At 36.7% G+C, this 57,671-nt stretch carries 44 protein-coding genes, 2 tRNA genes, 2 pseudogenes and 1 riboswitch (2 of these 49 only partly in view); of the genes and pseudogenes, 26 read left to right on the top strand and 22 right to left on the bottom strand.

What is annotated here, in order from left to right:
• From ACO05S_RS12370 to ACO05S_RS12385, 4 genes are all read left to right on the top strand, one after another.
• Positions 1-4,752: the 3' end of a gliding motility-associated C-terminal domain-containing protein gene (locus ACO05S_RS12370; RefSeq protein WP_421918318.1), read on the top strand. The gene continues 4,794 nt to the left of window position 1, outside the view; only the last 4,752 of its 9,546 coding nucleotides appear in the window; the start codon falls outside the window, past its left edge; its stop codon occupies positions 4,750-4,752.
• A gap of 33 nt (positions 4,753-4,785) precedes the next feature.
• Positions 4,786-5,847, top strand: coding sequence for a type IX secretion system membrane protein PorP/SprF (locus tag ACO05S_RS12375; RefSeq protein WP_421918319.1), 1,062 nt, complete (start codon positions 4,786-4,788; stop codon positions 5,845-5,847).
• Between the two features lie 87 nt (positions 5,848-5,934).
• The gene (locus ACO05S_RS12380; protein ID WP_421918320.1) at positions 5,935-7,287 is read left to right on the top strand and encodes a choice-of-anchor Q domain-containing protein; all 1,353 of its coding nucleotides are present in this window, start codon (positions 5,935-5,937) and stop codon (positions 7,285-7,287) included.
• On the top strand, positions 7,284-8,336 hold the full coding sequence (locus tag ACO05S_RS12385; protein ID WP_421918321.1) for an endonuclease: 1,053 nt from the start codon (positions 7,284-7,286) through the stop codon (positions 8,334-8,336). Before ACO05S_RS12380 ends, ACO05S_RS12385 begins: the two co-directional genes overlap by 4 nt.
• 67 nt (positions 8,337-8,403) lie before the next feature.
• Here the strand turns inward: ACO05S_RS12385 and ACO05S_RS12390 are convergent, their stop codons facing one another.
• Complete coding sequence (locus tag ACO05S_RS12390; protein WP_421918322.1) at positions 8,404-9,858, bottom strand: monomeric [FeFe] hydrogenase; 1,455 nt, start codon at positions 9,856-9,858, stop codon at positions 8,404-8,406.
• A 120-nt stretch (positions 9,859-9,978) separates the two neighbouring features.
• Positions 9,979-11,412: a CCA tRNA nucleotidyltransferase gene (locus ACO05S_RS12395; RefSeq protein ID WP_421918323.1), complete on the bottom strand. Its 1,434-nt coding sequence runs from the start codon at positions 11,410-11,412 to the stop codon at positions 9,979-9,981.
• A 209-nt stretch (positions 11,413-11,621) separates the two neighbouring features.
• Between ACO05S_RS12395 and trxA the strand changes: the two genes are divergently transcribed.
• The 6 genes from trxA to ACO05S_RS12425 all read left to right on the top strand — a co-directional run bounded on the left by trxA (position 11,622) and on the right by ACO05S_RS12425 (position 18,672).
• Positions 11,622-11,984, top strand: a complete 363-nt coding sequence (gene trxA / locus ACO05S_RS12400; RefSeq protein WP_421918324.1) for a thioredoxin — start codon at positions 11,622-11,624, stop codon at positions 11,982-11,984.
• Between the two features lie 107 nt (positions 11,985-12,091).
• Positions 12,092-12,535, top strand: coding sequence for a thioredoxin family protein (locus ACO05S_RS12405; protein WP_421918325.1), 444 nt, complete (start codon positions 12,092-12,094; stop codon positions 12,533-12,535).
• A 389-nt stretch (positions 12,536-12,924) separates the two neighbouring features.
• A riboswitch (TPP riboswitch) is annotated at positions 12,925-13,022 on the top strand.
• A 64-nt stretch (positions 13,023-13,086) separates the two neighbouring features.
• Positions 13,087-15,540 carry a TonB-dependent receptor gene (locus tag ACO05S_RS12410; RefSeq protein WP_421918326.1) on the top strand — a complete coding sequence of 818 codons (2,454 nt, stop codon included), beginning with the start codon at positions 13,087-13,089 and terminating at the stop codon, positions 15,538-15,540.
• 55 nt (positions 15,541-15,595) lie between these two features.
• Positions 15,596-16,192, top strand: coding sequence for a nicotinamide riboside transporter PnuC (pnuC, locus tag ACO05S_RS12415; protein ID WP_421918327.1), 597 nt, complete (start codon positions 15,596-15,598; stop codon positions 16,190-16,192).
• A gap of 36 nt (positions 16,193-16,228) precedes the next feature.
• Positions 16,229-16,846, top strand: a complete 618-nt coding sequence (locus tag ACO05S_RS12420; protein ID WP_421918328.1) for a thiamine diphosphokinase — start codon at positions 16,229-16,231, stop codon at positions 16,844-16,846.
• Positions 16,847-17,406: 560 nt separating this feature from the next.
• Positions 17,407-18,672 carry a DcaP family trimeric outer membrane transporter gene (locus ACO05S_RS12425; protein ID WP_421918329.1) on the top strand — a complete coding sequence of 422 codons (1,266 nt, stop codon included), beginning with the start codon at positions 17,407-17,409 and terminating at the stop codon, positions 18,670-18,672.
• A 40-nt stretch (positions 18,673-18,712) separates the two neighbouring features.
• Here ACO05S_RS12425 and ACO05S_RS12430 read toward each other — a convergent pair whose 3' ends face one another.
• The 5 genes from ACO05S_RS12430 to ACO05S_RS12450 are packed head-to-tail and all read right to left on the bottom strand — an operon-like array spanning position 18,713 to position 24,464.
• Entirely contained in the window at positions 18,713-20,590 is a 1,878-nt protein-coding gene (locus ACO05S_RS12430; RefSeq protein ID WP_421918330.1) for an ABC transporter substrate binding protein, read from the bottom strand.
• A gap of 39 nt (positions 20,591-20,629) precedes the next feature.
• Complete coding sequence (dacB, locus tag ACO05S_RS12435) at positions 20,630-22,054, bottom strand: D-alanyl-D-alanine carboxypeptidase/D-alanyl-D-alanine endopeptidase (protein WP_421918331.1); 1,425 nt, start codon at positions 22,052-22,054, stop codon at positions 20,630-20,632.
• On the bottom strand, positions 22,047-22,247 hold the full coding sequence (xseB, locus tag ACO05S_RS12440; protein ID WP_421918332.1) for an exodeoxyribonuclease VII small subunit: 201 nt from the start codon (positions 22,245-22,247) through the stop codon (positions 22,047-22,049). Before xseB ends, dacB begins: the two co-directional genes overlap by 8 nt.
• Entirely contained in the window at positions 22,240-23,640 is a 1,401-nt protein-coding gene (gene xseA, locus ACO05S_RS12445; RefSeq protein ID WP_421918333.1) for an exodeoxyribonuclease VII large subunit, read from the bottom strand. The genes xseB and xseA overlap by 8 nt, the downstream gene beginning before the upstream one ends.
• A gap of 17 nt (positions 23,641-23,657) precedes the next feature.
• Complete coding sequence (locus tag ACO05S_RS12450; protein WP_421918334.1) at positions 23,658-24,464, bottom strand: toxin-antitoxin system YwqK family antitoxin; 807 nt, start codon at positions 24,462-24,464, stop codon at positions 23,658-23,660.
• A 432-nt stretch (positions 24,465-24,896) separates the two neighbouring features.
• On the opposite strand from ACO05S_RS12450, the gene ACO05S_RS12455 reads away from it, so the two are divergent.
• The gene (locus ACO05S_RS12455; protein WP_421918335.1) at positions 24,897-25,580 is read left to right on the top strand and encodes a hypothetical protein; all 684 of its coding nucleotides are present in this window, start codon (positions 24,897-24,899) and stop codon (positions 25,578-25,580) included.
• Positions 25,581-25,903: 323 nt separating this feature from the next.
• Here ACO05S_RS12455 and tsaA read toward each other — a convergent pair whose 3' ends face one another.
• From tsaA to ACO05S_RS12480, 5 genes and pseudogenes are all read right to left on the bottom strand, one after another.
• A complete protein-coding gene (gene tsaA / locus ACO05S_RS12460) occupies positions 25,904-26,398 on the bottom strand; it encodes a tRNA (N6-threonylcarbamoyladenosine(37)-N6)-methyltransferase TrmO (RefSeq protein WP_421918336.1) in 495 nt (164 codons plus the stop codon).
• Between the two features lie 113 nt (positions 26,399-26,511).
• Positions 26,512-27,918: pseudogene (gene aspA / locus ACO05S_RS12465) on the bottom strand (aspartate ammonia-lyase).
• Between the two features lie 299 nt (positions 27,919-28,217).
• Complete coding sequence (locus ACO05S_RS12470) at positions 28,218-28,724, bottom strand: DUF4494 domain-containing protein (RefSeq protein WP_421918337.1); 507 nt, start codon at positions 28,722-28,724, stop codon at positions 28,218-28,220.
• Between the two features lie 179 nt (positions 28,725-28,903).
• Positions 28,904-28,977: transfer RNA gene (locus ACO05S_RS12475), tRNA-Met, on the bottom strand.
• 235 nt (positions 28,978-29,212) lie between these two features.
• Positions 29,213-29,286, bottom strand: a tRNA-Met gene (locus tag ACO05S_RS12480).
• A gap of 445 nt (positions 29,287-29,731) precedes the next feature.
• Between ACO05S_RS12480 and ACO05S_RS12485 the strand changes: the two genes are divergently transcribed.
• The 9 genes from ACO05S_RS12485 to ACO05S_RS12525 all read left to right on the top strand — a co-directional run bounded on the left by ACO05S_RS12485 (position 29,732) and on the right by ACO05S_RS12525 (position 40,989).
• Positions 29,732-30,106, top strand: coding sequence for an START-like domain-containing protein (locus ACO05S_RS12485; RefSeq protein WP_421918338.1), 375 nt, complete (start codon positions 29,732-29,734; stop codon positions 30,104-30,106).
• A gap of 161 nt (positions 30,107-30,267) precedes the next feature.
• The gene (locus ACO05S_RS12490) at positions 30,268-31,725 is read left to right on the top strand and encodes an LptF/LptG family permease (RefSeq protein ID WP_421918339.1); all 1,458 of its coding nucleotides are present in this window, start codon (positions 30,268-30,270) and stop codon (positions 31,723-31,725) included.
• Positions 31,718-32,188 (top strand): nuclear transport factor 2 family protein, encoded by a 471-nt coding sequence (locus tag ACO05S_RS12495; protein ID WP_421918340.1) that lies wholly within the window; start codon positions 31,718-31,720, stop codon positions 32,186-32,188. Before ACO05S_RS12490 ends, ACO05S_RS12495 begins: the two co-directional genes overlap by 8 nt.
• 1 nt (position 32,189) lies before the next feature.
• Entirely contained in the window at positions 32,190-32,357 is a 168-nt protein-coding gene (locus ACO05S_RS12500) for a DUF5522 domain-containing protein (RefSeq protein WP_421918341.1), read from the top strand.
• 1 nt (position 32,358) lies between these two features.
• Positions 32,359-33,315, top strand: coding sequence for a methionyl-tRNA formyltransferase (gene fmt / locus ACO05S_RS12505; protein WP_421918342.1), 957 nt, complete (start codon positions 32,359-32,361; stop codon positions 33,313-33,315).
• 315 nt (positions 33,316-33,630) lie between these two features.
• Positions 33,631-35,415: an AMP-dependent synthetase/ligase gene (locus ACO05S_RS12510; protein WP_421918343.1), complete on the top strand. Its 1,785-nt coding sequence runs from the start codon at positions 33,631-33,633 to the stop codon at positions 35,413-35,415.
• A gap of 32 nt (positions 35,416-35,447) precedes the next feature.
• A complete protein-coding gene (locus tag ACO05S_RS12515) occupies positions 35,448-37,847 on the top strand; it encodes a 3-hydroxyacyl-CoA dehydrogenase/enoyl-CoA hydratase family protein (protein ID WP_421918344.1) in 2,400 nt (799 codons plus the stop codon).
• A gap of 94 nt (positions 37,848-37,941) precedes the next feature.
• A complete protein-coding gene (locus tag ACO05S_RS12520) occupies positions 37,942-39,117 on the top strand; it encodes an acetyl-CoA C-acyltransferase (RefSeq protein WP_421918345.1) in 1,176 nt (391 codons plus the stop codon).
• An 87-nt stretch (positions 39,118-39,204) separates the two neighbouring features.
• Positions 39,205-40,989 (top strand): acyl-CoA dehydrogenase family protein, encoded by a 1,785-nt coding sequence (locus ACO05S_RS12525; protein ID WP_421918346.1) that lies wholly within the window; start codon positions 39,205-39,207, stop codon positions 40,987-40,989.
• 50 nt (positions 40,990-41,039) lie between these two features.
• Here ACO05S_RS12525 and ACO05S_RS12530 read toward each other — a convergent pair whose 3' ends face one another.
• Positions 41,040-41,630, bottom strand: a complete 591-nt coding sequence (locus tag ACO05S_RS12530; RefSeq protein WP_421918347.1) for a hypothetical protein — start codon at positions 41,628-41,630, stop codon at positions 41,040-41,042.
• A 265-nt stretch (positions 41,631-41,895) separates the two neighbouring features.
• Positions 41,896-43,035, bottom strand: a complete 1,140-nt coding sequence (locus tag ACO05S_RS12535; protein WP_421918348.1) for a Fic family protein — start codon at positions 43,033-43,035, stop codon at positions 41,896-41,898.
• A gap of 353 nt (positions 43,036-43,388) precedes the next feature.
• Here ACO05S_RS12535 and ACO05S_RS12540 point away from each other — a divergent pair.
• Positions 43,389-43,808, top strand: a pseudogene (locus ACO05S_RS12540) (group II intron maturase-specific domain-containing protein); the annotation flags it as partial.
• A gap of 67 nt (positions 43,809-43,875) precedes the next feature.
• On the opposite strand, the gene ACO05S_RS12545 reads toward ACO05S_RS12540, so the two are convergent.
• From ACO05S_RS12545 to ACO05S_RS12570, 6 genes are all read right to left on the bottom strand, one after another.
• The gene (locus ACO05S_RS12545; protein WP_421918349.1) at positions 43,876-44,046 is read right to left on the bottom strand and encodes a hypothetical protein; all 171 of its coding nucleotides are present in this window, start codon (positions 44,044-44,046) and stop codon (positions 43,876-43,878) included.
• On the bottom strand, positions 44,043-45,041 hold the full coding sequence (locus tag ACO05S_RS12550) for a virulence RhuM family protein (protein ID WP_421918350.1): 999 nt from the start codon (positions 45,039-45,041) through the stop codon (positions 44,043-44,045). Before ACO05S_RS12550 ends, ACO05S_RS12545 begins: the two co-directional genes overlap by 4 nt.
• 1 nt (position 45,042) lies before the next feature.
• Positions 45,043-45,759 (bottom strand): transposase, encoded by a 717-nt coding sequence (locus ACO05S_RS12555; protein WP_421918351.1) that lies wholly within the window; start codon positions 45,757-45,759, stop codon positions 45,043-45,045.
• Complete coding sequence (locus tag ACO05S_RS12560; protein ID WP_421918352.1) at positions 45,749-47,200, bottom strand: hypothetical protein; 1,452 nt, start codon at positions 47,198-47,200, stop codon at positions 45,749-45,751. Before ACO05S_RS12560 ends, ACO05S_RS12555 begins: the two co-directional genes overlap by 11 nt.
• Positions 47,201-47,232: 32 nt before the next feature.
• Entirely contained in the window at positions 47,233-49,323 is a 2,091-nt protein-coding gene (locus ACO05S_RS12565; RefSeq protein WP_421918353.1) for an N-6 DNA methylase, read from the bottom strand.
• An 863-nt stretch (positions 49,324-50,186) separates the two neighbouring features.
• Positions 50,187-50,558: a DUF6249 domain-containing protein gene (locus tag ACO05S_RS12570; protein ID WP_421918354.1), complete on the bottom strand. Its 372-nt coding sequence runs from the start codon at positions 50,556-50,558 to the stop codon at positions 50,187-50,189.
• A gap of 112 nt (positions 50,559-50,670) precedes the next feature.
• Between ACO05S_RS12570 and ACO05S_RS12575 the strand changes: the two genes are divergently transcribed.
• From ACO05S_RS12575 to ACO05S_RS12585, 3 genes are read left to right on the top strand one after another with little or no spacing between them, the layout of a single operon-like run.
• Complete coding sequence (locus ACO05S_RS12575; protein WP_421918355.1) at positions 50,671-50,874, top strand: hypothetical protein; 204 nt, start codon at positions 50,671-50,673, stop codon at positions 50,872-50,874.
• 60 nt (positions 50,875-50,934) lie between these two features.
• Complete coding sequence (locus tag ACO05S_RS12580) at positions 50,935-51,498, top strand: RNA polymerase sigma factor (protein WP_421918356.1); 564 nt, start codon at positions 50,935-50,937, stop codon at positions 51,496-51,498.
• Between the two features lie 5 nt (positions 51,499-51,503).
• The gene (locus ACO05S_RS12585) at positions 51,504-51,878 is read left to right on the top strand and encodes a hypothetical protein (protein WP_421918357.1); all 375 of its coding nucleotides are present in this window, start codon (positions 51,504-51,506) and stop codon (positions 51,876-51,878) included.
• 128 nt (positions 51,879-52,006) lie between these two features.
• Here the strand turns inward: ACO05S_RS12585 and ACO05S_RS12590 are convergent, their stop codons facing one another.
• On the bottom strand, positions 52,007-55,297 hold the full coding sequence (locus ACO05S_RS12590; RefSeq protein ID WP_421918358.1) for a WD40/YVTN/BNR-like repeat-containing protein: 3,291 nt from the start codon (positions 55,295-55,297) through the stop codon (positions 52,007-52,009).
• Positions 55,298-55,654: 357 nt separating this feature from the next.
• Here ACO05S_RS12590 and ACO05S_RS12595 point away from each other — a divergent pair, with 357 nt between their 5' ends.
• A complete protein-coding gene (locus ACO05S_RS12595; protein ID WP_421918359.1) occupies positions 55,655-56,137 on the top strand; it encodes a hypothetical protein in 483 nt (160 codons plus the stop codon).
• Positions 56,138-56,305: 168 nt separating this feature from the next.
• On the opposite strand, the gene ACO05S_RS12600 is transcribed toward ACO05S_RS12595, so the two are convergent.
• The gene (locus ACO05S_RS12600) at positions 56,306-57,238 is read right to left on the bottom strand and encodes a glucosaminidase domain-containing protein (protein WP_421918360.1); all 933 of its coding nucleotides are present in this window, start codon (positions 57,236-57,238) and stop codon (positions 56,306-56,308) included.
• Positions 57,239-57,633: 395 nt separating this feature from the next.
• Here ACO05S_RS12600 and ACO05S_RS12605 point away from each other — a divergent pair, with 395 nt between their 5' ends.
• A protein-coding gene (locus ACO05S_RS12605) for a cytidine deaminase (RefSeq protein WP_421918361.1) crosses the window boundary here: on the top strand, positions 57,634-57,671 show its beginning. The gene runs 448 nt beyond the window's last position; the window shows 38 of its 486 coding nt (coding positions 1-38); the start codon lies at positions 57,634-57,636; its stop codon lies off the right edge, out of view.

The raw sequence follows: 57,671 nt of genomic DNA on the forward strand, positions 1-57,671 counted from the left end.
ATTCGATTTATTGGAAGTGGGCAAACTTGGCTGTGGCAAACTGGCTTTGTTACATCAGGAAATTTGGAAATTGATGAAGGTTCAGTTTCAACTCAAGGACATGATTTTGCTGTAAATGAATTTAAATCATTGTCATTACATAATGCCGCTGCAGTTCGATCATTCGATATGTCAAGCTCTCTGGTAACTTTAAATTCTGATGCAATTACAGCTTGGAGCATGAAAATGAATACCACGGGAGGTTTAACTTTTACAAGTACTGATTCTAAAATCACTTTCGTAAATGGAGGAGGGATTTATTGTGAAACTGATGCTGACGTCCATTTTGGATTTGTTGATTTTGCAGACAACGGGGTAATTAATATTACGAGTTCAGCAGATACTGAACATGGATATTTTGGTTCAGTGAGATTTATGGAAGAAGGGAAGGTGTATGGAAACAACGAATTTTCAAATCTGGAATTCACTTTAGGATATGAGAACAATACAATTGAATCAGGGAAAACGGTAACTGTTATTAATGATTTAATAATGGAAGGTGTTCGTTGTTCATATGTATTTTTGAAAGCAAGTAGTGCAGGTGTTCCAGCAACTATTCATAAACCGTCTGGTATTTTCGAAAGAATTTACAATGCATCTTTGACTGATATTCAAGGAACTTCAGGTTCGGGATTAGATCATCCGGTTCGTTACAAATATGAAAATAATGGTAGTACAGGATTTACAGAATTAACCGAAGATGCAGATGGTGATGGAAATGATGAAACAGATCCACCTTCATTTAAAGAAAATTTTGACAGACAAGAGTGGTGTAGTAGTGTTGCTGTAATTGATAATGTTGAAAGCTTTCCAATAAATAGCACAACTACTTTCCAATGGTATTTTAGTACTGATGGAACTGTTTCTACATATACAGCTTTAGATGGTGAAACAAATGCTGTGATTGAAGTTTCGGAAAGTGGTTTTTATAAAGTTGATGTAATATATGCTTTGAACACAGGTACAGGAACTGATTGTAAAATTGAAGCAATTGTTGAAGTTTTACTTGGAGAGGTTTCAACAATATCACTAGAAATTACTGCCAAAAATGTTCGATGTTTTGGAAATGGAGATGGTAGAATTATTGCTAAAGTAAAAGAGAATGCTACTGGCAATTATCCTAATTATAGTTTTGTATGGACTGCCGATTCTGGAAATACAGTAGAATCTTCATATTATGCTCCAACCTGGACAAGTACAGCTCTCAATCTTGAACCAGGAAAATACCAAGTAACAGTTACCGATAGTAAAAGCTGCGAGTTCGATACCATTGTAAATGTATTTGATGCATATGAATTATTAATAGATAGTATCGATACAAAAGATTTAACCTGTTATACAATTCCTGAAGGAGAAATTTTAATTAATGCTTCGGGTGGAACAGGAGGCTTGTCATATTATTTAGATGACAATTTACAGGCGAGTGAAAATATTACAGGATTGTTTTCGGGTGATTATAAAGTTTACGTTCAGGATGGAAATGATTGTAAAACTTTAGAAGAGAATGTGAGTTTGCATTCAAATCCTGAGATGCTTCTTGATTTGAATGGTTTGGATCTGAAATGTTATGGTGATGTAAATGGTGAGTTTGCTCCAAGTATAACAGGCGGTGTACCAAGCTATTCATACTCTTGGTCAGGTCCGGATGGATATACTTCAACAGATAATAATATTTTTGGATTGGCGGGAGGACTCTACCAACTGACAGTTACCGATGAAACAGGATGTACTGCAACTGCAGAGCAAGAATTGTATGAGCCGACAGAATTGATTGCAGAACAATTGGTTGTGGAATCGGCAGATTGTCATGGCGACAATACGGGTGAAATATTTGTAGCCGCAGGACAGGGTACTCCTGATTACCGCTATTTCCTTGACGGAAAGGAAGAAACGACCGGAATATTCAAGGGTTTAGCGCCTGAGAATTACGTATTAAGAATTGTTGATGCCCATGGGTGTATATTGGAGCAAGAAATTACAGTAACAGAGCCAAACAAAATTGGATTTATAGTTGCTGATAAGATTTTGCCTTCTTGTGAAAAAACGGAAGACGGAATTATTCATGTTACACCTTATGGCGGAAACGAAGGATATTCTTATACATGGGCAGGGCCGAATGATTATAAAGCATATCATCAAAACATTGAGAATTTGGTATCCGGAGAATATACTTTACAGATTACCGATAAAAAGAATTGTACGGCAAGAGATACAGTCGATTTGGATATTGGTCTTCCCTTACAACTGGGCGTTATCGTTGAACAACATGTCGAAACTTCCGGAGTAAGCGAGGGTATTCTGGCATTGGAGCTATTCGAAGGAACAATGCCATACACTTTTACAGTTTCCGGACCAAGTGGTACTTTTAATTGTCCAGATAATTTTGATGAAAATTATTACCTGATTGAAAATTTGGCAGCAGGAGTTTATAATGTAATGGCAATGGACGCATCGGGATGTACTACTGTCGAGAAATCTGTAATTATAGAATCTCCAGGTCAAGTTTACACCTATATCAATCAAGTAAAACCTATAGGATGTGTTGGCTCTTCCGACGGAGAGCTGGAAGCCATAGCAAGAGGAGGATCAGGTACGTATACTTATTCTTGGACGGGTCCTTCGGGTTATACTGCCAGTGGATCATCTATAAGTAGTTTAGCTCCTGGAACTTATTCACTTACCGTAACAGATGGAGGAAATACGGCAAGTGCAACATATGAATTATTGCCAGCTGAAGCTATTATTGTTGGTGTTGACAATTATAAAGATGTAAGTTGTTATCAAGCAGCCAACGGAGAGATCGAATTATCAATTGATGCAGGAAATCGCGATTATACAATACAGTGGACAAATGATTTAGGTGACGGATTCCTATCTTCTGCCAAGAAAGTAATGAACTTGGAACCAGCATTATATACATACACAGTGACTACAACTGCAGGTTGTTTCGTTACAGGCAGTCAGTTAGTTTCTGAGCCAGTAGATATGAATCTAAACCTTGATTCTGATGATATTAGTATTGAAGGTGAACGCGATGGAATTGTAACTGCAAATTTTGGTGGAGGAACCGCACCATATACTGTTTTGATTTCCGGACCAAATGGTTATTCTTATGCCGATGTTGATAATTCAACAGGAACAATATCTGTAAACGGTCTGGAAATGGGAATTTACGAAGTAGCGGTAATCGATGCTAATGGCTGCAGAATAGAGGATGTTACAAAAGTTCATGAACCTACGAAACTGTTACTTTATACCACATCAGTCACTCATATTAAATGTCCCGGTGGAACAGAAGGTGCCATTGCTCTTGAAGTTGATGGTGCCAGTGATCCTGCCAACCTTACTTTTAGCTGGACGGGTGAGAATTACTTTAGAAGTCATGATCAAGATATAAGTGGTTTAGTAGCTGGAACATATAAAGTAACGGTTTATGATTCGGGTGGAGATCCCGGATATGAAGAGCAATCTTTAGTTGTGAATGTTAAAGAGCCGGAAAGTCTCGATATTGAAGTATTTACCAAGAATATATCTTGCCCTGGAATGGATGATGGTTATATCAATATTCAACCGAAAGGGGGAACACCTGGCTATAAATGCGAATGGACGGGTAGCGGTGTTGCTGTTGGTGATGAAGATCAAGATCATTTGGCACCAGGTACATATACTGTTTATTTTACTGATTCAAACCATTGTATATCGGATACAATTGACATTGAAATTACCGAACCTACAGAATTATTTGTTTCGGTGTTAGACAGCAAAGAACCAACTTGTTATGGATTAGAAAATGGATGGATTCAATTGGATATTTCAGCAGGAACCGAGCCTTATATCATAGACTGGGACAACTATGGAAGTGTTACCCAGCGAATTGAAGAGATAACACAAGGGGTTTACAACTATACGGTTACCGATGACAATGGATGTAGTAAAAATGGAACATTCACATTAAATGAACCAGATACGCTGATTGCTGAAATCAATGATTTTGATGATGTACTTTGTCATGGAGATGGCACTGGTAGAGCTTTCGCTGATATCTCCGGAGGAACACCAGATTATACCATTATTTGGTCGGATGGTCAGGATACTCAGGAGGCAACAGACCTAAAACTCGGCACATATGAAGTGTCTGTTACAGATGCACATGGATGTAATGATGTTTCGAAGGTTGAAATTTTTGAACCAGAACCATTAGCTATAGGGATAGAGGTTATCAGGCCTACAACTTACGACGCAATGGATGGTGCAATAGATGTTAACGCAGCAGGTGGGGTAAAAGACTACAATTACAATTGGTCTAACGATGCAATTGCATTGGATAATTCACCAACACATGAAGATCTCGACAGAGGAACATATCATCTAAACCTTATAGATGCGAATGGATGTGAATTAGACTCAACAATTGTTGTAGAGTATCTTTTCGAAAGAAGAATTCGTATTCCAAAGGCATTTACACCTAATGCTGATGGTTACAATGATTATTGGGATATTGAGAGAATTGAATTTATACAAAATCTTAAGATCGTTATCTATGACCGTTGGGGTAAAGCAGTGTATAAATTCAATGGAACCGGAAATGAGTACAAGGGCGAACCTTGGAAAGGCTATGATGGAAATGTGAAATTACCAATTGGTTCTTATTACTATGCAGTTGAAGTTGATGAAGAAAAACCTTTGATGGGAACCGTAACAATTTTAAGATAACAACAAACTTTAAAACCAGACCAGAATAATCTAATGAAGAGAACGCTAATCTTTTTAGGGATACTCCTACTAGGTATGATGCATCTAAACGCACAGCAGTTGCCACTTTACAGTCAGTATGTAGAGAATGGATTTTTGTTGAATCCGGCTATGGCTGGTAGCAGGATGTATTCGCCATTGCGATTAAGTTTAAGACAACAATGGGCTGGAGTTGAAGGTGCACCTGAAACACAGGCATTAAGTTTTAATAAGAATTTAGGAGGCAAGTGCACCACTTGCAATATTATGGGGAATCCTTTGGCTCGTCGTAACAAGCAAAGAGGTGTTGGAATAGGAGGGTATTTCTTTAACGACAAATATGGAGCTGTATCACGCACAGGTGTAGAATTATCATATGCATATCATTTACAGCTTACAAGAAAGCGGCTTGGTCAGTCAGGTACAAAATTATCTTTTGGTTTGGGCGGTTTGTTTTATCAATACAAATTCGACGGAAGAGACATTCCTATAAATGATCCACTTTATACAGGTACAGATAGAGTAAGCTATGTACCCGATGCAAATTTCGGAGTTTACCTGTACAATGATGATTACTTTATTGGGTTTTCAGCTGTGCATTTATTCCAATCATCGGTGCGGATGGGAGACAATAATTACAATGATGATATCATGATGCGTCATTTTTATGGAACAGCTGGTTATACTTTTCATTTAATGGATTTGGTTGATCTTGAACCATCTGTAATTGTTCGAAAAACCATCGATTCTGATATGTATTACGATGCTTCAATTAAGCTTTATATCAATCATTTTTGGATGGCAGCATCGTATCGAACAAACAGCCAGATTGTTGGAATGATCGGTGTTAATTACAACCAATATTATATTGGATATTCCTACGATCATTATACCGATAACCTGATCGCTGACAGCAGCAATGGAACTCATGAGATTACGTTGGGAATTAACTTTGATATTCCTAATAAAATGAAGCGTGAAAATAGGCTTAGAGAAAGAAGAGCAGCCGACAGAAACTTCAGCAAGACCAAAACTCAACGACATAAAAGGCAAAGTAAAAATTATATTTTCTTTTAAACACTGTATAGCAAAGCATAAATTCCGATTCGGCAGAAACATAACTGCCGGATTTTTTTTATCTTCAAAATTCTAAAAAAGAATTCTATGCGTAATTTATTTTATTGTGTTTGCTCTATAATACTGATTATTGGTTTTGTGGCTTGCAATAAAGAGGAGGGATGGAATACTGACACCGATTTTCGTTTAAGTTTTTCGATGGATACACTTTCTTTTGATACTCTCTTTACTGGGTTTGGTTCTACAACAATGCAGTTTAAAGTATATAATAAATCCTCAAAGAAGGCACAATTACAAGATGTTTATCTGCAAAATAGCAATTCAGCATTCCGAATAAACGTAAATGGTGCTATAGGCAATGATTTTACTGATTTTGAGATTGGTGCAAGTGATAGTCTTTTTGTGTTTGTGGAGGTCGAATTAAAGCCGAATAATTCTGATGATGCAGTATTGCTAGAAGATATTCTGGTGTTTAATGTAAATAATAAACTCCAGGGGGTAGTTTTAAACGCTTGGGCACAAGATGTAGTTTTGGTAGATAATGATATTACCAATTCTCAAAATTGGACGGGAAATCGCCCCTATTTAATCAATAATCAAATCTCTGTTGCTGAAAATGTTTCTTTGGCATTGGACGAAGGCACAAAGGTTTATTTCAGAAAGAATGCTGGTCTTGATGTTTACGGAAATATAATTGTTAATGGTAGCTTTCTAAATCCAGTTTATTTAGGAAGCTCTCGATTAGAGGAGTTGTATGATAATGTTCCAGGACAGTGGAATGGGATTCATATACATGAGAGTAGTAAAAACAATAGTTTGAGTCATTTTACCATTCAGGACGGAATAAATGGAATTACTTACCATGGCAATGCTGCCGAGGTGGAGCTAGAATATGGAATTCTAAGAAACTTTACCCAAAATGGAATTGCGACAACAAATGTTAGTGTCAAGGCGCATGATTTGTTGATTGCAAATTGTGGGGACGAATGTTTAAAGGTTGATGGCGGGAATTTAGAATTATTTCATTCCACTTTATACAATTCCTGGAGTTTTGATGTGAGAACGGTTCCTCTTATTCAGGTTTTGAACTCATCAAATCACAATGTTAATATTGGAAATTGCATTGTTTGGGGATCACAAGCCAACGAATTATGGATTGACGATGCAATGTCAACCACAATAGAAAATACTCTCTTAAAATTGAGTGTTTCCCTTAAAGAAGAATTTACAACAACTTTTACTGATTGCATTTTTAACGAGAACCCTGTGTTTAAATCGGAAGAAGACTTCGATTTTAATTTAAGTACTACTTCTCCTTGTATTGACGCTGGCAAAAAGTCAATTGCAGAAATGTTCTCTCTTGATTTACAAAACAGCAATAGAAATATGGATGATGCTCCTGACCTAGGCGTATACGAATTTAAAGAAGCAGAAGAATGAGATTAAGCTTTATTCTGATGTGTTTTCTTGCAACTGGCTTACCACTTTCTGCTCAAAATATTCTCGAAGGGGGAGAGGAGAATAGGCGTGGAGATTTGCGGGTCATGTTTTACAATGTAGAAAATTGTTTTGATTGTTTTGATGATAGTTTAACCATAGACAATGAATTTTTACCTGATGGAGTAAGGCATTGGAATTGGAATAAATATCAGAAGAAAGTCAATAGAATTTCCAAAGTGATAATGGCTGCCGGTGGTTGGGAATTTCCTGATATTATTGGTTTGTGTGAAATAGAAAACCGATTTGTACTCGATGGAATTTTTAAGTACGGACACCTCAATAAAATTAGATATAATATTATTCATAAGGAATCGCCTGACAGAAGAGGAATTGATGTAGCTCTGGTATACCAACCCGAAGTTTTTCAGCCCATCGACTCATCATTTATTCAGCTTGTTTATGAAGGAGAAATAGTGTCAACAACCAGAGAAATTCTGTATGTAAAAGCAAAATTACATAGTAGTGACACAATACATGTTTTTGTGAATCATTGGCCATCGCGATGGGGTGGACAGTTGGAATCGGAACACAAGCGAATTTTAGCAGCAAAAATTCTTAAACGTAAAGTCGATTCAATTTATTTGCATTCACCAAAGGCAAATATTTTAATTATGGGTGATTTTAATGATTATCCTGAGAATCAAACCATAAAAAAGATCTTAAACGCCCAATCTATTTCCAGTGAATTTAAGGATCAGCAATTGTACAACCTGGCAAGTGAATTTGTCAAAAATGGAAGCATTGGCAGTCATAAATATCATGGAAAATGGGGAATGCTCGATCAGTTCATTGTATCAGGCTGTTTATTAAATAAATCAGCATTTTTGTATTGTAAAAAAGATGGAATGAGCTTGTTTGCACCTGATTTCCTTTTGGAAAAAGATGAAACTTATTTTGGTGTAAAACCCTATAGAACCTTTGTTGGTTATAGATATCACGGGGGATTTAGTGATCACTTGCCTGTAATCCTTGATTTTTGGAGGAAGTGATACTGATAAAAGCCTAAGGGCAATTTGCAATCACCCTTGGCTTTACAGGATTTAAAATCTGTGTTTTTTAATCTTCCAAACTTTCAATAAGAGCAGCAAGGTTTTTTTCGTAAAGTTTACTTCCTGTTTTAGGATCGAAGTTAGAACTAGGCCCTGCAATACATCCACCTTCGCAGGCCATAACTTCAATAAAATTTCCGCTTGTTTTTCCTGTTTTTCCAAATGCTTTTAACATTTTAATTTTTTTCTTGTCCAGACCATTTATAATAACGGGCTTGATATTTACATAGGGCTTAACTTCCAAAACCGATTGAGCAACACCACCGCTGGCAGCATAAGCTCTGCCGTGGTTTAGAATGCTTTTATCAAGCTGCAAAGGGCTCTCTTTACTAATTTCAATATTCCAGCCACTAAATAGTGCATTTAATTCTTCAAAAGTCATAACATAGTCCACATTCGGATCTTTCATCCCTTCGCGACGTTTCGCAATACATGGTCCAATAAACAAGATTTTGGCATTCGGGAATTTCTTTCGAGCCAATTCAGCTGCATAATACATCGGACTCTTGGTTTCTGAAACATATTTCCCGATCTCGGGAATGTGCTTTTTTGTTGCCGAAACATAAGCCGGACAGCAAGAAGTAGTCATAAAAGGAGCTTTGTTTTCCAATCTTTCCAATAGTTCATCAGCTTCCTTTTCCGTTGTAATGTTGGCACCTTTTGCTACCTCAATTACATCATTAAAGCCCAATTTTTTAATTGCTCCCAATACAGTATCAGTGGTAGATTTAAACTGCCCAATAATCGCAGGAGCAACAATGGCAATGGTTTCTGTTTCTTTATCCTTAATCGATTTCATTACATCTACGATCTGAGAATTCTCCATGATTGAACCGAAAGGACAAGCAGTAATGCATTTGCCACAATCGATGCATTTCTCTTCGTTGATTTGCTCAATTCCGTAGGTATCTTTTGAGATGGCACCAACAGGACAGGCATTTTCGCAAGGAACAGGCATGAAAATAATAGAATGATATGGACAAACATTCATACAGATTCCGCAGTTAATGCAAGTTTTTGGATCGATTTCCGCTTGACCATTTGCATTCCAGCTAATGGCATTCTTTGGGCAGTTCATCATACAAGGATGTGCTACACAACCCTTACAAAGGTTGGTTACTACATATGAGTTCTTTACACATGAGGTGCAAGCTTCATCAACCACCGTTAAAATTTTATTGATCGGATCCTTCCTTTTCAAAGCTTCTTCGGCATAATCAGCAAGCGTTTTTAGTTCGTCTCTATCATCTTCCAAATCAAATCCCAAAAGTGGAATTAACTTCTCTTTAATGATAACACGCTCCTTGAATACACAGCATCGATCCAGATCTTGTTTTCTGCGAGGAGCCATTTCAAGAGGAATTCTGTCAAGCCCTTCTTTAAATTTTCCTTCATTAAAAAGCTCTGCCATTCTAGATAGCAGATCTCTTCTGATAATCATCGTATTATCAACGTATGCCATTTGCTTATATAATTATTGATTGTATGTATATGAAATTGGCGGCAAAAGTAGATATTATGCGGACTCAATAAAGTGCTGTTAAACATGAATAGGTTGTACAACAGCAAAAAAAAAGCTTGGTTAGAGATCCAAGCTATTTGTTTTTTTATTGATAACAGGAGTTAAGCCCAGCTCTTTTCCTTTTTCTATCATAAACTGGTAGGCTGCCTCTCTTTCGTTTGGAATTATCCCATCAAGAATGGCATCTTTAATGGCAAGTTTTATATCGCCAATCGTTCTGCATGGCGATAAATTAAAGGTGTCGATAATTTCTTGTCCATCAATTGGAGGTTGAAAATTTCTAACGGCATCTTTTTCTTCCACTTCTTTTAATTTGCGACGCACCAATTGGAAGTTATCCAGAAAACGCTTTACTTTTTCTTCGTTTTTTGATGTGATATCTGCTTCGCATAGTTTCATCAGTTCATCAATGTCATCTCCGGCATCAAAGAGCAACCTGCGCACTGCCGAATCGGTTACTTCCTCTTGCGCCAAAACAATAGGGCGCATATGCAATAAAACCATTTTCTGAACAAACTTCATCTTCTCATTTAAAGGAAGTTTTAGGTTCTTAAAAATGCGGGATACCATTTTTTCACCAACAAAGTTGTGAGCATGAAAGGTCCAGCCAATGCCTTTCACAAATTTTTTGGTATTTGGTTTTGCGATATCGTGTAAGAGAGCCGACCAGCGAAGCCAAAGGTTATCTGAATGAGGAACGAGTTGATCCAATACCTCTAAGGTGTGATAAAAATTATCTTTATGGCTGATACCATTTCTACTTTCTCTTCCCTTCAGCTTGTGAAATTCAGGGAAAATAATTTGCAGCAAGCCACATTCATCTAACAATTTAAATCCGATTGAAGGTTTGGCAGACATTACAATCTTGTTCAATTCCTCAATAATGCGTTCTTTCGAGATGATATGTATGCGTTCCTTATTTTCTTTAATCGCCTGAAAAGTTACATCCGAAATCTTAAAATTCAGTTGGGTAGCAAATCGAATGGCGCGCATCATTCTTAAAGGATCATCAGAAAAAGTAATTATTGGATCCATAGGTGTTTTAATGATTTTGTTGTTCAAATCATCTATCCCACCAAAAGGATCCAAAAGTTCACCAAAATTATCTTTGTGCAGGCTTAAAGCTAGTGCATTAATCGTAAAGTCTCTTCTTTTTTGGTCGTCTTCCAAATTACCGTTTTCAACAATAGGTTTCCGCGAATTGCGATTGTATGATTCTTTTCTGGCTCCAACAAACTCAATTTCCAGATCATGAAACTTAAGCATTGCGGTTCCGAAGTTTTTAAATACCGACACTTTAGGATTCCCGGCTTTTGCTGCAACCCTCTGAGCCAAGTCTATTCCACTTCCAATTACAACAACATCAATATCTTTTGAAGCACGTTTTAAGAATATATCTCGAACAAAGCCTCCAATTACATAGCTTTCAAGATTTTCGTTGGTAACAATATCAGAGATAATTGAAAATATAGGATGTTTTAAATGTTCTTTCACTTTTTAATTAATCAGATAACCTAAAATTAGGTTGTTACTATATGCAGATCTGTGCACGACAGACCTGCTTTTTAATATGCTGACAAAATTACAATTATTTAAATGGATTCTGAAAATTGATTTAAAAATAGACTTTGGTATATTAATTGTCAAATAAAAACATGTAGATTTACAGATATATGAAATAGTAAATTAATTTAGGTAGAGTTATGGTAGAATATTTAACGAAAGAAACATTCAAAGAAAAAGTATTTGATTTCGAGAATAATAAGGATTGGAAATTTGAAGGATCTAAACCGTGTTTGGTTGATTTTTATGCCGATTGGTGTGGGCCATGCAAAATGGTAGCCCCCATTTTGGATGAATTGAAAGAAGAGTATGGAGATGCACTGGATATTTATAAAATAGATACAGAAAAAGAGCAGGAGTTATCGGCTATGTTTGGTATTCAGAGTATACCGTCGCTGTTATTTATTCCTAAAGGTGGACAACCACAAATGGCTCAAGGAGCATTGTCAAAAGAAAATTTCAAACAAGCATTTTCCGAAGTTTTAGGGGTTGATTCTAAATAATTTGTTAAGGTCGGGAAGACGACACTCTTGTAATTATATACTTATTAGCTTTATTGCGATAATGGAATAAGCAGAATAAATGGTTTGATGCCTTAAATAAATGGAAGATGAAAAAGTTGATGTTGATATTTTTTATGGCCTTGCTTGGATTAACAGGTACTTACGCCCAGTCAAGTTCGGATTTTAAAATTATTCATTTGGATGATGATACTTTTAAAGAGAAGGTATTTGATTACACAAAAGGAGGAGATTGGAGATTTGAAGGTAATAAGCCCGTAATTGTTGATTTCTATGCAGATTGGTGTGGACCATGTAAGCGTCTTGCTCCTGTTCTAAAGGAGTTGCAAAAAGAGTATGGTAATGCCATTCAAATCTATAAAGTAGATACGGATATGGCTCCTATAGTTTCGGCTGCATTTGGGATCAAGAGTATTCCATCTTTGTTGTTTGTACCTTTGGAAGGAAAACCTACAATGGCTCAAGGGGCTTTGCCAAAAGAAACATTTGTAAAAGCAATAAACGATATTTTAGATGTAAAAGCACCAAAGTAATTATAAATAACGTGAGTTCGACGTAAAATTCTATCCACAGAAAGTTCTATTTGGGATAGATTTGCATTAAAAATTTGGAAAGAATAGCGTGCTATTTTGAGGAATTTTTAATGTGAAGATGTCGTAAAGAGAACTTTCCATTATGTGTTTGCCTGCTTTCGGCATAAATTTCCTCAGATCTTCTTGAAATATCCCGATATTCCTTCGAAAATTTGAGAAAATTTCTACTCAAAATCAGATCAAACTGTGAACGAATTTTACGTCGAACTCACGTTAAATATAGCAACTAGTAAGGGGGTGAGTGTTTACAAGATGTAAATCATTCACCCCCTTACTAATTTAAGAAGCAAGCCTTTTTTGTTTTTCTTAGTTTTCGGATTATCTTTGCGCAATTCACAGTGGGGTGCCTTATTTTAAAACAGGCTGAGATCATACCCTTATACCTGATCCGGGTAATGCCGGCGTAGGAAAATTGCGAACTAACTTTTCGCCTACCTGATCTTATACTTACCTCATTGCAATATTTTATTAACGTTTTAATTTATTACACAATGTTTAAACAAATGAACTCTGTTGTGCGCAGAGCAACTCTGTTAATTGTATTGCAATTTGTATGCTTTATTGGTTTTTCTCAATTAAACTTGAAAGGAAAAGTTACCGATATTAGTGGAAATGCTCTTCCGGGAGCAACAATTGCAGTAAAGGGAACCTATTTGGGTACTGTAACAAATTCGTATGGCGAATATCAATTCAAGAATTTAAAAGCAGGTGGATATCAATTAATCATCTCTTTTTTGGGATATGAAACAGAGGAAAGTTTGGTATTTATTACAGAATCAACCAACGTCGATTTTCAGTTGAATCCGACTGCCATTATGGCCGACGAAGTGATTGTTGCGGCTACCAGGGCAGGAAATAAAGCTCCTGTTGCTGTTACAAATTTAAGTAGCGAAGAGGTGCGAAAACAAAATTCGGGTCAGGATATTCCTTACCAGTTAAGTTTAACCCCTTCGTTGGTGGAGTCGTCCGAAGCAGGAAATGGCGTGGGATATTCGGCTCTAAGAATTCGAGGAACCGATGCCTCGCGTATTAATGTTACCATTAACGGAATACCATTAAACGATTCAGAATCTCAAGGCGTTTTTTGGGTGAATATGCCAGACTTTGCCTCTTCGGTTGATAACATCCAAATTCAGCGAGGTGTTGGAACCTCTACAAATGGGGCGGCCGCTTTTGGAGCCACCATTAATTTCCAAACAGAGACATTAAATCCTAAACCCTATGCCGAAGTTCAATCTGTAGCTGGTTCTTTCAATACTTTTCGTAACACTTTTAAAGTAGGTACAGGCTTAATCAATGGCAAATTTAGTTTCGATGCCCGTTACTCAAGGCTAAAATCTGATGGATATGTGGATCGTGCTTTTTCTGATCATGAATCTTTTTTTGCCAGCGGAACCTACTACACCGAAAAAAGCATGTTGAAATTTAATGTCGTTTCGGGTGACCAGAAAACCGGAATTAGCTGGTGGGGAAATCCTACCATTAATAGCACCGATGATGGCGTTGTGGAGGACAGAAGATACAATCCGGCAGGAGAATACACTGATAAAGATGGTGTGACCAGATATTACGACAATCAAACTGATAACTACAAACAAACACATTATCAGTTGTTCTATTCGCAGGAATTAACTGCTAATCTGAATTTGAATGCTGCATTGCATTACACAAAAGGCAAAGGATATTACGAGCAATTTAAAGATGATGAACCATATGGTGAGTATGAGTTATCAAATCCGGATTATGAAATGACTGATCTAACTCGTCAGAAATGGTTAAAAAATGATTTTTATGGGCTAACATATTCATTAAACTACCGCAAAAATAGTGTGAATGCCTCGTTTGGAGGAGCTTGGAATCGTTACGATGGTGATCACTTTGGACATATACTTTGGGCCGAGAATGGAGGCTTTTCGAATAACTACCAATGGTATTTTAACAAGGGCGAGAAAACAGATTATAACACTTTTGCAAAAGTTAATTTTGATTTGAATTCGCAATTGAGTGCATATGTCGATTTGCAATATCGTCATATTACCTATAGCATGAATGGTTTGGATGACAATATAGATGATCTTACAGGAAAGTTGCTGGAATTGAACCAAGAGCACAAGTTCGACTTCTTAAATCCAAAGGCCGGATTGTTTTATACGATTAACGATAAGAATACGGCATATGTATCATTTGGATTAGCTCATAGAGAGCCAACTCGGGCCAATTTTAAAGAAGCAAATGGCGACCCTTTGAGCACTCCTAAACAAGAACAGTTGTTCGATTATGAATTGGGTTATAACTATAAATCAGCGAAAGCGACATTTGGAGTAAATTTGTATTACATGTATTATCGCGATCAGTTAGTGCCTACAGGCGAAAAGAGTAGTGTAGGTTACGATATCATGACCAATGTTGACAAAAGCTACCGTGCAGGACTCGAATTGATTTGGGGGCTAAAGCTTTTACCAAAATTAAAATGGGATGCTAACCTTACTTTAAGCAGGAATAAAATTGAGAATTTTATTGAGTATGCTAAAGATTATGATGAGAATTGGGTGGAGATGGATAAAGTTACAGACCTGGGAAAAACGGATATCAGTTATTCGCCTGAAATGGTTGGTAGCAGTATTTTAACCTGGAATCTTTCTAATGAATTTGATTTTAGCTTTGTAAGTAAATACGTGGGAGAGCAGTATTTTGATAATACTTCGAATGTGGAGCGTAAATTGGACAGTTACCATGTTCACAATTTGCGTTTTAATTATTCGATTAAGCCAAATAGGGTGAAAGAACTGGCTTTCCAATTAAGCATTAACAATGTATTTAATGCCAAGTATGAAAACAATGCTTATGGAGGAAACTGGTATGTGCAGGGTGTTGAGAATACCTGGAGATATTATTTCCCACAAGCTGGTACCAATTTCCTGGCAGGTGTAACACTACGATTTTAAAGAATGATATTATATAGAGACGTGCTATAGTGCGTCTCTATACTCAAAGAAAAATATGAACTGGATTATCAATCATATCGTTGAAATAATAGGTACCCTTTCGGGATTGCTATTTTTGTATTTGGAGATCAAGCAAAACAAATGGTTGTGGCCTGTAGGTCTACTTACTTCTGCCATGTATATCTATGTGTTTTTTGTGGCAAAATTGTATGCTGATATGTCACTTCAGTTCTACTATGTTTTCATTAGTGTTTACGGATGGGTTTTATGGTCGAGAGGCGATAACCAAAACAAAAAGGAATTACCGGTAACTAAATTGAATAGACCCTTGTTCTTAATGCTGTTTGTATCCAGCATGCTGATTTATGCAATTCTTTCATATATATTGGTTAATTATACTGATGGTGCAATACCATATTGGGATGCTTTTACCACTGCACTTAGCATTGTTGCAACCTGGATGCTGGCAAGAAAAATTCTGGAACAATGGCTGGTATGGGTTTTGGTTAATACTGTTTCGTTAGGATTATACATCTACAAAGGATTATATCCAACCTCAGTTTTATTTTTCTTTTATACAGTATTGGCAGTTGTTGGCTATCTGCAATGGAAAAAAGATATGCTTAGTTATCAGGCTGTTTCCGGTAATTAATTAATTTTACACCCCAAATTTATTTAACAATCACGAATGTATAAGAAATCTGTTATACTGGCAAACGGAGCCTTCCCCACTCACGAAATCCCGCTTAATGAATTAAAAGAATCAAAGCATATCATTTGTTGCGATGGTGCAATCAATAAACTCGAGAAAGCGGGTTTAGAGCCATTTGCCATCATTGGTGATTTGGATTCCTTAAATCCGGAATTAAAATTTAAGTACAAGGATCGAATTCATCATTATTCGAATCAGGATAACAATGATTTAAGCAAAGCAGTTGATTGGTGCGTGGCTAATAAGTATAACGAAATATCAATTGTAGGAGCCACGGGCGAGCGCGATGATCACATGATTGGGAATATTTTTCTTTTACCACAATACGCCAAAAAATTAAAAGTAAAAATGCTAACGGATTTTGGCTTTTTTACTCCGGTAAACCGCTCAAAAAATTTCGATAGTTATACACGACAGCAAGTGTCTGTTTTTTCTCCTGACAGAGATACTGTAATCACTACAGCAAATTTGCGTTATGCTCTAACCAACCAGACATTAGAACTGATGTGGCAAGGAACGCTGAACGAATCGATGGGAGATAGTTTTAGAATTGAATTTGAAGGTGGCCCCTTAATAGTATTCCAGGAATATTAGCAGCAAGGCATATAGTCCATAATTAAAGGGATGTCTGCGGAAGCCAAATCGTAAACACAAAAACAGCAAGTCTAAAGAACCTTTTGGTGGTTTTAAAGCTTTGTTTAAGCAAAACGTAAGCGCAAATGCCTTAAAAACCGATATTGTATATAAAAATCACCCCCTTTAGCCTTTCCCCAACTTGGGAAAGTCCCAAATCAAAATAGAAGAACCTTCCCCAACTTGGGAAAGCTTGAATTGAAAAAAACATAGCTTTCCCAGCTTGGGAAACGAATTTAAAAAAAAAAAGGAGCCTTTCCCAACTTGGGAAAACACATTTTAAAAAAAAGGGGGCGATTCCCAACTTGGGAAAGCTTGCTTCAAAAAAAAGAAGGTTTCCCCAAGTTGGGGAAGGCAATTCTGAAAAAAAATGGCTTCCCCAACTTTCGGAATCCTTTCTTTAATGATATGCCAGTATTACTTCAAACCAGTGTTGTTTAAGTCTTTCCAATGCAAGTTTTTTGCTTGCAATAACAAAATCCTGTTTATATTTGCAGCCGAATAAAAACCGATACAAATCCATGAAGAAATTAAATTACCTTTTGTTACTAATTGCTACTATAGTTAGTATTTCAGGTTTAAAAGCGCAACAAAACGAACTGCCAATATCAATAAAATTTGGTGGGTACGTTCACTCCTTGTTTACATATGATACCCATCAGACTGTGGCAGCTCGCGAGGGACACATCCTTCTTTATCCCCAAAAGGAGAAACTAGATGCGGCAGGGAAGGATATCAATAAAGATGGTGTATACAATATGGCTGTAATCCAGTCGAGAATTAATGCGAAAATAAGTGGACCCGAAATTTTAGGAGCTAAAACCAGTGGTTTGCTCGAGGCTGAATTTATTGGTAATGGAGAAACGGATACTAATGGATTGAGGCTACGCCATGCATTTGTAAATTTAGATTGGGGTAATACTTCGCTCCTAATTGGACAAACCTGGTCGCCTTTGTTTGTTGCAGAGGTGTTTCCGGCAACTGTGGGAGCAAATGCTGGTTTGCCTTTTAAACCATTTGCACGTAATCCTCAGCTTCGACTTACTCATAAAGCAGGAAATTGGAAATTTTTGGCTGCACTGGCATCAGAAAGAGATTACCCAAGTACTGGTCCCCAAGGTGCGAGTAATAAGTATTTAAGAAATGCGGGCATACCCATTTTGCAAGGACAAGTGCATTACTATGCAGGCAAACACTTGATAGGGTTTAGTGGCGAATACAAAAATATCAAGCCTTCTTTAATGAGCACTACAGGTTCAAAAGAAACAGGAGATTATCGCGAATGGAAGAATGATGAAACCATTTCTTCATGGGCCATGATGGGATATTTTAAATTAAATTTTAAACCAATTACATTTAAAGCTCAAGCAACATACGGAACCAATATGACTGATTTATTGATGTTGGGAGGCTATGCAGTAAAATATTTAAATCCTGCAACCAATGAGGCATCTTACACAGGAATTAAAGTTTTAGGAAGCTGGGCCGAACTGTCGTATGAAAAGAAAGATTGGCAATGGGCAGTTTTAGCTGGATATTCGAAAAATTATGGTGCCGAAGATAAAATTATAAACAGAAGTGATCTGATTTATGCACGCGGAAAGGATATTGGAGAGTTGTATCGATTGGCACCGCGTGTTTGCAAGAAAGTAAAAAATCTAAAGTTTGAATTTGAAGCGGAATACACGGCAGCGGCATACGGAAGCATTACCGATGAGGCGAAAGTTGTGGATACCAAGTGGGTTGGAAATACAAGATATTCTTTAGGGGTTTATTACTTCTTTTAAGGTATAAATGCTGAATTGTGAGTTATGAATTGCATTTTATTCATAGCTCATAGTTCAGCAAAGGAATTGTAAAATAGAATGTGGTTCCTGCATGTGGTTTCGATTTCATCCTGATTTCCCCACCTAATAATTCAATCAAACTTCTGCAAATGGCAAGGCCAAGTCCTGTGCCACCATATTGTCGAGTATGGGAATCCATCTCGGCCTGCCGAAATCTATCAAAAATAATTTCCTGTTTGTCGTCAGGGATTCCAATTCCGGTGTCGCGAACAAAAAATTCGATGTGTTTACCCTTTAGTTGGTAACCAATTTCAATCTCACCCTCCTGGGTAAACTTGATTGAATTTTCGAGTAGGTTGCTAAAAATTTGTTGTAATCGAACCGAATCGGTAGTGATTTCGGTCACCTGCTCTTCTTGGGGCAGAGAAACAATAAATGTAAGCTTATTATTCTCGCTGTATTCCGCAATGGCTTCGTAATTCTCTTTAATAGAGTCAAACAATTCGGACATATTGCACTTGCTCATGCTTACCTTTAATTGGTCGGTTTCTATTTTAGAGATATCAAGAATATCATTAATCAATCTTAACAGGGCATTGGTATTTTTCTTGATAATGGAAATAAACTTTTTCCGCTTGGCATCTTCAACATTATCGGCTGAAAGAAGTTCTGTAAAGCCTAAAATTGCATTCATAGGCGTACGTATTTCGTGAGACATATTCGCCAAAAAAGCCGATTTTAAGCGGCTCGACTCCTCAGCAATTTTTATCGCTTTCTCTAGCTTTACATTTGTTGTGGTAATTTCTAAAAGGTGAGTCTTTTCTTTTTGTTCTTTTAACTTTCTAAGGTGGATATTAATGGTCATCACAATAATAACCAAACTTAAGAGAACTAAAATGGTTAAGGTGAGTATTGCAATTTCTTTGTTCTCTTTAACCAAGCTGTATGGCTCATTTAATAGTTTAGAATTTTTAGGCAGATCCTTAATGTTAATGTCAAATTTTACCAACTGATTGTAATCAAATCCATACTCATATTCAGAAAGCAATGGGGGAATGCTATCTACCGGAATTCCCGAAAGAACTTTTTTGGCTAGCTTGGCAACTTGTTTCCCATGAATCCTACCCGTAATTAAAGATCCTCCAATGGCTCCGCGATTCAGGTAAAAATCCCAAACGCAATAAACTGGAACTTTGCAATAAGGGATGGCTTCTGTAAAACCTTTTTCGTAAGTGCAGTAGTTGCCGTTAAAATCTCTATTGTATAGCAAATACAGAACAACATCATTGGGAGCTAAGTTTGAATACGAAATCTTTAAATCTTTTAAACTTTTTGGGCGTATTGTAACATACTTTACAGCTTTGTCCATTTCGCTTATTTCCTTCTCCAAGGCTGATAATAAGCTTTCTCCGGTTCTGCTATAATCTGTAACTACAACAATTTTAGAATAATTAGGGTGATGATTTTCTATGAGTTTAAGTGTTTGGCAGAAACTAAAATTTTCAAAAACACCACTGTATCCTTTGGGCGGGGCGTTGATATCGTTTACTCCTGAAAATATGACGGGAACCTCACCGAAGACCTCATTGCGATTCGCCGATAAAAATTCGTAAGCATTATTGTCTGTGGAGATGATTAAATCAAGTTTTTGAGATTTGTATTTTTCGCGGTAATACACTTTTAGTAGATCCAGATATTCGTCGGAGAAATATCTTTTGGTATCCATATACTCTATGTACAGGGTGCAATTGGGATCGGGAAGTAATTCCCTTTTAATGCTATTTAAAATGGAATCGGTCCAGCTAAGACCATTGTGGTAGGAGTTTAAAATTAAAATGTGTTTGTGTGAGGATGAAAATCCAATAAAACCATACAACACAAGTATAGTAAATAGAAAAAGCTTGATACTAATTCTCATAATACATTGAATTTGTTTGCACTCAAAAACGTATTCAATTTAAGAATTATAGATAGTAATTAAAAGCTTAATTAGTTTATTATTTAGCTCTTTGGTGGAGCAGTTGTAATTGTTGATTAAGATACAGGTAGAATAAGTCTTTTCGTTGCAGGTGTTTAAGTATCCACAATAGGATATTACATTTGTCATCGATCCTGTTTTTGCCATCCAGTTTGATGTTAATTGGCTGCCTTTTCCAAAGTGTTTTAGGGTGCCCGACTTGCCTGATACAGGCAGTGATGATAAAAATATATTGAAGTTTGGACTGCGATACATCCAGCTAAGAATTTGGCTGAAAAAATCAGCCGAAACGGCATTAAAATGAGATAAACCACTGCCATCGAATAAGCTTTGGTACTTGGTTTCGATCCCTTTTTCTTGCCAAAACTTTTTAATTTCATTTACACCCGATTTCCAGCTTGCTTTCCCATTTTGCTTAGCGCCGATTTCAAAAAGCAGTTGATCAGCAAACAGGTTCACACTTTTTTGGTTGGTCAGGTAAACAATTTCGCTTAATCGCGGCGAACGAATTTCAAACAGTTTGCTTGCTTTTGTCGGTGTTATTTTGGCATTATTCAAAATCCGGATATGATTTTTTTTCAGCTCTGTCTTTAAATCTTCCAATAAAGCCTTTTCGGGATTCAGAAATGCACCTTTTACCTTAAAATCTTTTCTGTATTGAGGAATGCTTCCCTCAATTCTCCTTAAGTTGCTTGTGCTACCTCCGTATATATAGGCCAAATCACGATTGATTTCAGAACTTAGCACTTGGTTATCGAATTCTAAACCTGTGTTTTGGGGTGTTGTTTTTACAATCCTGGTTTTTTGGCCGGCTTTACCCGAAGCAAAATGCAAGCTGTACATGTTGTCGCGATAATTAATGGAATTGGGAACAGCTCCGTAGTAGTTACCAATATCTTCCCATATCCAGGTTCTTGGAATTGATGATTTGAAATAAGAGTTATCTGTTATAATCTTACCATGAATTAGTTTGATATTACGTTTTGTTAGTTGAGCCACAATTTTAGCAGCTATGTTTTTCTGAGTATCAAAAAATTTAGACTCCAAAGTAGGATCGCCCGCACCTTGAACAATTAGATTGCCCTTAAGCATACCATCTTCAAGTTTTCCATCCGTTTTTATAGAAGTTGTAAACTGGTAATTGCTTCCCAAAACTTCCAGGGCAGTGGCAGTGGTAATTAACTTTTGGCTCGATGCCGGTGTTAAAGCCATTTTTGCATTGTACTGAGCCAGTATTTCATCCTTTTCAACATCTTTAATAAGAATGCCAATTCCTGCGGCTGTAAAGCTGGTATCTGCCGCAAATTCATCAACCGCTTGCTGAATTTTATTTGGGATAACTTTTTGCGAGGAGCAAGCTCCCCCCCAAACTACCAATGCGAAAAGGAGTATTATTTTATTCATCGATCTCTTTTAAAATCTTTTCTACCTCTTTCTCTGTGCTGTTTAATTTAGTCTTACAAATTACCAATAATTCCGAAACACGTTTCACTTTCTCCGACAGATCATCCACATCCAATTCTTCACTCTCAATCAACATGATTGTCTCTTCAATTTCGGCAATTGCCTCGCTGTAGCTTATTTTTTTCTTAGCCATTTTTTTTGTGCTTTTTAGGATTTACATTTTGAATTTTGCTTTCTATCGAACCATCTTTAAACTTGGTTTCAATGCTGTCATTTATCGAAAGTGAGCTGATATCTTTTACAATTTTTCCTTCTTTTAAAGTAAGTGTATATCCCTTTTGCAGGATATTTTCAGGATTCAGATACCTTACGCTTTGTTCGTGCAAGACTAGTTTGTGTCTCTGATTTTCCAATAATCTGCCAACTCGTATTCCGATTTTACTTTGCAGGTTTGTTGTATGATTCCTTTCATGAATCAATCGGTGTTTCAGCCCTGGTTTCAACTTGTCGGCTAAGTTTTCCAATCCAAAAGAATGTGATTTTATCAATTGCCTTGCCGAGTTGATTGCCTTTTCATTGGCAAGTAAAAGCTGCTTCGATTTCTTCTCAAGTATGCTTTTTACCATAGGAGAAAACTTGTTCGACAAGTAGGTTAGATTTTCCGAGGCCTCCAACAAAATTTCATTTATGCCCTTATAAAATTCCTCTTGTAATCTTTCATGATAAGCTTGCTTTTCATCGAAGCAATCAATTAGGTATTCGGCTGCGGCTGTTGGAGTTTTTACACGAACATTGGCAACAATATCTACAATGGTTTCATCCCTTTCGTGACCAATTCCTGAAATTACAGGAAGCGGAAATTGGGCAATATTAAATGCCAGCCAGTAACTGTCGAAACAGTTCAGGTCGGCAGTCGATCCTCCACCTCTTATAATTACTGCAACATCAAATATTCCTTCGTATTCGTTAATTCGATCCAAAGCTTCGATAATAGATTCCTCGGCCTTGTTTCCTTGCATGATAGCCGGAAATAACTTGTAATGGAATTTATATCCCGAAAGGTTATTTTCCAATTGCTTGGCAAAGTCTTCGTAACCCGCTGCCGTTGGCGATGAAATTACTGCAATGCATTTGGGAATATCCGGAAAGCCAATTTCCTTATTCATATCCAGCACACCTTCTTCTTCCAATCGATTCAGAATTTCTCTTCTCCTTTTGGCGATATCGCCTAAGGTGTAGCTTGGGTCAATATCTTTAATATTTAAGGTGTAACCATAAATCTCCTGAAATTCAATGCTTGCATTTACAAGAACCTTAATTCCCGATGAGAAGCTTTGTCCGGTTGAGGTTTCGAAGTAAGGTTTTAACATCCTGAAAGTGTAAGACCAAATGGTAGCTCTGGCTTTGGCTATGATTTTATCTGAGCTTTCATCTTTTTCGATCAGCTCCAGGTAACAGTGGCCATTCTGATTATAACGAAGTTCACTAATCTCTGCTATAATCCATATCTCCCCCTCAAACGCATTGTTTAAAATGCCTTTAATTTGATTATTTAGCTGGAATAGACTGATTCCATTGTTTGTCATACTTTCAAGTGAAAAAGTTATTGTTTCATCTGAGAACGCAAGAATGAATCGGGATCGTTCATGTAGTTTTCCGGGTCGCTTTTGATTAATTGATTCTTCTGTGCTTCCATTTGCTGTAACTTTTTCATCTGTTGTGCATCCAGCTGATTCTGGTTCACAGCAATTCCGTTTTTGTATTCGATGGCAAATAATAATATTCCTTTTTCAGAATAATGATCCCATTTTCCGATCTTTTTATTGTTTTGATATTCACCACTAAATTCAATAATGCCATTTGGATAAAAGGCCTGGCAAGCACCATTTAATTTGCCGTTCTCGTACATGGCCTCTATATATATCTTGCCATCATTGAAGAATCGTTTCCAGATTCCGTGTTTCTTGCCTTTTAGGAACGGAAGCTTTTCAGAAACGATCCCATTCTTAAAATGATACTGGCTAAAACCGTTTTTAACACCTTGCTGATAAGTTTCGCTTGCACGCATATTTCCTTTGCTGTCAAAGTAATTCCAAACGCTGTCTTTCTTCGATTCAATAAAGTTTCCTATGGCAATTCGATTACCGTATTCATTGTAAAGTTCGGCTTTGGCTTTTTTCCCTTCTTGCGAGAAGTACATTAGTGCTTTAAGCATTCCGTTTGCATGAAAACGTTCCATTTTACCAATGGGATAATTATCTACAAACTCGCCTTTGTATTTGATTTTACCATTCGGATATTTTTTTATCCACACACCTTGCTTTAGTCCATTTGCATCCTTTAGGTTGATTTCTTGTGCAGCAGAAATCAATGGAAATACAAATAAAAGAAGGAAAAATAGGTTTTTCATCTGTTTATAATTTTATCTCAATTGCCAGATGAAAGTCGCAAGATCAAAAGAATCATTATCGTGTGTTTTTAAATAATCATTTTAATCATGCTCGTTTCATTGTAAATCGGTATTGCTGGCATTGGCAGCTATTCATATTAAAAAGAGCTAACGCAAAACTAATAAAAGAATAACAGGCATAAAAACAAGTTGATTGAGTTGAGCTTAAATATGTTGTAAATCATTATTAATGTTTTTTATATGATGTTGATATTTTGTATTTTAAGTTTCGATTTAAATGAGTTTCTCAAATTATGTATTTGGAAATAATGAGGAGGAAATTTGTTGGGAAGCCAAAGGCATGTTAAGAAAATGATTCCAAGTTGGGAGCTAAATGTTGATATCGATCAGAATGAGTAAAACAAATAAAGTATAACGAACAAATTGGGAGGTATGGAGACAATGGATTTTTCTTTTAGTTTCGATGAAATGCCAATTGCGGCAAAATTCATCTCCGACAGTTTCACAAGAGATATAAAAGACTTTCAAAAAATTTACCCCGTTTTCGATAATGAGTTTAAAGTTCGGTTTAATGAACAAATTACAATGGCAAAAGAAATTGTTTGTTGTGGTCCCGAAGGAGTAAAGATCCAAAATGTAAGGATAGGTTTATTCAGAAAGATTGAAAGCTTAAATACTCTGATTTTAGAGGTACCGCATTATTTTTCAATATCCGGAATCACACAGTTTGATTACATTGTTGAAATTATCGAGAAAAACAACCTGTGCTCAGTACTGTCGATTGTACCCAATCTATTACAGCAGCTTCAAGAAAATATGCCAACTCAAGACGAAGATGTGGCTCAATCGATTATAGAAGGAATTCAATCCATATATAAGGTGCTAAAACTTGATCGCATAGAACTCAATCGGCTGCTTAATTCGCATGGCTTGCTAAAGGAAGAAGCTTTTCGTTGTTTAAATCATCTGTGGGCAACCATGCAAGACGTAATGGAAATTGGACAGAGTTTGTATCGCATTGATGATCCTATGAAAAGTGTAGAGTATGAACTGGATTACATTAAGATGAAGGTGAAAACCTTCTGGATCCATTCTTCAGCTGATTCTGTTGTCTAAATTCCATTCTAAATGATTCTACTCGTATTATATTTTGAGGGAATGCAGTCAGGACGATTCTGAGAGCATTACTGCAAATTCGAATCGATTTTGAAGGGGAATACTATTTCTAAACCAAAAGTTTCTGTTCGTTTGATGCTTCCGCTATAAATGAGGATGTCAATATTATCATTCCTAAAGAAAAATTTGTTACCACAAAGAGATAAGGAAGGATTGTTACCAAGAAACACAAAGGCTTTTAGCTTTTGGGAGGATGTCAATATTATCATTCCTAAAGAAAAATTTTTACCGGCACTATAGCATAAAACAAGTTTTCAATCGGCTCATTTTGATGTAATGAATCTCTTGTCTGACTTTATTTCACGATTCTTTTCCTGCCATTTTTTATCTAACCAGCCAGATACTGCCTCCGATCGATTATCAAATTTCGAAAAGAATGGTTTGATATCCAGTAAAGGTGTACCATCCAGAATATCTACATCTTCAATCTGTAAAATATTTTCTTTTATGGAATTGAGTTTAACCGTAGAAATACCAATGGCATTGGGTCGACGAGGCGCCCTGGTAGCAAACAAACCATGAGTTTTGGTATCCATAAATGGCATAACATCTAAATCGAAACCTTCTGATTTATGCAGGTGATAAATTAAAATTACATGCGAAAAAGATTCTAAATCTCTTAAACCTTTGCTGTATTCCGGATCTAACTCTACACTTGCCTTTATTCCACTTGCGCTTAGTGGCTGAATGGGCATATTCTCTCTGCTTTTGTGTGGGGTGTGAATTGTACCAATAGAAGTATAGCATATTTCTAACATCTCAATTGTTTTTAATGAACAGATAAATGTAGCAATTTTAAAAAATAAAAGAGGTTAAAACCATTACGAATCAACCTCTTTAGTGCGCCAAGAACTCAATGATAGAGTATTGTTTAAGCCTCAACAAATTTCTGAGGTTTAATCATTCTTTCCGGAGAAAGAATTTCGTCAAGCTTGTCCTTGCTTAGCAATTCCTCTTCAAGAATTAAATCGTAAACACTTCGGTTTTCAGCCAAAGCACGTTTAGCGATACGAGAAGAAGCTTCGTATCCTAAAGTAGGATTTACAGCCGTTACAATACCAATGCTGTTTAGAACCATTTCTTTACAGTGCTCTGCATTGGCTGTAATTCCGATAATACATCTTGTTTTTAAAGTTGCCATTCCGTTTACCAACATTTCTATCGATTCGAAAATAGCCCGAACCAGAACAGGTTCCATTACGTTTAATTCCAACTGACCTGCTTCTGCTGCAAGAGTTACGGTTAGGTCGTTACCAATTACCTTGTAGGCAATTTGGTTTACCAGTTCAGGAATTACCGGATTTACCTTACCTGGCATAATGGATGATCCTGGTTGCATTTTTGGCAAGTTGATTTCGTTGAACCCACAACGCGGCCCCGACGACAGGAGTCTTAAGTCGTTGCAAATTTTTGAAAGCTTAACAGCCAAACGCTTAACAGCAGATGAATACATAACGTACGAACCTGTATCAGGAGTAGCCTCGATCAGGTTACCAGCCAATACAATAGGAAGCTTTGTGATGTCGTTCAAATGAGCAACACATTTTTCGGAGTAACCCGGCTCGGAGTTGATGCCTGTGCCAATTGCAGTAGCGCCCATATTCACTTCCAAAAACAATTTTGCATTCTGATTTAAGCGTTCCACTTCCTCTTCAAGCGTAACAGCCCAAGCTTCAAACTCCTGTCCCAGTGTCATGGGCACAGCATCTTACAACTGGGTTCTACCCATTTTCAAAACCTCCTTAAACTCTTCACCCTTTGCTCTAAATGCGTTAATTAATGATTTTAATCCAGCCACCAAAGCTTCATTCTTAAGGATTAAAGCAATTTTAATGGCTGTAGGGTAAGCATCATTAGTCGATTGCGAAAGGTTGATGTGATTGTTTGGATGACAATGCTCGTAATCCCCTTTTTGAAAGCCAAGAATTTCCAAAGCACGGTTGGCAATTACCTCATTGGCATTCATATTGGTTGATGTGCCAGCACCTCCTTGAATCATATCAACAGGAAAATGATCATGATAGTTACCTTCTATAATCTCTTCACAGGCTTTTGTGATTGCAACTGTTAATTCGTCCGTTAATAATCCAAGATCATTATTGGCTTTAGCTGCTGCCCATTTTACCATTGCCAAACCTTTAATAAAGTTTGGATAAGCACTTAATTTAATACCGCAAATATCAAAATTTTCGACGGCTCTTAAGGTTTGAATACCATAATAAGCATCAGCAGGAACCTCTTTGTTGCCAATTAGGTCGTGTTCAGTTCTTGTTTTCATGTTGTGATTTTACGTTTAAATCAATAAATCCGACTTTTAATAATTCTAAAAATCTACAATTTATTTTAGTCCGTTATTTGTTGTTTGTTTGCATCGACAAATGTAACAGAGAAAAGAAATTTCACCATGTAAAAAACAAAAATTCAAACCTGTCAAACACAATATTATTTTCTTATTGATTTATTGCTGATTACAGCACATTTACCTTACTCAAAGAAGAACTTACAAGCATGTTTCTAAACAGGAATCAATCGTTTACGAGAAAAAACAGATCAGTTTTGCCAAGTATTATTTCTGATCTATTCGAATTCCTTGTTATTAGGTTCAATTTCCGAAACAGGTTTTAAGTTATCGGGAATATCCTCGTTCTCCTCATCGCTGAAAAATGGGAAGATATCCATAATTGGACTTTCTGAAACGGCAGGAATCTCGTAAAGTACAATCATGTCACTTAAACACTCTTCCAAAAATTCATAAGCCTGCTTCACATTATTAGCTTGTGCAAGCATGTAATTATTGCTTTTCTTCTCCTTTCCCGAAGCCTCATCAACATCAATAAAAGCAACTTTAGCCTTAAACCAACGATCGCCATTATCATTGGGATATATCTCAGTAATATTGGATTTGCTGATATTGGTTACATTGAACTCCCCACTGATCATTTGCTCCAACTCTTTGTGAATTCTGGCCTCCGCTTCGGTAAACGACATGGCATCAACCAAATAAGGTTCAGAAACTTTCTTTTCTTTTCCTGATGCCTCGTCTGTTTTTACATACTTAACTTTACACTCAAACCAATTGTTCATACGATTATCTTATTTAAGTTTAGCAAGCAACAACATTCATTGCTACTTTCTTATTTTGATGTTTTATTTTTTTAAGGAGAACAAAGATAAAAGAATTGAATTGCCATTGAATTAATTCTTCCTAAAAAAGGAGAGCTTATTGAAACAAAAAAGGATGACCTCTTTGATCATCCTTTTTGTAGCGAGAGGCGGGCTTGAACCGCCGACCTCGTGATTATGAATCACGCGCTCTAACCAGCTGAGCTACCTCGCCGTTTTTTCTAGTGCGGTGCAAATATAATTGCATTTTATTTCAAAAAAAAATCTTTTTTATTAAAATATGGATGATCGATTAACCAAAACATTAAACTGCCTGTTTTACAGAAATGTTACATTTAAAAAAATACTTTTATTTTTTCGGGTGATAAAATGAGGATACAAAAAGAGTGCAGAGAACAAATTTTATGGTATAAAAAAAGGAAAACAATAAAACTGTTTTCCCTTTCTTGTAGCGAGAGGCGGGCTTGAACCGCCGACCTCGTGATTATGAATCACGCGCTCTAACCAGCTGAGCTACCTCGCCGTTTTTCTAGTGCGGTGCAAATATAGAATCCTTTTTCATTTAAAAAAAGTCATTTCAAACTTTTTTCATCTGTTTATAATTTTCTTCCATTTGCCGGATGGAAGCCGCAAGATCAAAATAATCATTATCGTGTTTGTGTAATAATTATTTTAGTCACACTCGTTTCATCTCATCAATTCCAAATTATTTAATTTATCGATTTGTGAAATTTTCTTTAACTTATGTGTTGCGGATATAATCAGCATATAGAAGAATTAACAATATGACAGTGCATAAAGTTTTAAGAATCAGTTTTTATTATTAGAGATTTCTTAAGTATCTTGCGCGATATTTTAGTATTGACTTACTTTTCAAATTATTAATACAAGAGTACAATATTTGGAAGCAGATTATTAAGACAAATAAACTTCCAAATTCTATTATCAAAACATTTATGTCCAAATATATGAAACAATTTGAACTTGAATACTTACTTCACGCATCACAAAAAGTTATTTTCGACCGATTAAGCAATGCAAGTGGTTTATCCGAATGGTTTGCCGATGATGTAAATCAGAAAGGTAAAATCTATACTTTCTTTTGGGATGGATCGGATCAGCAAGCAGAATTAATCACAAAAAAGGATAATCGTTTGATTCGGTTTCATTGGCTCGATAGTGAAGATGAAGACAGCTATTTTGAATTTAAAATTGAAATAGACGCTTTGACAAATGACCTATCATTAATTATTACTGATTTTGCTGACGAAGATGAGATTGATGAAAGTATTGAGCTGTGGGATACTCAAATCGCCAAACTAAAACATGTATTGGGAATATGATTTTTTAACAAATCATAACACCAATTCCTAAATAATTAGCTTATTTTTGTGCGCTATGTAAGATCGGTTTCTGCAAGTTATTGGTCTTATTTTTTAAGTAGCAATGCGAGATTTTACAATTGGTTTTCGGTATCTCTCGTTTTCAATTAAATTATTTCGGAATGAAACGTTTACATTCATTTATTCTTAAAAGTTTTCTGGGTCCTTTAGCCTTTACCTTCTTTGTGTGCATGTTTGTTCTGCTCATGCAATTCCTATGGAAATACATCGACGAATTAGTAGGGAAGGGTTTAGAATGGACTGTAATTGCAGAGTTCTTGTTTTACGTTTCTGCTACTTTGGTTCCAATGGCATTGCCCTTATCTATTCTCCTTGCCTCTATTATGACCTTTGGGAATATGGGAGAAAATTACGAATTAACAGCCATGAAAGCTGCTGGAATATCATTGCAAAGAATTATGCAGCCACTTACTACTCTGGCAGTGCTAATCAGTATTAGTGCGTTCTTATTTGCAAACTACATTATGCCTGTTGCATCATTAAAGACCACGGCTCTATTGGTGGATATTAAAAATCAGAAACCCGAACTGATTTTGAAAGAAGGGATTTTCACCAACGATTTACCAAACTTTAGCATTAAGGTGGATGACATTAACAAAGAAACCGGAATGATGTATAACTTGCTAATTTACGATCACAGAAACAAGAGGGGAAACACAAATGTTACAATAGCCGATTCGGGTACCATGATTACATCACCTAACAACCAAAACATGACACTTACATTGTATAGTGGCAATATGTACCAGGAGGTTAAGGAAAAATCCCGCAGATCGAAAAAACACCCTTCCAGAAGGATTAAATTTCAAGAATATGTAACCAATGTTCCACTTAGAAGCACGGAATTAAAACGAAGCGATGAAGATCGATACAGTAAGAATTACAAAATGCTTAATCTTAAACAGCTGGTGCATTCCGAAGATTCTTTGCGTGGTAAATTCCAACAAGAAAAAAATACGCTTGTAAAAGGCCTTATTGCTAACCATTTCTTTAAAAAAGATGCCAAAAGAATTCGCAAGGATTCTATAAGATCAAAAGATTTACTTAAAAAAACTATGAATATAGATTCCTTGTTTAAATCGGCACCAATTACAAAGCAACTGACATCGGTTAGTTCGGCTTTAAGTTTTGCCCGAAAAGCAAGAGAAAATGTATCGCGAAAAGAAGGAGCTCTATTAAGTAAACAAAAATGGATCAATAAATTCACCAACGAGTGGCATAGAAAATTCACTCTCCCTTTTGCTTGTTTGATCTTCTTCTTTATTGGAGCTCCTCTTGGTGCTATTATTCGAAAAGGTGGTTTGGGTATGCCGGTTATTGTATCGGTTTTATTCTTTATTTTTTATTACATCATATCCATGACTGGTGAACGATTTGCCAAAGAGTTGGTTCTTCCTCCGGCTATTGGAATGTGGATTTCGTCATTAATTATTCTTCCCTTGGGAATTATTTTAACTTATAAAGCCACAACCGACTCTGCGGTATTCAACATCGAGAACTATATCAATTTCTTTAAAAAGATCAATCCGCTTAAATTTTTCAAAAAGAAAAATGCATAGATCTACGTTCATTATTCTAATCACTCTTGCTTGTATCTTCTCAGCTTGCCAGAAACAAAGCGAGTATTCTGAGAAAAATATCAACCAATTGCTAAACAGTTGGCACAAAGCTGCTGCCGATGCTAAATTGGAAGAGTATTTTAGATTAATGACAGAAAATGCTACTTATATCGGAACCGATCCGAATGAAAGATGGACTCGCGAAGAATTCTACCAATTCTGTAAACCCTATTTTGAAAAAGGTAGATCCTGGGATTTTAAAGCATTCGATAGAAAAATATATGCATCGGAAAACAATAAAACCATTTGGTTTGATGAATTGTTGAATACATGGATGGGTGTTTGCAGAGGATCTGGTGTGTTGAGTTTGGAAAACGGAGAATATAAAATATCACATTATCATCTTTCAGTTACCATTAAAAACGAAAGCATAAAAGAGTTTTTACAAATAAAACAAGACTAATATGTTTGATGATTTAATTCCTGATATCGATTACTATATGCATCCTGATGGATACAGAATCATGACAAAGAAATATCTTACGGAAAGAGGTTATTGCTGCGGCAATGGCTGCAAACATTGTCCGTATTTTCCAAAACACAATAAAGGAAACAGAAATCTAAAGGAATAACATGGGTTTAAAAGTAGTATATATGGGCACACCAGATTTTGCGGTGGCTCCTCTCGAAGCACTTCTTAATGCAGGAGTTAATGTGGTTGGGGTAATTACCAATCCGGATAAACCAGCAGGAAGAGGCCAGAAAATTCAGGAAGCAGCAGTTAAAAAATATGCTGCTGAAAAAGGCTTAAAAATATTACAGCCTGAAAAGTTTAGAAACGAAGATTTTCTTGCCGAACTAAAATCACTGGAAGCGGATTTACAAGTTGTAGTTGCATTTAAAATGCTACCTGAAGTGGTATGGAACATGCCAAAATATGGAACTTTAAATCTTCATGCATCCCTGCTTCCTCAATATCGTGGTGCTGCACCAATTAACTGGTCCATAATTAACGGAGATAAAGAAACCGGTGTGTCAACCTTTCTGTTAAAGCACGAAATAGATACTGGTAACATCCTTTTTCAGGAAAAAACGGAGATTGGTGAAAACGACAATGCAGAAATCATCCACGACAAGTTGATGAATATTGGTGCCGATTTGGTTGTAAAAACCGTGAAGGCAATAGAAGCAGGCGATTATCCTCAAATTCCGCAGGAAAGTATCGATGCAAAAGAATTAAAATCGGCTCCCAAAATCTTTAAGGAGGATTGCAAAGTGGATTGGAGCAAAAATATCAATTCCATTCACAATTTAATTCGTGGACTAAGTCCTTATCCTGCTGCCTGGACCGAATTGATTCCGAATAAAGAAGGTAAAAAGATTGGACTGAAGGTGTTTGCAACAGAAAAAATTGTGGAAGATCACAATAAAGCCACTGGAAGTTTGCATACTGATGGCAAAAACCATCTGAAAGTTGCTGTTGATGGTGGATATTTGTCGATTAAAATGCTACAGCAAGCGGGTAAAAAAAGAATGAAAATCGAAGATTTCCTTAGAGGATTCCAACAAATTACCAACTATCATTTATAGAGTATTACATATCGAATGATTTTAATCCTATCGTAAAAGAAGCTATCAAAAGCTTCTTTTTTTCGCTTACCAAATAAAAAGGAACTCCTACCAATTATTCTTTCATTTTCAAATTCCTTTTCGTAATTTCTATCTAAGTGTAAAAATATTTCGGAAAACCTCCGAAGTTAATTCCCAATGTAACTTATTACACAAAACGTAAATCAATACTAAATCTCTCACCTCTAGTCATTAGAGATTGACATTTTTGCGCATCAAAATGGTGACATACCATCTTGAAATGCTGTAATGGCTTACCCACAAAAATCGATAATTATGCTTACGCGCATATTTGACTTGCTAGATGTCTATCGGGAAAAATATCTTGATAAAAAAGATGCTTTCGCAAAAAAAGAAGATGGCAAATGGATTACATATTCAACAGAACAATACCTGGAATATGTCGACCTAGTAAGCTATGCTTTTTTGGATAACGGAGTTAAAAAAGGTGATCGTGTAATTTCCATATCAAACAATCGTCCGGAATGGAATTTTCTTGATATGGCACTGGCTCAAATTGGAGTGATACATGTTCCATTGTATCCAACAATAAGCGCAAAAAGCTACGATTTCATTATTCGTCATTGTGAGCCTAGCCTAATTTTTATTTCGAGCGAAGAATTATACTTAAAAATTGCACCACTTTTAAACGATCATCCATCAGTTAAAGAAGTATACTCTTTTAATAAAATAAAAGCAGTTGCTCATTGGATTAGGTTATTAGATGTTGGAAGGGCACTTGGCGACAAGTATAAAGATGAGCTAAAATCTATTAAAGATGAAATTAAACCACAAGATGTGGTTACAATCATATATACATCGGGAACTACTGGCAATCCTAAAGGTGTAATGTTATCGCATAAAAACTTTACCAGTAATGTGCTAGCTTCGGCTGCACGCTTAATTTTAAACTCGAGCCATAAGTGTTTGAGTTTTTTACCAATCAACCATGTTTACGAGCGAATGGTGAACTATCAGTATCAATATAAGGGCATTAGTATTTATTATGCTGAAAGTATGGAAACCATTGGCGATGATTTGCGAGAGATTAAACCTCATGGTTTTGCCACTGTTCCGCGATTATTGGAAAAAGTGTATGATAAAATCATGACCAAAGGAAAGAGTTTGCCAATGATTAAGAAATCCTTATTTCTGTGGGCCGTAAACTTGGGTCAAAAATATGAATTGAATGCTGCCAATGGATGGTGGTACGAATTTAAATTGAAAATTGCCAGAAAACTAATTTTCAGCAAATGGCAGGAAGCACTTGGTGGCAATATCATGTTCATGTGCTCGGGCGGTGCAGCTCTTCAAGTGCGATTGGAGCGCTTGTTCTGGGCTGCAGGCATTCCAGTTCAAGAAGGTTATGGATTAACGGAAACCTCTCCAATTATTGCAGCCAATCAAAATTCTTATCCTGATATTAAATTTGGAACGGTTGGACCTGTGCTCGAAGGGGTAGAGGTTAAAATTGCTGAGGATGGTGAAATTTTGGCTCGTGGACCAAATATCATGTTGGGCTATTACAAAAATCCGGAATTAACTAATGAGGTAATAGATTCTGATGGTTGGTTCCACACTGGTGATATTGGTTGTATGGTTGAGGATAGATTTCTAAAAATAACCGACAGAAAGAAAGAGATTTTTAAAACTTCGGGTGGTATTTACATTGCGCCACAAGTTATTGAAAACAAGTTGAAAGAATCTCCGTTTATCGATCAAGCAATTGTAATAGGAGAATTCAAGCGCTTTCCTTCAGTAATTATTTCCCCAGATTTTGAATTCCTAAAAGAATACTGCAAGAGAAAGAAACTAGATTTTATCAGTCCCGAAGAAATCATTCAAAATGAGCGCATTCAAAAGAGAATTTGGCAAGAAGTTGAGAAAACAAATGTAAATCTCGACCGTCCGAAAAAAATTAAAACCAGTCGTTTGGTGGCTGATGTTTGGACTCCTGAATCTGGTGAATTGTCGCCAACATTAAAACTTAAACGTAAAGTTTTAAAGGACAAATACGATCATCTCATTCAAGACATATACGCCTACGAAGAAGAAATTTAAATAAGTATTCACACACTATAACAAACAAAAATATGACTCGGAAAATAAGAAAAGTTGCAGTTTTGGGCGCAGGAGTCATGGGCGCTCAAATTGCATGTCATTTTGCTAACATTGGATTAGAGGTTTTATTATTGGATATGCCAACAAAAGAGCTTTCTGAAAAAGAACAAAAAGCTGGTTTGTCGCTTGAACATCCTAAAGTGCGGAACAGAATTGTTAACGATCTTTTCCTAAAAGCTACCAAACTTAAGCCTGCTCCTTTATATTTAAAGGCTTACGCCAACAGAATTACAACTGGTAATTTTGAAGATGATTTAAATAAAATAGCAGAATGCGATTGGATTATTGAAGCCATTATTGAAAATCTGAAAATCAAGCAAGAGCTTTATACTAAAATTGAAGAATACAGGAAAGCTGGTTCTTTGATAACAACAAATACATCCGGTATTCCCATACAGATGTTAATCCAAGGCAGATCGGAAGATTTTACCTCTCATTTTTGTGGAACTCACTTCTTCAATCCACCGCGATATTTAAAGTTGTTAGAAATTATTCCATCTCCCAAAACAAGTGAAGAGGTATTGGATTTTCTAACAGATTTTGGTGAAAGGTTTTTAGGCAAATCAGTTGTCTCTTGTAAAGATACGCCTGCCTTTATCGCCAACCGTATTGGTGTTTACTCTATGATGTCGGTTTTTCACCTGATTGATGAATTTGGATTTACTGTTGAAGAAATAGACAAACTTACCGGACCAATAATCGGAAGGCCAAAATCGGCTACCTTTCGCACTTGCGATGTAGTTGGTTTGGATACATTGGTTTTTGTAGCACAAAACCTTCAAAAAGCATTGCAAAATGATGAGTCAAAAGATGTTTTTCAGATTCCGGGTTTCATTCAGAAAATGATGAACAACCAATGGCTTGGAGCAAAATCAGGTAAAGGTTTCTACAAGAAAATAAAGTCGGAAGGAAAGAGTGAAATCCTAAGTCTAAACCTTGAAAGTTTTGAATATCAAGAAAAACAGAGAATAAAATTTGGTGAATTTGAAGCGGCAAAAGCAGTTCCTCATCTAAACAATAGATTTAAAGTTCTTTTGAAAGGTGACAGTAAGGTAAATCAATTCTATCAGAAATTGTTCTTTGGTTTGTTTGCCTATGTTTCGAACCGGATGCCAGAAATTACCGATGATCTATACAAAATTGATGAGGCTATCTGTTCAGGTTTTGCCTGGGAAATGGGACCCTTTGAGATTTGGGAAAGTTTAGGCGTGAAAAAGACTTTAAGCATGATGGAAGCAATGGACTATAAAGCAGCTAATTGGGTGTACAATATGGTTCAGGAAGATCTCAGCTTTTATCAATTGAAGGATGGTAACAAGCAGTACTATGATGTAAATACCAACGAATATCAAACCATTCCAGGAACAGAAAATCTGGTTCTTCTCAACAATATTCGCTCTTCCAATACAATTTGGAGTAACGAAGGTGCAAGTATTGTTGATATTGGCGATGGAATCATCAACCTTGAGTTCCATACCAAAATGAATACCATTGGAAGCGAGATTATTCAAGGTTTAAACAAAGCAATTGAGCTTGCGGAAAGTAATTATAAGGCTTTGGTGATATCTAATGAAGGAGAAAACTTCTCGGCTGGAGCCAATATCGGATTGGTATTTATGCTTGCCATAGAGCAAGAATTTGAAGAGTTGGATATGGTTGTTCGCACTTTCCAGAATGCCATGCTAAAACTCAAGTACGCATCGGTTCCGGTAATAGCTGCGCCACATGGCATGACCCTTGGAGGTGGATGCGAACTTTGCATGCATTCAGATAAAGTGATTGCTCACGCAGAAACATACATGGGCTTGGTAGAATTGGGTGTTGGCGTTATTCCAGCAGGAGGTGGAACCAAAGAATTCGCATATCGATTATCAAAAGAAATTGCTCAGGATGATATCAGAACCAACCGCTTTCGCGATAAGTTTCTAAGTATCGGTCAGGCTAAGGTTTCAATGTCGGCCTACGAAGCATTCGAACTGGGATATCTCCGTAAGGATGTTGACGAGGTGATTGTTAGTAAAAAACATCAGTTAAGTTATGCAAAAAGAGCTGCATTGCTTATGGTAGAAAAAGGTTACACTCCTCCTCTACCAACTAAGGATATTACAGTTCTGGGAAGTGAAGGATTGGCATTGGTTTATTCGGGTGCAGATGGAATGGAAGTAGGAAATTATATATCCGAATACGATAAACATTTGTCTATTGAACTAGGAAAAGTTTTAAGTGGTGGTGAGCTGAGTGAACCTACTAAAGTATCTGAAAAATATTTGCTCGATTTAGAACGAATTGCTTTTGTTCGACTTTGTCAGCAAAAGAAAACACTGGAACGAATGCAAAGTCTCTTGCAAAAGGGTAAAATCCTGAGAAACTAGTCAATGATTAGTGTTTAATGATCAATGACATTGAACACAATTACTAAGCTAGAAGGTATTAACTAAACATTAATCACTAAAAATTAAACATTAGATGAACGCATATATAGTAGCCGCATATAGAACCGCCGTAGGCAAAGCAAAAAAAGGGAAGCTTCGCCTCATCAGGCCTGATGATATGGCCGCAAGGGTAGTTAAACACATTATGGAGAAAACGCCAAGCTTGGATCCTTTGATGGTTGATGATGTTATTGTGGGAAATGCCACTCCTGAAGCCGAGCAAGGATTGAATATTGGCAGAATGATCTCCTTAATGGGATTAGATAACATACAAGTACCAGGGATGACGGTTAATCGTTACTGTTCTTCTGGACTTGAGACAATTGCAATTGCTGCATCGAAAATTGAAGCCGGATTGGCCGATTGTATTCTGGCTGGTGGTGTTGAAATGATGTCGTTGATGCCAATGGGTGGTTGGCGATTGGTTCCTAATCTGGGAATTGCTAAATCGAATCCTGATTATTATTGGAACATGGGAATTACCGCAGAAGCTCTGCAGAAAAAATATAATATCTCACGTGAAGACCAAGATGAATTTGCTTTTCACTCGCACAGAAAAGCTTTAGAAGCTATGACTGCGAACCGTTTTGTTGATGAGATTGTTCCTATTACAGTATCAGAGACTTTTGTGAACAGCAAAGAGAAAGCGGAAACAAAAGAACATACAATTGCCAAGGATGAAGGCCCTAGAGCTGATACCAGTATTGAAGGATTAGCAAAACTAAGACCTGTATTTGCTCAGAATGGCACAGTTACAGCCGGAAACTCATCTCAAACATCCGATGGTGCAGCCTTTGTTTTGGTGGTGTCCGAAAAGATGTTGAATCAATTGAATGTTGAGCCTATTGCCCGATTTGTTTCTTACGCAGTAGCAGGTGTAGAACCCAAACACATGGGAATAGGCCCGGTTGAAGCCATTCCGAAAGTGCTAAAACGATCGGGAATGCATATGAACCAAATAGAGCAAATTGAGTTGAACGAGGCATTTGCGGTTCAGGCTTTATCGGTAATGAGAGAGTTGGATATGAACCCGGCAATTACCAATGTAAACGGTGGAGCAATTGCTTTGGGACATCCTTTGGGTTGTACAGGCACAAAATTGTCGGTTCAGCTCTTGCACGAAATGAAGAAAAGAAAGCAAAAATATGGCATGGTAACCATGTGCGTAGGGTCTGGACAAGGAGCTGCTGGAATTTTTGAGATTCTCTAACACCCCCATCCCGCTAAAGGGGGTTATAAAAGTCCCCTTTAGGGGATTTAGGGGTAAATCATACTAACTACATAAACACTACATACTATGGAAAAGATAAAAACAGTAAAAGGCGGTCAGTTTTTGGTGAAGGAAAGCATGCCACAAGATATTTTTATTCCGGAAGAGATTTCCGAGGAACAAAAAATGATAATGGAAACCTGTAGGGATTTTCAGGAAAAAGAGATCTTCCCCATGCAAGACAGAATTGATGCACAGGAAGAAGGTTTAATGACTTCCTTAATGGACAAAGCGGGAGAATTGGGACTTCTGGGAATTGTAATTCCTGAAGAATATGGCGGATTTGGCCAGGATATGAACACCTCAATGTTAAGTACCGAAGTGATGGGAACCTATAGTTCATTCGCTGTTGCTTACGCTGCACATGTTGGAATTGGTACGCTTCCCATCCTTTACTATGGTACACAGGAGCAAAAAGAAAAGTATTTGCCAATGTTGGCATGTGGAGAATACAAAGGGGCTTATTGCTTGACTGAACCTGGCTCAGGATCGGATGCCAATTCGGGTAAGAGTAAGGCAACACTAAGGGATGATGGCACAAAATACATTCTGAACGGACAGAAAATGTGGATCACCAATGGTGGTTTTGCAGATATTTATACCGTATTCGCCAAAATTGATGATGATAAAAACTTAAGTGCATTTATTGTTGAAAAGAACTTTCCGGGCATCAGTTTGGGGCAAGAGGAAAAGAAGATGGGAATTAAAGGTTCCTCAACCTGTATGATGTTTTTCGAGAATTGTGAAATTCCGGTTGAGAATCTTTTGGGAGAGAGAGAACAGGGATTTAAAATTGCCTTGAACATTCTGAACAATGGTAGAATAAAGTTGGCTGCTGCTGTTCTGGGTGCTGGCAAAAAAGTTATCAACAACTCCATTAATTATTCGAATGAGCGCATTCAGTTCGGCAAAGAGATTTCCAATTTTGGAGCCATTCAATTTAAAATTGCAGAACAAGCCATTCGAATCTATGCCATAGAATCGGCCATTTACCGATGCAGCAATGATGTTCAAAACCTTAAGCATTACCTTATTGAGGGAGGGATGAGCAATGAGCAGGCAGCAGTTAAGGCTCAGAAGGAATTTGCTGCTGAAGCTGCTATTCTAAAGGTTGCTGCATCCGAGGCTTTGGATTATGTGGTTGATGAAGGCGTACAAGTTTATGGAGGTATGGGATATTCGGCCGAAGCTCCAATGGAACGCGCTTATCGCGATGCTCGCATCAACCGTATTTTTGAAGGAACCAATGAAATTAACCGCATGTTGGTAGTCGATTACCTCTTGCGTAAGGCATTTAAAAATGAATTGCCATTATTGGCTGCCTCGCAATCTGTTGCCAAAGAACTCATGTCTATTCCTGATTTTGGAGAAGAAGATACCAGTCTTCTTGCTGCTGAAACAAAATTGGTGGAAGGTTTCAAAAAAGCAGCTTTACTGGTTGCCGGTGCTGCTGCACAAAAGTTCATGCAAAAACTAAGCAAAGAGCAGGAAATTCTTATGAATATTTCTGATATCATTAGCGATTGCTATGTAGCGGAATCGATGCTACTGCGCGTAAAAAAACTGGTGGAAACCAAAGGAGAAGATGCTTGCCAAGAACAGATTGCAATGTGTAAAGTGTTCTTTTACGATGCTGCCGACCGCATTCACAAAAATGCCAAGGATGCTGCCAACAGCATTTCATCGGGCGACGAATTACGTATGATGCTTTTAGGCCTGAAACGCTTTACCAAGCACAGTGGCCTGAACAGCAAAGAAGAACGCAGAAAGATAGCCAAGAAATTAATTGAAGAGAATCGATATTGTTATTAATGAGTTTAAATGAGAAACGCCTCTTTTAAGAGGCGTTTTTTAATCTGTATTTACTTCTTGGTTCGCTTCTTCTTTTTCTTTTCTCTTTTTGGACGACCATCTTTACTAAAATCACTAAGCCTTTTTAATTCTTCAGCAATTGTGGCTTCCCATTCTGCTAACTTTGTTAGATTATTTCCATGTTCAGTTTCTCTATCAACTTTTGCAATCAGCCTTGTTTGCTCAGAGGTAACCTCTTCGTATAACACCGTTGATCCTTCCCATAAAAGCCTTTTCCTTTCAACAAAAAACTTTTTCCTCAGATTTCTTGCGCTAAGTTCGTATAGGTCGAATAAAAGTTGCTGATACCTTATTAGTTCAGAAGTTGAAGATGGGTCTCCATTATCAATATAGGATGCATCCTTTTGAAAATAACAACTTACAGTCCTATTCAGATTTCTGGATGTGATCAAAGAATAGTTTGCCACCTGAAACCCTATAGTAAAACTGCTTAAAATTGTTTGTTGTTTTCCTGAATTTGGCGCTTCTGCCAAATAATCTTCTTTCTTGAGTTTATATTCCTTCGACCATTCAATTTTATTCTGAGTATAAGCAATCGAAAAGTGAAATAGTAATGCAATTGTTAGTATGTACTTAATCATAGGCTCATTTTTATAGAGTTGTTGTATTTTCAATAAATAAAAATTGTTGGCTTAACTATTATTTCTTTCCAGCTATTCTTATCGAATTTCAAATATACCCAATCGAATTAAACATCACATTCCCTTTGTATAGAACTTCCGAAACAATTATTATAAAAATCAAATCAGGATTAATTCGCACTGCCCTTAAAGTTTTGATTTAAACATCTGATTTTAACCTACAGCAACGCGATAAAATTGCGCATCAGTGTTAGGTTTTATTTTTCTATCCCTCTAGTATTCGAATCAAATCTTCATTGACGTAAAACACCTCGACACCATCTTTTTTGGGTCTTAAAATATTGTTCCCTACTAGTTCATTCATATATTTTGTCAATGTAGTCCTAGAACTTTTACCAATTATTTCTCCAATCAAATTTGGTTTTATGTAAGGTTGACTAAAAATGGCTTCATTGATTTCTTTATTATACCATTTAATCTTTTCTTTTCCGTACTCTAATGTGGAGTCCATTTGAGACAATATTTCGTTGATTCTGGAATTTGTAAGCAATGAAGTCTTTTCTGTTGCTTCTAACATGAAGTTTATCCATGATTTCCAATCATTCCTTTGTGTAACAGCCCCTAATTTAAAATAATAATCCTCTTTATTTGCTATTATAAATTTTGACATATAAAGTACAGGTTGACTTAATAGTCCCTTACTAAACAAATACAATAGATTAAGAATCCGCCCCGTTCTTCCATTGCCATCTTGAAATGGATGTATCGCTTCAAATTGATAATGTGCAATACACATTTTTAAAAGAGGGTCAACAGTATATAATTCATCATTATTCAGATATTCAACTAAATTTTCCATTAAATTTTCAATAACTCCTTCTTTTCTGGGTGGAGTATAAATAATTTCTCCTGAGCGAAATTCACTTTCTCCTCGCTTGATAACTACTTGAGCTTGGGGAGGTCGATATCCTGAGGTGGTTTCTTTTATCTGATTAAAGATTCGTATTATTAATTTCGTGTCTATTTTATTACTCGTCTGCAATTCACTAAATCCAGCCCAAAGAGCTTCCCTATACTTTAAAACTTCTTTTGTTGCAGGGTTTATTTTAGACTCCCTATAGGTATCGGAAATAGCTTTATATAATTCATCTTCTGTGGTAAATATATTTTCTATTTCTGTAGACGTCTTTGCTTCCTGTAGAGCTAAAGTATTTATTAACATTAATGGATTTGGTAATCTGTTCAAGTTTCCATTCACCGTTGCCAGAGCTCGCGAGGCAGAAACCAATCGTTTTAATATATCAGGGTTGTTTTCAATATCATTAATTGGCGGCAGCACAGGTAATTCATCATATGGCTTATTTCTATCAAATTTTGTCACTTCCATCTGTTCAATATATTTCATTAATTGGACACTTAGTAAATATATGTCCATTTTTTGACAACAGAAAAACCTTTGTCCATTATTTCCTATATTCTGGACAAAAGAATAGAATTCACATTTTTATTGAGAAATTAAATAAAATCTGTTCAATAATTAAGATATTTTGGACGTATTTTCTCCTTATAGAATGAGCATGTACAAACTGCTGGTGCGAGGGTCGCACTCGTATCTATTTTCAAATAAAATAACAAAATTTTAGTACATGCAAACCTGCATTTAATAATTTGCATGAGAAAAATGACAACTTGTTGTAGTATTAATGTAAGGACTGCATACGCAGAAACACCTGATTTTATTAAAACTTAAAGCAAAAGCTAAAAACCATCACCCGAAAAACGACTCCTATGAGTTTTGAAGAACGTATTCAAAAACTGAAAGAATTACAAAGAGGTTGGGTAAACAACTTCCGAATGGCTAGTATGCTGGTTAAACTTCAAGATGTTGATGGATGGATTCGTAACAGGCTCAGATATTGTATCTGGCATCATTGGAAAAAGCCTGAACGAAAAAGGAAAAACCTGATTCGTTTAGGAGTAGAACAGGGTCAAGCCTATGCATGGTCTCGTTCTCGAATGGGAGGTTGGGCAATTGCTCAAAGTCCAATACTTGGAACTACAATTACTCTTGACCGATTGAAGAAGCGTGGCTACGAATCAATGCTTGATATTTACAAGAAAATTTCCCCACAACTTAACGAACCGCCGTATACGAGACCCGTACGTACAGTGGTGTGAGAGGTTCTCCGCTAGGCTAATGGCCTAGCGGCTGCCTACTCGATTGTATGCTGGGCTTTGTTCATTTTCAAGCACTTAGTTTAAATCGAAGCACCATTTTTTGTTTCTTGAGCGTCGGCAGTCTTTGGTTGGAGTGGGACGGGCTGAAAGGCTCTTTTGCAAAATTTGGCTTTAGCGTTGGCTTTAAGCGTTTTGCAAATGTGCCTTGCAGCAAACGGATGGTGAAGCGTTGGCTCATTTGTCATCTCCTTTTAGTCGTTTTACCTCTCTATCAAAGTCTGATTCAAATTCAGAATCTTGTTTTACTCTAAATTTCTCAAATTCTTTGGTTGCTAATTTCTTTGCAATATCTGCTGAAATCGAACCTGCATTTTTCAAAACAGAATAATCATTAAATTGCAAGAATCCGTTTAATTTACCTATCCAGTCACCCATTTTCATTGGTATTTGCCGTGCAGCCTGATTTTCTGCATAATCTAAATACATGGTTACTATCCTATTTAATTCATCAATCTCCTTTTGATTAAGATAGTTTTTCGCTACTGAAACATCTGATTTTAAAACTTTCCCTTTTGGAGAGTTCTTCCAAGTTGTTAATCCCATATTTGGTAACTCGGCTTTCGCTCTTGAAGAAATAATCTCAGCTGCCGTTTGCCCTGTTATCGCCCAATGTAATTTATTTTGCACTGTCTTATAGAATACTTGCGTTATTTCGGCTTTTGGGTCATAATCAATACTGCATTCCGAATAGATGTCAGTAATCTTTTGGTAAAACCTACGTTCACTTGCTCGGATTTCTCTAATCCGTTCGAGTAATTCATCAAAGTAATCTTTGCCGAAAAGCTGACCGCCTTGTTTTAAGCGTTCATCATCCAGCACAAATCCTTTAATAATAAACTCGCGTAAGGTTTTGGTTGCCCATATACGAAACTGAGTTGCTTGTTGTGAATTCACACGATAACCAACCGAAATAATGGCATCCAAATTATAGAAGTTTGTAAGGTATTTCTTACCATCAGCGGCAGTTATTCGAATTTTTCGAATAACTGAATCTTCTTCTAATTCATTGGTTTTAAATACTTCTTTCAGGTGGTAATTAATCGTGTTGGTTTCCACGCCAAATAACTCACCCATTGCTTTCTGTGTAAGCAAAACGGTTTCGTCTTGCAGAATAACTTCTACTTTTACGTTTCCGTCTGGTGTGGTATATAGTATAATTTCAGAGGAATTCATATTATTTCAGTTTATCGATGTCCCAGTTTAATGGATTATTGATAATATAATTTGAGATGTTATTATAAGCCTTTTCTGTTTTTATAATATGCTCGTAATAATTGCGTTGCCAGATAGAGCCTTCTCCGGATAGATTAATCCCGGATGGGGCGTTCGTTGGGGCGTATTGCAATACGCCCGTACTACCTTGATTATTCCTAATCTCTCTAATTAAATTATTAATCTTCTTTGTGGTTGCCCCTTTAAATCCCCTAATTATTGCGCCTATGGTTTGGGATGGTGATTGAAATTTTCCGATCTTCTCTTTTCCTTCTTCTTTAATTTTATAATCGATGCTAATTATTGCATGAAAATGGTTTGGCATGATGATATATTCATCGAGTGAAATATTTTTTCTAATTTCTGGTGTCTTCTCCCATTCTTCAGTAGCGATTTTCCCGAAAGAATTTAGGTGCATTTTTTTATTTAATATTTCGCCAAAAATATTTTCTCTGTTTGCTGTGCATAGGGTTATAAAGTATAAGCCGGCCTTTGAATAATCATAATTTTTAAGCCGTATGCTTCTTCTATTATGAAATCGATGAGGCGCAGCCTGGGGGGATTGCGATGGGTGGGGCGTATTGCAATACGCCCGTACTTTGGAAATATCCGGATTTATTGAATCTTTCTTCTGATTGAAATTATCTCCTTCGTTCTTTATTTTTTCTTTATCCTTCATTTGAAAGATTAATTTTTAATTCTGCCAGTTTCTCGCTTATGTAGTTGATTGCCTTTTCTTCATTTTCTTCAATTGCTTTTTCAACGGCTGTTTTGGCAAGGTTTAATAGTTGTTCAGATTCCTTTTTAAGGGAATCACTTTCAGAAATCATTAGTTCAATTTTATTCTGAAAATCTATTGAAGGCAAAGCGATTAGTATATTTTCAATTACAGGAATAGTAATATTTGTTTGAATCCCACCTGTGTTTGCTTGTTCTATTTGTATTGTCCCTGGTAATGAATTAAGATATAAAGTAATATAAGTTGGATTAATATTAACCTTAAGGTGAGATTTAATAAAATAACTACCGAAAATAGCCCCCTCAAGAAATTTGGGTATCCTGACAGTTAGACCGAGCGTGCCACTTCTTGAAATTAAAATATCATTAACACTAACTGATGCTCCCTTCTCATTTATAGCATCTTCTTTTGATATAAATTTTAAATTCTGTAATTCAAATTTCTTATCATTTAAATCTGCAATACGTAAAAATGGAACACCATTCTCTTGATAATTTAACTTTGTGGAAGAACCATATTTAAAACCTGAGGCAATATCTTTATATTTAAGAATATTAAATCCAAGTTTAGAACTATCATTTAGTTTGCACAAAAAATCATCATACTTTTTTTGATAATACTCAGCATCCAAACGACCAGAAGAACCAAATGATTCATTAAAGCTCTTAATGTTCACAGGTTCTTTACTTGGTTCAAAACCTTTTAAGCCGAGGGTTTCGAGGAGAAGGTTCTCAGCTTGTTGATATTTTGATTGTGATAAAATATTTGTGCTATGCGCATTATCAAAGCAACACTTAAGGAGTTTTTGAAAAGATTGAGAAAGCAAAGGAAATTCGATTTCTTTTACCTCCTCTGGGTTTACGTTGGTTTGATTTATTGATTGTCTGGCTCGACGTTTAATGTCCCAAACTCCATATTTAGAATTTAAAAATGTTGTTAGATATTCAGGAAGTAAAGTTTCTTGATTTGGTATAAATCGCACTAAATATGAAGCAAATACAAAATCTTTGGTGTTAGTTTTTTTGTATAACCCAGTTCTCCCTACCCATTCAAATGAGTTGGTTCGATTAAATAACACATCTCTGTCATTAAGGACAAATGTTTCTAATTCAATTTTTGAAATATCAGCAGATTTTGAAACATCTGTATCACACATCATATTGTGAATTTCATTCATGCGGTAAATAGGATAACCAACACCGTCTTCATTCATCGAAATTGAAATACCATATTGAGCTCTAATTAAATGATTTCCAATTTTGTCATATTTTAAAACAGGATTTTTAATAGGTTCTTTAGTGTAAAACTGACTATCAATTCTAAAATCCTTATTCTCAATTGCAGCAGAAAAATCCTTTTCCTTTATTTCCAGCCCTTCCAATAATGCCCTATACTTGGCTTCATCGAAAGGGCTTAAAGCTTTCCCACAAAGGAAAGGTTTTCTTTTTTAGCAAATTCAAGAAAGGCTTCTGCAATGCCGTCTTGCGTTAAACCATCATGGTTAAACAGGTCGTGTTTAACAATTAAATGGTAGTGGGTATCTAAAACAAATTCGTCCAAATCTTTAGGTGTACGAACATAATGTACAGCACTTTCTTTTAATTCCATTTCGCCTTGAAGGGGTTCAGCCTCTTCGGGTTTTATTTCAAATTTGTCTGGAAAATCCTTTTTACGTAAATATATTTTGTCGCCACTATTGTCCTTGCTTGTTTCTTGCATGGTGGCAAAAAAGATTGGGTAATCATCAACTTTAGGGCAAAGCTTATCATCCCATTTTTGAACAAGCATCACAGAAGTTTTTGTGCCAGTATGCGGTTTAAAAACATTGCCATGCAAACCAACAACGCCAAGTATTCGGCAACGTTCTGAAATAAAATCACGAATGTTTTTATCCGACGAATTATTAAAACGCCCTTGCGGTAAAACAATAGCCATTCGTCCGCCTGGTTTTAAAAAATCCAGGTTACGCTCAATAAATAGAATATCACGACCAACTTTAGTTTGATATTTTCCATTTGGTTTTTTACCCAATTCATATTTAGCCAGTATTCTACTTTCTTTTATATCGCCAGCAAATGGAGGATTTGCCATTAAAATATCAAAGTTAAAATCGTGGTTGCTCTTTTTATCTGTTCTTAACTTCTTTAATTTCCTCCAACCCTCAAAGTACGTGTCCTGCCAATCTTCATCTTCTGTTTTTTCATCCCAACGTTCCCAATCCAAGGTATTTAAATGCAAAACATTGGTTTGCCCATCTCCAGCAATCAGATTTAAAGTACGGGCAACACGTACCGATTTTTCGTCAAAATCAATGGCGAATACTTTATTATTTACATAGTCGGTACATTCAAAAGGTTTTTCTTCCAAAGTAAAAAGGTGGCTTTTGTCGAGTCCTTTATCCTTTAGTATTTGCTCCCAAACATGGAAGATGGTATGAACAGGGAAACCACAACTACCTGCTGCGGTATCTATCATAGTTTCATCTTGCTGTGGATTCAACATCTTCACACACATATCAATTACAAAACGAGGCGTAAAGTATTGTCCTTTTTCTCCTTTGCTGCTTTTATTGATAAGATACTCGAAAGCATCATCAACCACATCAAGGTTAGAATTGAAAAGTTTAACATCTTGTAGAGATGAAACACACACTGATAAATGCGAAGCTGTTAATTCTATTTTAGAATCATCGGAAAACACACCTTCCCATTTTTCTTTTGCTTTATCGAATACTTTTTGAATTTTCTCTTTTAATTCAGTTTCGGTATCACCGTAATTTCTGAATTCAAGGTGTCGGGTTTTGTTTCTTCCCGATTCCATTTCGTCAAATAGCTTTGTAAATATCAGTTTAAAAAGCTCCTCAAAAACATCAACACCTGCATTTGCTAAAACCTCGTCTTCCATTTCCAGAATCAGGTCTTTAAGCGATTTTCGCTCTGTACGAAGTTTGTCTTTATCAATCAGATTTTCAATTGTCCAACGTTCCGAAAGTATGTCCGATAGTTTTTCATTGGACTTAGGAATAGCAGGTAAATCCTCAAAATAGTTCGGGTCTTTTCTGTGATAATACGAAATAGAATCTCCATTACTCCACACACCTATCGGTGCACCTGTAGCGTTACAATATGATTTTAATTGCTCTTTACCGTCTTTTAGTTTAGGCTTTTTCAATTCCACCATTATGTATGGCGAAGTGGTTTGTTGCTTATCAAAGATTACAATGTCAGCTCGTTTTTTTTCTCGACCAAATGAAACAGCATATTCTAATTCCATTCGTTCAATAGGGTAATCGTATTCGTCAATCAGAACTTGAATATACAATTGCCTCACTGCTTCTTCAGGTGTCAGTTTAATATCTTTTTTACGAACTAAGCAATTTATATATGGAGTTTCTTTTCCTCTAACTTCTTTAACAGTAATTCTATTCTCAAGATTCTGAATTTCTACCAAATTGAACTGGGTCAATTTGTAGTTGGAATCTTTCAGTATTTCAGCAATTGTCATATTTTATCTTAAAAATTATCAATTAATCAGTTTCCAAATTTAATATTTCGTATCCACAATCTCGTGCGGGATGGCAAAAAAAGCATGTGTTTGGCAGCGAAGGGATGATTGCAGGGATGGGCTGGCAAACTTATGCTTTGCGCGTTGGCTTTTGTTCTTTTATTTTTGAGGGGAGGAAAACAAAAAATCCCTCAATTTATTACATCATTTCTCCTGTGACCGCCTTGCATACAACTTATTTATAAGCTTATAAAAATTGTGTTTATTTTTCTTGTTTTATCAGTTTACACATCCAGTACCAGCCTGTAAACTGATAAGATTATGATGTATTTACCAGGTGAATTTAAAATAACGTGAGTTCGACGTAAAATTCGTTCACAGTTTGCACTGATTTTGAGTAGAAATTTTCTCAAATTTTCGAAGGAATATCGGGATATTTCAAGAAGATTTGAGGAAATTTATGCCTAAAGCAGGCAAACACATAATGGAAAGTTCTCTTTACGACATCTTCACATTAAAAATTCCTTAAAATAGCCCGCTATTCTTTCCAAATTTTTAATGCAAATCTATCGCAAATATAACTTTCTGTGGATAGAATTTTACGTCGAACTCACGTTAAAATAATAAACCCAATATTATACATTTTACAGTAATAAATTTTAAGAGGATAATACAGATTACTATTCAAAATGCGTCTTTAGGTCGTTTCACCTCTAAAGACACTTTGAATTTTAAATGGTATAATTTAACTGCTCACCATTTCAAATATTTCTTGTAAAAAAATCTAATATTATGGCACAAAAAAACCTCACAAAGCAATATGCTCCGCGAGGTCTTCTATGTTTGGGGTAAATATTTATTTCTTATTCTTTCACTTTCTTGCTCATGATTACATAGTACAGCAAGAATCCTATTGATGTAAATACAAAGAAGATTCCGAATGGCATTGCACTTCTGTAGCTTTTAAACTCTGGATAATAGGCTCCGAGAATTTCCAGAACGATAAATCCCAAGCCTCCGAAGAATGCTACCAAGCCCCATTTCAATGCTGGATACTGGTCGTACCTTACTTGTTTTTTTACTTCCACTTCTGTGTTCTGATCTAGAATTTCAGCTCTATCGAAATGACCTGTCTTGATAATTTTTCTTTTTAGAAAGTGCGATGACATGATTTTTACAAATGTGATGATTGCAAAAAATACCACTGCTGCCATTAATAATTCTCCTATATGCATAATTTCAATTTTAAAGTTTCTGAAATTGTTTTGCCTAGTTGACCATGATGTTTGTAAAAAGGTTGCAGCTTGTGTTATTTTTTTTTCGTTGGGATTCCGACTAGTGTGAAGAGTGTTAATAAAACGAATTAAGTCGGGATACGATGATAATAAGCTTAGAGCAATAGACCTGTCAGGTTTTAAAAACCTGACAGGTCTGACTCACATGCTTCGAATGCAAAGGCCTGCATTAGGGATAGAAGCGCTTACCCCACAGCGAGGAAGGAGCGAGGAGTATGAGCGAATAGCCCGACCCGAAGGGGAATGCCCTAATTAAAAAAAGTCATCAATTTTTGTGCAACCTATTTCTTATCTTGCTTGTCTACTGCAACAGAAGATGAAGGAAACAGAGCTGATACATCAGATAAATAATGGAAATCCACAGGCCTTTCGGTTTTTGGTAAAGCAATACGAGCGCCTGGTATTTCATGTGGCGGCGCGTTTGCTTAACCAACAGGAAGACATGGAGGATATCTGCCAGGAGGTGTTTATAAAGGTGCATCAGAAATTGCCTGAGTTTAGGGGAGAATCGAAACTTGCCACATGGATAGCAACGATTGCCTATCGGGTAACGATTAATCATTTAAAAAGGCGTAAAGCTGATACGGATATCGACGACAAGGAGCGTGAGTTTCTGCATTCGGATATGATTACGGATGATCATCCGCAAAAAATTGCAGAAAAAAATGAATTAAAACTCTACCTGCGTAAAATGATAGATGAACTGCCTGAACAATACAAAACTGTTTTAAGTTTGTATCATCTGGAAGAAATGGGTTATAAGGAAATTGTTGAAATTACGGGTTTGCCGGTTGGAACGGTGAAAAATTATATTTTCAGGGCTCGTAAACTATTGAAAGAGTTGATTGAAAAGAGTGAACTAATAAGCATTAAAAATTAGTTGTTATGCATAGCTACAAAGGAAAACATAGCGAAGAGGAATTTCAAAATGTCGATAAATTGTTAAAAGAGATATTGGAAGATGACTTTGAAATTAATATTCCTATTGATTTTGCCGACAATGTGGTGGAAAAAGTAGAGAAGAGAAAATCTATTCAGGAAGCTCTTTTGCGCCATTTAATGATGTCGCTTGGCCTACTTGTGATTCTGGCTTTTACGGTAGCATTTCTGTTTTATTTTGGGCTGCAAGAAGCAAATCTCCTTCTCGAATTTGTAATTCAATTTAAATACCCAATTGCATTTGTATTGTTTATTATTACCGCAATTCAACTGGCTGATTCTTTCTTGCTGAGTAGAACTAAGGATCAGTTGGGTGAATGATATCAAACCACGAATTACTCAAATTACATTGATTATTCGTATTACTGAATCATATAAATCACAAAGGGATAAGTCAATTGCGACTTATCCCTTTTTATCTTATTTCAATTTGTGAAATCAGTGGTTAACTATTCCACTTCGTAAGTAGGTATTCGGCCCGGAGTCCAAGGAGCTCCCTGTTTCTCCAATTCTGCTTCAAGCCATTTTATATTATCGGCCAAATGCTGTAATCTTTTCAAAGCGGCAGGGAATTCTTCTTTTAAAATCTCGAATTGATCGATCTGCGTTTGCGTTACGCCCGAGGTACTTGCCCAATGTGTGCCAACAATATTACTGATTCTGTTGGAGATGGGAATTTGAGCCGGAGGTATTTCCTCCCAACTTGCACGTGCCGGCACTCCTTTAAACAGGAACTCAATCTGGTGCAATTCTGCCGATAGCTCTTCCACTTTTTCAGTAAGATTTGCATTGATTCCCGGCGTTTGCAACAAAGCCGTTTTAATGGCTGCCATTTTTGCTTTAAACGATTCGCTTAACTGCATACTTCCCTGAACAGCCTTTAGCATGTGAGCAACTTTTTGCTGAAAGGCCACCAGTTCTTGTCGGTTTTCGGCTGGCAATGTTCTGTTGTTTAAGGTAAGTGCTTTAAATGTTACGCTTTCTGCCAGCATCTGGTATTTGCCTTTTGCTACCATTCCCATTTCGAGCTGATAGGTGCCGGGCATTACGAACATCCCCGATGCTTGCTTAGTGCCTGGCTTAAATTCCTTTTTATTTATGGGTGATACCGATGGGAATTTTAGATCCCAGTTTACACGATTGATTCCTTTTTTAGCCACAGTGGTGATCTTACGGATTTCCTCACCATCCATATCCTTGATGGTAAACAAGAGGTAAGGTGCTACTTCCTTCTTCTCAGCTTCCATTTCTTTCCAGCTTGGCTGTGGAATAAATTCACCTTTTTTAAACAGCTCTTTTTCTTTCTTATGGCGAGCTTGCCTGTCTGTTTTTGGCACTTCTTTTAAATAATAAGTAAATGTTGCACCAAAAGCAGGATTCGGAGCTGCATAGTAGGTATGTCCCATGCTTCCTTTTCCTCCTTTTTGAATGTACATTAAGGCATCTTTTACAGGGAAGAGTTCAGCGTCTTTATTTGTAAGTTCTTTGTTCACCGATCTAAGCGGAGAATAGTCATCTAAAATAAAGAATCCACGTCCGAAGCTGGCTGCTACCAAATCGCACTCGCGTTCCTGAATGGTTAAATCGCGTATGGCAATGGTAGGAATTCCGGCTTTTAGCTGCACCCAATTCTTTCCATTGTTCTTGGTAAAGAAGATTCCAAACTCGGTTCCTACAAACAGTAAATCAGGATCTTTAAAGTCTTGCTCGATGGTGTGAACGGTACCATTCTTTGGCAGGTTGCCAGCAATGTTAAGCCAGCTTTTTCCTTTATCGGTACTCTTTAAAATATAAGGCTTAAAATCATCGCGTTTGCGATTATCGAAAGATGCGTAAACAACATTTTCATCGTGTTTAGAAGGCATGATATCACTCACGTAAGTGTATTGAGGGATTCCCGGGAAGCTGGCATATTTTGTCCACATATTTCCGGCTTGCTCACTTACCTGAATTAATCCATCGTCGGTTCCAGCGTAAAGAAGCTTCTCGTTTTTTGGCGATTCGGCCAATGAAACAATGGTTCCAAACTGCGAGGTAGAAACATGTTTCTTCACGGCATCGGCACTCCAATATTTGCCCATCACCTTAAAGGAATCTCTATTTTTGCCTGTTGTTAAATCATCGCTGATTACTTGCCATGAGTTTCCACGATCTTCGCTGCGAAATACTTTGTTGGCTGCCACATACAAGCGGGTATGCTTGTGTGCCGATAAAATCATTGGCGCATTCCAGTTCCATTTGTATGCTAATTCTCCTTTTCTTTCGCGAGGTTTGATATTGATTTTTTCTCCACTTTGTTTATCGTATCGATACGAATTTCCATACTGATATTCGCAATACACAATGTTCGGATCTTTAGGATCGATTTGTGCCCAAAAACCATCGCCTCCAAGAATGGGTTCCCACTCGTCGTTAATTACTCCTTTGCGACTGATATTTTGCGAAGGGCCGCCCAGTGTATTGTTATCTTGGGTTCCGCCATAAACATTGTAAAAAGGCAGTGCATTATCAACCTGCACCCGGTAAAACTGAGTAACGGGCAAATTAGATTTAAAAACATAAGTAGCACCTGCATCATAGCTTTCGTACACACCACCATCACCACCAATTATAAAGTGTTTGGTATCATTCGGATCAATCCAAAGTGCATGATCGTCGACATGACGATTTTTTAAGCCCAAGCGTTTCCAGGTTTTACCGCCATCCTCGGTATAATGCGAGTAGGTTTCCACCGAATAAATCTTATCAAGATCCACAGGATCACAATAAATCTCATTGTAGTACTGTCCACTGCTCACATGCTCACTCATTTTGATCCACGACTCGCCCCTGTCGGTTGAGCGATAGAATCCACTGCCTTTTGCAGCTTCGATAATGGCAAATACGTAGTTGTGATTTACCGGGGACACAGCAATGCCCATTCCTCCGATATCACCTGATGGCAATCCGGATTTTAATTTGCGCCAGTTTTCGCCTCCATCGGTCGATTTGTAAATGGCTGATTCGGGTCCGCCACCAATCTTGGCATGCACATGACGACGACGCTGTTCTGATGTGGCATACATGATATCAGGTTCAACCGGGTCGATGATCACATTATTTACACCGGTGTTTTCGCTGATATGCAGTACTTTCTTCCAATTTTTCCCTCCATCGGTGGTTTTATACAGGCCACGTTCTTCGCCTGGTCCCCAGGCCGAACCTTCGGCAGCTACAAAAACAATATCCGAATTGCGAGGATCTATTGCGATTCCCCCAATATGGCGAGACTCTTTCAAGCCCATGTTTTTCCAGCTCTTGCCACCATCCATGGTTTTGTAAACACCATCGCCATAGCCTAAAGCACGCTGGTGATTGTTTTCTCCTGTTCCGGCCCAAACTACATTGCTGTTGTTTGGATCCATGCTTACCACTCCAATCGAATAAGAACCGTATTTATCGAAAACAGGGATCCAAGTGGTACCATTGTTTATGGTTTTAAAAATATTCCCGCTCGAAACTGCTACGTAGTATTCGCTATGATTATTGGGATTTACAGCAAAATCAGAGATACGTCCGGAAGTTGTGGCCGGACCGATTCCTCTAAATTTTAATCCGCTAACTAAACTTGAATTGATTAAGGAATCTTTTGCAGGTTCTTTTGTTTTTTTCTTTGCCATAACAGAGTGTGCAGGTAGAATTAAGCCGGCTAATGCCAAAACTACAAACATCCGTTTTAGGCTGCATGTAAAAATATTCATAAGATTGGTTTTAGGATGAGTTGAAGCACTATATCATGTTCCAACATTTTGTATATTCTTAAGTGTGTTGAATTTACATGATTCTTGTTGAAATTCCTAACACGTTGTTGCGAATCAGCCATCATTGATTTTTAGGTGGAACCAATGCCGATATCAGCTGTTCTATAACATGGAATAAAATGGGAATATTATTTTACCTCGAACTCAGGTTATTTACTTTTAAGACTAGCAGGTCTTTCATACTGGTATTAGCGTGAAACAAAACTGGTATGATCTTACTAACAAATTCGTTTTTCAACTTAATAAATTTTAAATACTTTTAATTATAGATTGATGATATAAAAAAATGATAAGAAGATGGATATAAAAATCAGAAAATTAGACTTGATCATTGCCGGATACATGCAGAAATTATCGATCCCGGCAATTCGAATTTCCTTTGCAGTGATATTTATTTGGTTTGGGATACTAAAACCCATTGGATTGTCGTCGGCCATCCCTTTGGTTAAATCAACGGTGAGCTGGATGCCATTGTTTGCAGCCGAAACCTGGGTGGATATAATTGGATGGTGGGAAGTTTTAATCGGCATTTTTTTCTTATTCAAGAAAACAACTCGAATTGCAATTGCACTGTTATTCCTTCAGATGACAGGAACCTTTATGCCGTTATTTATACTTCCTGAAGTTACTTTTCAGGGGGGAAATATCCTGCTTCCAACATTGGAAGGTCAGTATGTTATTAAAAACATCATGATTATATCGGCAGCTCTTACCATTGGTGGCAGTCTGGTTTACAGCAAGAAAAAATCCGATTCGTTCGAATCGGATTCTTACAAGTAATTTTTTAAGCTGCTGCATTAAGGGCTAAACTGTAGATCCAAGGCAATGCCTTGGATTTACCAATCATGTGCGAACTTATTGCGAAGATTGTATTGGGTCAGTATTTTTTAGTCAGCCCCTGCACAATTAATAATTCCGGGCACTCATCTTAAAATAGCCACATTACAACTATCTTTTCTTTTTTCTTAGCCAGATTCGTTCTCCAGGTTCAACTTTATAATTTTTCTTCACTCTATTGTACTTGCAAAGTTTTTTCAATTTCACACCATACTGCTGAGAAATTGAATACAATGAATCACCCTCTTTTACCCTGTGGAAATTATAGCCTCTGGCAGCTTTATTTCTCTTGTTGTGAAGGTATAATCTTTGATCAAGCTGTAAAATGTAATTTTTAGGAAGATCGTTGTAACGAAGTAATTTTTTACGCTCAACACCCAAATTCTTTTCTATGCTATAGAAAGTATCGCCTTTCTTGCTTACGATATAGTGAATTCCATTAGCCACTTCCAGTCTGGCACCAAACGGATCAATACTCAAATCTCCATCGATATCTGCCAACTGACTTGCATCAGGCTCTGCATAAAAATCTTTACCGGCACCTTTTCGATCCAACTTATACAGTTGTTCGGCTTCGATAATACTAATCAGTTTGTGTGCATATCTGGAGTCGGTTGCATATCCTGCTTTCTTTAAGCCATGTGCCCAACGTTTATAGTCGTCCGATCTGTATTTAAAAAGAAAGGCATAACGCGGACGCGTTGTCAGAAACTCTGAATGATCCTTATAAGATTCATATGGATTGTTATACTTTCTAAAGCATTCTCCTTTTTTATCATCATCGAATTTCATGCTTGGGCCTACCCAATCGTGACACTTAATCCCAAAATGATTATTTGCTTTACGTGCCAAATCCGAATTTCCATTACGAGATTCCAGTATTCCCTGTGCCATGGTAATACTGGCCGGGATTCCCGTTCTTTCCATCTCTTTAATGGCTAAATCTTTATATTTTTGGATGTACTCTTTTCGGGAGTAGTTTTTTGCTAAAACACTTGAACAAGTGCAAACCAACAGCAATGTGTATAGAACAATCTTCTTCATAAAAATTTAAAGTAATAGCTTTGCTTAATATGAAACGAGCATGATTAAAACAACGATTAAACACAGGTTAATAATTATTTTGATCTTGTGGCTTCCATCCGGCAAATGGTAAAATTTATACAACAGATGAAAATGAAATTATATACCTCTCAGTTCCAACTTTTAAAACAAGCATAAAAATATAACAATCCTGTTATTCATTTGTATTTCTGCATCAATTTTTATTCACAAGTTGTTCGGGCTTTCTTATTGATAGGATGGTGAAATTATCGAAACTATTGTATATTTAGCGAGCAAGCTACAGACAGTGGCATATGCCTTACTTGCTAATTGGTCATTAGTCATTTGCAGATAATATGCAGTGACTATAAACCACTTACTAATGACTATTTAAAATGAAGAAAACACAAATTATAACAACTGTTTACGAATA

Source organism: Marinifilum sp., from assembly GCF_965230805.1.
Taxonomy (GTDB): Bacteria; Bacteroidota; Bacteroidia; order Bacteroidales; family Marinifilaceae; genus Marinifilum.

What these genes read in the sequence shown, in the direction of transcription:
- ACO05S_RS12375 (WP_421918319.1), top strand. Translation starts at nt 4,786, where the DNA reads ATGAAGAGAACGCTAATCTTTTTAGGGATACTCCTACTAGGTATGATG.
- ACO05S_RS12380 (WP_421918320.1), top strand. Translation starts at nt 5,935, where the DNA reads ATGCGTAATTTATTTTATTGTGTTTGCTCTATAATACTGATTATTGGT.
- ACO05S_RS12385 (WP_421918321.1), top strand. Translation starts at nt 7,284, where the DNA reads ATGAGATTAAGCTTTATTCTGATGTGTTTTCTTGCAACTGGCTTACCA.
- ACO05S_RS12390 (WP_421918322.1), bottom strand. Translation starts at nt 9,858, where the DNA reads ATGGCATACGTTGATAATACGATGATTATCAGAAGAGATCTGCTATCT.
- trxA (WP_421918324.1), top strand. Translation starts at nt 11,622, where the DNA reads ATGGTAGAATATTTAACGAAAGAAACATTCAAAGAAAAAGTATTTGAT.
- ACO05S_RS12405 (WP_421918325.1), top strand. Translation starts at nt 12,092, where the DNA reads ATGAAAAAGTTGATGTTGATATTTTTTATGGCCTTGCTTGGATTAACA.
- ACO05S_RS12410 (WP_421918326.1), top strand. Translation starts at nt 13,087, where the DNA reads ATGTTTAAACAAATGAACTCTGTTGTGCGCAGAGCAACTCTGTTAATT.
- pnuC (WP_421918327.1), top strand. Translation starts at nt 15,596, where the DNA reads ATGAACTGGATTATCAATCATATCGTTGAAATAATAGGTACCCTTTCG.
- ACO05S_RS12420 (WP_421918328.1), top strand. Translation starts at nt 16,229, where the DNA reads ATGTATAAGAAATCTGTTATACTGGCAAACGGAGCCTTCCCCACTCAC.
- ACO05S_RS12425 (WP_421918329.1), top strand. Translation starts at nt 17,407, where the DNA reads ATGAAGAAATTAAATTACCTTTTGTTACTAATTGCTACTATAGTTAGT.
- ACO05S_RS12430 (WP_421918330.1), bottom strand. Translation starts at nt 20,590, where the DNA reads ATGAGAATTAGTATCAAGCTTTTTCTATTTACTATACTTGTGTTGTAT.
- dacB (WP_421918331.1), bottom strand. Translation starts at nt 22,054, where the DNA reads ATGAATAAAATAATACTCCTTTTCGCATTGGTAGTTTGGGGGGGAGCT.
- xseB (WP_421918332.1), bottom strand. Translation starts at nt 22,247, where the DNA reads ATGGCTAAGAAAAAAATAAGCTACAGCGAGGCAATTGCCGAAATTGAA.
- xseA (WP_421918333.1), bottom strand. Translation starts at nt 23,640, where the DNA reads ATGACAAACAATGGAATCAGTCTATTCCAGCTAAATAATCAAATTAAA.
- ACO05S_RS12450 (WP_421918334.1), bottom strand. Translation starts at nt 24,464, where the DNA reads ATGAAAAACCTATTTTTCCTTCTTTTATTTGTATTTCCATTGATTTCT.
- ACO05S_RS12455 (WP_421918335.1), top strand. Translation starts at nt 24,897, where the DNA reads ATGGAGACAATGGATTTTTCTTTTAGTTTCGATGAAATGCCAATTGCG.
- tsaA (WP_421918336.1), bottom strand. Translation starts at nt 26,398, where the DNA reads ATGTTAGAAATATGCTATACTTCTATTGGTACAATTCACACCCCACAC.
- ACO05S_RS12470 (WP_421918337.1), bottom strand. Translation starts at nt 28,724, where the DNA reads ATGAACAATTGGTTTGAGTGTAAAGTTAAGTATGTAAAAACAGACGAG.
- ACO05S_RS12485 (WP_421918338.1), top strand. Translation starts at nt 29,732, where the DNA reads ATGAAACAATTTGAACTTGAATACTTACTTCACGCATCACAAAAAGTT.
- ACO05S_RS12490 (WP_421918339.1), top strand. Translation starts at nt 30,268, where the DNA reads ATGAAACGTTTACATTCATTTATTCTTAAAAGTTTTCTGGGTCCTTTA.
- ACO05S_RS12495 (WP_421918340.1), top strand. Translation starts at nt 31,718, where the DNA reads ATGCATAGATCTACGTTCATTATTCTAATCACTCTTGCTTGTATCTTC.
- ACO05S_RS12500 (WP_421918341.1), top strand. Translation starts at nt 32,190, where the DNA reads ATGTTTGATGATTTAATTCCTGATATCGATTACTATATGCATCCTGAT.
- fmt (WP_421918342.1), top strand. Translation starts at nt 32,359, where the DNA reads ATGGGTTTAAAAGTAGTATATATGGGCACACCAGATTTTGCGGTGGCT.
- ACO05S_RS12510 (WP_421918343.1), top strand. Translation starts at nt 33,631, where the DNA reads ATGCTTACGCGCATATTTGACTTGCTAGATGTCTATCGGGAAAAATAT.
- ACO05S_RS12515 (WP_421918344.1), top strand. Translation starts at nt 35,448, where the DNA reads ATGACTCGGAAAATAAGAAAAGTTGCAGTTTTGGGCGCAGGAGTCATG.
- ACO05S_RS12520 (WP_421918345.1), top strand. Translation starts at nt 37,942, where the DNA reads ATGAACGCATATATAGTAGCCGCATATAGAACCGCCGTAGGCAAAGCA.
- ACO05S_RS12525 (WP_421918346.1), top strand. Translation starts at nt 39,205, where the DNA reads ATGGAAAAGATAAAAACAGTAAAAGGCGGTCAGTTTTTGGTGAAGGAA.
- ACO05S_RS12530 (WP_421918347.1), bottom strand. Translation starts at nt 41,630, where the DNA reads ATGATTAAGTACATACTAACAATTGCATTACTATTTCACTTTTCGATT.
- ACO05S_RS12535 (WP_421918348.1), bottom strand. Translation starts at nt 43,035, where the DNA reads ATGAAATATATTGAACAGATGGAAGTGACAAAATTTGATAGAAATAAG.
- ACO05S_RS12545 (WP_421918349.1), bottom strand. Translation starts at nt 44,046, where the DNA reads ATGAGCCAACGCTTCACCATCCGTTTGCTGCAAGGCACATTTGCAAAA.
- ACO05S_RS12550 (WP_421918350.1), bottom strand. Translation starts at nt 45,041, where the DNA reads ATGAATTCCTCTGAAATTATACTATATACCACACCAGACGGAAACGTA.
- ACO05S_RS12555 (WP_421918351.1), bottom strand. Translation starts at nt 45,759, where the DNA reads ATGAAGGATAAAGAAAAAATAAAGAACGAAGGAGATAATTTCAATCAG.
- ACO05S_RS12565 (WP_421918353.1), bottom strand. Translation starts at nt 49,323, where the DNA reads ATGACAATTGCTGAAATACTGAAAGATTCCAACTACAAATTGACCCAG.
- ACO05S_RS12570 (WP_421918354.1), bottom strand. Translation starts at nt 50,558, where the DNA reads ATGCATATAGGAGAATTATTAATGGCAGCAGTGGTATTTTTTGCAATC.
- ACO05S_RS12580 (WP_421918356.1), top strand. Translation starts at nt 50,935, where the DNA reads ATGAAGGAAACAGAGCTGATACATCAGATAAATAATGGAAATCCACAG.
- ACO05S_RS12585 (WP_421918357.1), top strand. Translation starts at nt 51,504, where the DNA reads ATGCATAGCTACAAAGGAAAACATAGCGAAGAGGAATTTCAAAATGTC.
- ACO05S_RS12590 (WP_421918358.1), bottom strand. Translation starts at nt 55,297, where the DNA reads ATGAATATTTTTACATGCAGCCTAAAACGGATGTTTGTAGTTTTGGCA.
- ACO05S_RS12595 (WP_421918359.1), top strand. Translation starts at nt 55,655, where the DNA reads ATGGATATAAAAATCAGAAAATTAGACTTGATCATTGCCGGATACATG.
- ACO05S_RS12600 (WP_421918360.1), bottom strand. Translation starts at nt 57,238, where the DNA reads ATGAAGAAGATTGTTCTATACACATTGCTGTTGGTTTGCACTTGTTCA.